Genomic DNA, 57671 nt, shown 5'->3' with positions numbered 1-57671 from the left:
ACTATCAAAGCTTTTTTGTGAAGGTTGCGCGCCTTCTGGGCTGGCCCCTAGCACCGAGCCGCGATGTTGGGCTATGCCTTCTAAATCCAGCGTTTGCGCGCCTGCTTGTTCTAGCGCGTGTAAAAGACGTGTTTTACCGCAGCCGGTGTGGCCGGCTAAAACAATAAAGCGGGCTGCGGTAGGGCGTTGCTCTAATTGCACTAATACATCGCCGCGATAAGCCTTATAGCCCCCTTGTAATTGCCGCGCTTTCCAGCCAATTAAGTTAAACCAAGTAGTCATCGAGCCAGAGCGCTTGCCGCCACGCCAGCAGTAAATCAGCGGACGCCAGTTTTTAGGCTTGTCTTTAAAGGTGGTAGCAAGGTGGATGCCTAGATTTTTGGCGACCAGGCCCGCGCCTAATTTGGTGGCGGCAAAAGGGTCTTGCTTATACAGCGTGCCCACAATCACCCGCTCTTCATTACTCAGCACCGGCGCATTAATGGCTCCGGGGATATGATCTTCGGCAAATTCAAGCGGGGTGCGTACATCAATCACCTCGTCAAAGCTGTGGAGGTCTGCTAAGGTCGCCAACAAATTTTTCACAATTATTTCACTATAAGCACAGGGGTTGGCCAATTGTCCCACGGCGCTGTGCTTATCGCTGAAAAAATCACCTTGGCAAGGGTTTGGCTTTTTATATATTGAGGCCATCCCTTGCAATATTAGGAGTATTGCCATGAGTACCAAGCTTACTCAGCTATCGCACGGCGGCGGCTGTGGCTGCAAAATTGCCCCAGCGGTTTTATCTGAAATGCTTTCTAAATTGCCAACGGCGGCATTATTTCCCAAGCTTTTGGTGGGCACAGAAACCTCAGACGATGCCGCCGTTTATTGGCTAAACGACGAGCAGGCACTGGTGGCCACCACCGATTTCTTTATGCCGATTGTGGACGATGCCTTTGATTTTGGCCGCATTGCTGCCACCAATGCGATCTCTGATATTTACGCCATGGGTGGCACGCCAATTATGGCGCTGGCAATTGTGGGCATGCCGGTCAATTTGCTGCCGATCGAAGATATCCAGCAAATCTTGGCCGGTGGGGCTGCCGTTTGTGCAACAGCAGGGATTCCGATTGCGGGCGGGCATTCGATCGATGCGCCTGAGCCTATCTATGGCTTGGTGGCTCTAGGCTTGGTGCATCCCAAGCAGCTCAAAAAAAATAGTGACGCTAAAGCGGGCGATGTGCTGATTTTAGGCAAGCCGCTGGGCATTGGCATCTTAGGCACGGCCATGAAAAAAGGCCTGCTCGATGACGCCGGCTATAAGCAGCTGATTGATACTACGACCCAGCTGAATAAAGTGGGCGCAGATTTAGCCAAGCTAGCGGGTGTGCATGCACTGACCGATGTTACTGGCTTTGGCTTACTCGGCCATTTATTAGAAGTATGCCGAGGCGCAAAGCTGACTGCTCAAGTGCTGGCAAAAGACTTACCACTACTATCCGCCGCTATCGGCCTTGCCGAGCAAGGCATCGGCCCAGGTGCCATCGAGCGCAATCTTGCCAGCTTTGCTAGAGACGTCGATTTTGCAGCATCCGTGCCAGAGTGGCAGCAACGCATCATGGCCGACGCACAAACCTCTGGCGGTTTATTGGTTGCCTGCGCAGCAGAAAACGCCGCTGAAGTCTTGGCGATGTTCCACCAGCAAGGCTTTGCACAGGCGGCGGTGATTGGGCAGTTGGTGGATGGGGATGCGCAGGTGAGGGTGGCGTGATGCGTTTGCTTTGCTGCCAGATACTCTCCATCGTAAGTAGCTGATTAGCCCGCTGTAATCAAGCCCGTTTAAATGGTTGTTTTACATGCCCTTTTCATTACAGCTTGCTGCATAATTGGGGTAATCAATCAGCGGGAGGATGGCAATGGCGGCCTTAAAGCGCATCGTAATTGTAGGGGGAGGAGCTGGCGGTTTGGAGCTGGCAGTGAAACTGGGTGAAAAGCTAGGCCGCAAGGGCAAGGCGCATATCACCTTGATTGATGCTGCCCGCACCCACATTTGGAAGCCCCTTTTGCATCAGGTGGCCGCTGGCACTTTAGATAGCCATTCAGACGAGCTGGAATATCTTGCGCTGGCCCGCTGGCATCATTTTGATTATCGGCTAGGCCGCATGACGGGCTTAAATCGGGATAGCAAAGAAGTGGTGCTGGCTGCAACCCTCGATGAGGAAGACGGCAGCGAGCTGGTGCCAGAGCAAACGATCCCATATGATGCGCTGGTGATGGCGCTGGGCAGCCAAACCAATGATTTTGGCACGCCAGGCGTCGCCGAGCACGCCATTATGCTGGATACGCCTGTGGCGGCAGAGCGTTTTAATAAGCGCTTTATTAATAGCTGCTTGCGTGCGCAGGCAAGGCGTAAGCAGGCGGGGGAAGGGCGCTTTACCGTGACTATTATTGGTGGCGGTGCCACGGGGGTAGAGCTATCGGCCGAGCTACATATGGCCACACGCATTATGAGCAGCTTTGGCTTTGCCAATATCTACCCCGAGCGCGATTTAAAAATTGTAATTGTTGATGCCGCGCCTCGATTGCTATCGGTGCTGCCAGAGCGCTTATCCAATGCCGTGGCGCTGGAGCTGCGCAAAATGGCGGTAGAGATTCACGCCAACGAGCGCGTGGTAGATGTGTCGGTATCTGGCGTGAAAATGGCTTCAGGCAAGTTTATCCCAAGCGATTTGGTGGTGTGGGCGGCGGGGATTAAGGCTGCTGATTTTTTAAAGGATATTGCTGGGCTAGAAAGCAATCGCTTGAATCAGCTGGTGGTGGGCAAAACGCTGCAAACCTCGCGTGATCCAGCCATTTTTGCATTGGGCGACTGCGCTGCATGTCCGCTAGATGATAAAGGAGGCATGGTGCCACCCCGCGCTCAGTCGGCGCATCAGCAAGCCATGCTGCTAGCAAAAAGCCTGCCGCTGTATTTAGCGGGCAAGCCTTTGCCAGCGTTTAAATATCAGGATTATGGCTCTTTAGTCTCGCTAGGCGAATACAGTACGGTGGGCAGCTTGATGGGCGGAATCGCCCGTGGCAGCTTATTTATAGAAGGCCAATTTGCCAAAATGATGTATTGGTCTCTCTATAAAAAGCATCAGGTGGCTGTGAATGGCTGGTTTAAAACCTGGCTATCCACATGGGCCGAATGCATTGATCGCGTGAGTAAACCAAGGATTAAATTGCATTGATGCGATTGTGCTAGTGCTGATGGGCGTAGCGTGGGCACGATTTTGTGCCCACGCGGTAAGCTGCCAGATTGCTACAAGTGAAGGCATCATATTGCACATGCGTGTGCACAAAACCCTCCTCACCCAAAACCGTGCCCATCCTTGTGTTGTAAAGGCTTTGCCTTGCCAACTGCAGCATGGGCGGCCAGAATATGCCTTCTTAAATCCACTCCCCCGTCTTAGCCCGCCATGAATTCCATTCGCCATCAAGCCCTGCGCGCACTACAAGCGGGCCATCCTAGCGATAAAGTTGCGCTGGTCCATGCTATTGAAGATGTACATCCACTGCAGTCTGATGAAGACATTATCGCCATCGGCCAAACGCCAGGCCTTTGCGATAAGCCGCCCTTGGTGCCACCAATGGATGTGCCCCGGCGCAAAATCAATACGCCAGAAGGGCACGCCGCTCTGGTGCATGCCTTGGCGCATATCGAATTTAATGCGATTAATTTAGCGCTGGATATCCTTTGGCGCTTTGCTGGTCAGCCTGAAGATTTTTATCGGGATTGGCTAAAAGTAGCGCGGGAAGAGGCTTATCATTTTTCATTGCTGCAAGCGCACTTACTTACGCTGGGCTACGCCTATGGCGACTTTACGGCGCATAACGGCTTATGGGATATGGCAGAAAGAACCAAGGGTGATCTGCTGGCTAGGCTGGCGCTGGTGCCACGCACCTTAGAAGCACGTGGCTTAGACGTTACCCCGCAAATTCGCGATCGGCTCAAGCATCGCGGCGATATAGCTGGCGCAGCCATTTTAGATATTATTTTGCGTGATGAAGTAGGGCATGTGGCCATTGGCAATCGCTGGTATAAGGCGCTGTGTGATGAAAGAGGGCTAGAAACTATTGCTACTTACGCACAATTGGCTTTGCAATACCAAGCCGCAAAACAGCGTGGGCCATTTAATTTAGAGGCGCGCAGAGCTGCGGGGTTTAGCGAGGCAGAGTTGGCGGCATTACAGTTACCAGATTAATGTTTTGCCTTTGGGTTCACCGGAGCGGGTGCTGCTGCAGGCTTAGGCTTGTTACGCTTGGGGATTAACTTTTTAAGATCAAAGGCGCCGGTCGCCACCACACCCAGCCCACCAGCAATAAGCAAGATATACCACAGGATGATAGTGCTGCCTGTGGGCTGCATAATCGTGCTGGCATAGAGCATTAATTCGGCAGCGGCGGCAGCCGCCAGTAAGAGTAATAAACTGGATAAAAACCAAGCCAGTAAGCGTAATTTGGCAAAGTTGGGGGCTAGCGTCAGCAGAACATAGCCACCAATACTAAAGACTGGGAATACGATCCAAAGCCCGATACTTGGAGTGATTTCAACAATGCCTAGGGGCGCGATCAGTAAGAGGCTACCCGCCAATAGGCCAAATACAATCAGCAAACTGCCAAATAATAGTAATGCCATGAGGCTAGCCTCCAGATTGAAATGCTCATCTCTTTATAGACTAAGTGCCTATTCTGACACACTCAATAAAAAGGCGATTAAAACCCGACTATGCCGAGTTTTAATCGCCTTTATTGATGGCTGCTAATCTGAGTGATTTATTTTACAATCACATTGCTAAAGTCCTGACGGCTAAATGGGCTGATTTTATAGCCGCTTACATTGGGTTTAGTCAGTACCGCAGCAATAGGATGGGCTAATGGAATCCATAATGCTTGGTCATGAATAATTTTTTGCGCGGCTTCATAAAGCTTGGTTCTTGCCGCTTGATCGCTTGTTTTTTTACCATTGCTAATCAGTTTATCCAGCTGCGGATCGCAATAGCGGGCAAAATTAAGCCCAGATTCTACCGATGAGCAGGCAAATTGTGGCGTTAAAAAGTTATCTGGGTCGCCATTGTCGCCACTCCAACCCATAAATAACAGATCGTGCTCTCCTGCCTTTGCGCGTTTAATTAGCTCCCCCCATTCAATGACTTTTAGCTCAGCTTTTACGCCTACTTTGGCTAAATCGGCTTGCAGCATTTCGCCGCCTGCGCGTGGATTAGGATTGAGCGTGCTGCCCGCAGGGCGTATCCAAATGGTGGTGCTAAATCCATTGGGAAAGCCTGCCTCCGCAAGTAATTGTTTGGCTTTGGCAGGGTTGTAGTTGTAGTCCGCTAAATTGATATAGCTCCAAGTATTAGGCGGATAAGGGCCGTCGGCCGCGGTGGCCGTGCCATCAAAAACTTGTTTTAGATAGGCTTTTTTATCAAATGCGTAATTTAATGCTTGGCGCACTTTTACATTATCAAATGGCTTGTGCTGGCTATTAAAGGCAATAAAGGCCGTAGAAAACGCTGGAGTATCAATAACCTGCAGGGTTTTATCTGTCCTTGCCGCTAATACATCTTGTGGCTTAGGTGAGAGGGCAATTTGGCACTCGCCTGCTTTGAGCTTTTGCACTCGAATGGCGGCTTCTGGGGTAATGGCATAAATCAGCTTATCAATTTTAGCTTTATTGCCAAAATAGTTTGGCGCGGCATCAAAGCGAATGCTGCTGTCTTTTTGATAGCTCTTTAATATAAATGGCCCCGTGCCGATGGGCTTGCTATTTAAATCGGTGGTTTTACCTGCTGCTAATAATTGATCGGCGTATTCGGCGGAATAAATAGAAGCAAAGCCCATGGTGAGTAAGGCAGAGAACGTTGCCTCTGGCGCATTTAAATCAAAGCGCACGGTTTGCGCATCAATTTTTTTTACCGCTTTTATATGCTTAGGTAGTTGAAATGTTTGCGCATGTGGATAGCCATTTACGGCGGTTTTATGCCATGGATGATTAGCATCTAACATGCGGTTAAAGGTAAAAACTACGTCGTCGCTATTGAGCGGGCGGCTAGGTTTAAAGTAATCGGTGCTATGAAAGCTAACATTTTTTTTAAGAGTAAAGGTGTAGCTTAAGCCATCTGGGCTAATTTCCCATTTTTCGGCAAGGCTTGGCACCAGCTTGCCAGTGGCTGCATCGTAGTCAATTAATCGATTAAAAATAACGTCAGCTGATGCATTAGTGGTAGCCAGTGAGTTGTATTGAACAACATCAAAGCCATCTGGGCTGGCTTCGGTGCATACCGTGAGCGGCTTGGCTTCTACGGTAACAGCCCAGAGTAAAGCAAATATGGGGAGCGATGAAATCAGGCGCATGGCAGATTCTCGATGGGTGATTTTTAGATAATACCGTGCTATTCATGCTTTAAAAATGATTGTTTTGATATATAGATAGCTTTGAATTGCTTTTTTGACTCTAACATTTACTTTCTACTTAATCTGCAATGTCTTTCAATTATCTAATTTTGGCTTGCGGCTAGCAGAGCTGCTCAATCGCTAATCCCATAGCACTATCGGCATCTTTTTTTAAAAACTCTTTCCCTCCGCGTAAATTTACTGATAGTTCTGGCTGGCCTTGCTCATCAAATAGGAAGGTGCGGATAGGGGAAACGGTCTTTTTGCTGCAATTGATTTGAAGATCGGATTCGATACGGGTGATGTTGCCATTTTCAGTTGGCTTAGGCTCGTGCAAATCATTACGGATGCGCGTCGTAATGATCGCCCCTTTACGAAACTGGGTGTCTATTACCGAAATGGTATTGCCACTACTGGTATGGCCTAGTTCCTTCCACGCTGCGGCGTAGCTTGGGGTGCTAAGACTCAATAAAAGGATGGCGTAGAGTTGATATGTTTTCATGGCGGGTTTCGCTTGGCGTATAGGCTGAGCTGATCTTAAAAGAATCTAGCGAGCGCGGCGTGCGCCAAAGTACCCAAGGGGAAAAAACACGCTGAGCTGGGGGGGGGCGTGGAGAGGTGATTTTTCTATTGCAAGCGTTGAAATATCTTAGGGTGGGTGTAAGCAAATCCTATCAACCTAGGCACAGCATGTAGGGTGGACAAGGTGGTTTATCTTGCCTACGCGGATCACACAGCGTGGGCAAAAAACGCGCCCACCCTACTATGTTTTCAATGCTTGCAATAGTGCAATCCAAGTTGAGGCCTATGTAACAATTAAAACATTCCCCTTAAGTTGATAGGATTGGGGCTGAACCCACTGCTTATTATTTTTTTCGCTGGCGATGTAAGGTCTGTGCGCTATGCCAGCAGGTCAGCATAATGGCTAGCCAAATGGGGATATAAGTGCCTAGGCCAGCGGTGCTAAATGGCTCGCCAAGGATAAACAGCGAGATCATAAACAGCATGACGGGCTCTACATAACCCAAAATGCCGAGCAGGCCAATGGTCAGTAATTTACTGGCCATTAAATAACAAACAAAGGCCGTTGCCGTCATGATGCCAAGGCACGGGAGGAGCACCCAGAGAATGGGCGTGCTGTGCAGGGCGGCTGTTGCGGCTGGGTGCAGATAAACTAAGGCAACCGCTGCGGGTAAGATAAACAGCGTTTCTAATAAAAAGCCACTAAATGGATCAAGGTGCAAAGCCCTGCGTATCATTAAATACGGTGGGTAGCCTAAAGCGGTGACGAGGGTTACCCAAGAAAATGCACGAGTCAGCCAAAGCTCGTGCATGACACCAAGTAGCGCAAGAAAAACTGCAATCCATTGCAAGCGACTAGGGCGTTCTTTGTAAACAAAAAAGCCGACCAGCACCATCACTAAGGGCAATAAAAAGTAGCCGAGCGAGACCTCTTGTAAGCGGCCTTCTAGCGGAGCCCACATAAACATTAGCTGCTGAATCGCCAACAGCAATGCATTAACAGGTAGGGCCAGCCATAGGATGGGCTCGTGCTTAAAGCGTGCTAAGGTGCTGCGCATCTTGGGGCCATGCTTTAGCAGTGCTAAAAGCAGCAGCATGGCGGGTACGGTCCAGATTACACGCCAAGCAAAGATATCTAAGCCGTGCAAAGGAGTAAGTTGGGTGCTAAACCAGCCTAAAACTGAAAAAACCAGTGAGGCAATCAGCGAGAGTAGTAAACCTTGACCGGATAACATAAATGTTTTTTTATTTGCGTTGGTGCGGGATAATACCACTTGTCGTGTAAGAACCGCTGTCACGGTTATCCCTTCTATTAATAAGAATAGTCATCAATATATAATGCGCGCCGACTTAAAGAACAGATTGAAAAATGCTAAACTGCAGCGGTTGTTTAATATAATTTGCTGTTTTTTTGCGACTTAAGCAATAAATGATGACTTGAAAGCGTGTTCGTAATGCTTAATATAATTATATTAGCAAGCTCGTTTTGTTAACGATGATTTATTGATTGGCTGATTATTTAATTTTTTCTAGCTAGTAAAATAAACAAAATAGACATAAAGTTAATTTAAGTAGTTGAGTTTAAAAAAAGCATGATCTTTAATGCTTAGGGGATTCACTTTATATCCTAATGCTGTAATAAAACCACCATTTTAGTGGCACAAATATTGTGTGATCTACATCTTTATTTTTTATGCAGGATGGTAAGGTCTTATTTTTTTGCATACTATTTGTTGGAAAGGCCAGCCTTTTTAGGGTAGACGTGAGCGCCTACTATATAAAATATGTGCGTCACTCCGCTTGTTTTTGTTATTTGTAATACATTTTTGCTTGGACTTTATTTCATAATTTATATGAGTTTGAGTGTTTTATCGTTGTATGAATTTTTTATTTGTCTAATTAATCTGCTGGGTTTTATTTACAGCTCATTTTTTTCTTTTGCCCGTTAAGATGGTAAATCGCTATATCTTGTCATTGACTGAGAATTAAGCCATGGTAATCACAGATCTTGCTCCACTGCCTTTATGGCGTCATTTCGACACAATTTGTCGCTTCCCTCGCCCTTCTCGGCATGAATCTGCTTTGCGTGAGCATATCTTGTCGTGGGCATTAGGCCGTGGGTTGGCGGCGCAGTTGGATAGTGGTGGAAATTTAATTATTCGCAAGCCCGCATCTCCAGGGATGGAAGATCGGCAAGGTGTGGTTTTGCAAGGTCACCTCGATATGGTGGCGCAAAAAAACGCTGGGCACACGCATGATTTTATGACCGATCCTATTCGCACCCGCATCGAAAATGGCTGGGTGCACGCAGAGGGTACTACTTTAGGTGCAGATAATGGGATTGGAGTAGCGGCTGCCTTAGCCATGCTCGAGAGCAATTTGCCACATGGCCCACTTGAAGTATTGCTGACTATTGATGAAGAAAGCGGCATGACTGGCGCTCGATCTTTGGAGGCGGGTTTATTGCAAGGCCAGTTATTATTAAATTTAGATACAGAAGAATGGGGAGAGGTTTACGTTGGCTGTGCTGGCGGGGTGGATGTTAGCTTGGGGCGTAAATTAAGCACCGAGCCACTGGCGGCGGGTTTTGATGTGTTTGAAATCGGCTTAACTGGTTTAGTTGGCGGCCATTCAGGCGTGGATATTCATTTAGAGCGTGGTAATGCGATTCGCTTATTGGCGCGGGTAATGAACGCTGCCAGCCGCGAGATTGAAGCCAAGTTAGTTTCTTTCAATGGCGGCACTTTGCGTAATGCGCTAGCACGCGAAGCTTTCGCTAAAATATCTGTTGCAGCCTGTGATGTGCCGCGCTTGGCTGAAATTGTCGATGGCTATCAAGCGCTATTTCGTGATGAATTAGCCGGTACCGATCCAAATCTGACGATTAGCCTAAAGCCAGCCACTGCCGATATCGTGCCTATTGCGGCTCATGCTCGATTAGCGCTGGATCTGCTATTGGCCTTGCCACATGGCGTGCGCTGTTGGAGTAAATCTTTACCTGGCGTGGTAGAAACCTCTAATAATCTGGGCGTAGTCAGCGTGGATAATGGGCGTTTTGAAGCGGTCTTGATGGTGAGATCACTCAAAAATATCCGCATGCGCGAGCTGGCTGATGCGATTACGGCGGTAGGCCGCTTGGCGGGTTGTGTAGTAGAAGAAGAGGGCGAGTATCCCGGCTGGACACCCGATCTAAACTCAACTGCCTTGGCGCTGTTACAAAGCACCTATGAGCAGCGTTATGGCAAGCAGCCCGCCGTGCAAGTGATTCATGCGGGCCTTGAATGTGGCTTACTTGGCGCTGCTTATCCTAATATGGATATGGTGTCTTTTGGCCCTACTATTCGTGGCGCGCATTCTCCTGATGAGCGGGTAGAAATTGCCTCGGTCGCGTCATTTTGGGAGCTGCTGGTTGATGCCCTAGCTGCCGTGCCTAAGGCATAAGCGCTGGATATAAAAAAGGCCTGCTCTTTTAAAGAAGAGCAGGCCTTTTTTAATTAAGATGCCAACTTTAGCCCAACAACACCGCTAACAATTAAGCATAAAAAGAAAATTCGAGTTGATCCTAAGGGATCACCAAATAGCATAATGCCACCAATGGTTACCCCTACTGCACCAAGCCCTGTCCAAATGGCATAGGCTGTGCCCGCCGAAATACCTTTCATTGCATAAGACAACAATGCCATATTTAAAAAAGATAAAGCAATCGATCCTGCTACAGCCCAAGGATTAGGGTGTAATTGAATATATTTTAGGGATAATGCCCAGATAATTTCAGTAAAAACGGCAACGCCTAATACCAACCAATAACTCAACATAATAAGTGCCTTGCACACCACGGGCTAATAGACACACCCCATATCGGAAACCCGGAAGAAATACGGAGTAGGCCATTGTTACTTAAATCAGTTGCTGATTTAAGCCAATAGCATCAGCTAAGGGTGGGCATTTTCTGTGAATCACCACCTCATATCAAGGGAAATAGTGGCTTGATAAACGCAAAAAAGCGAGCAAAGCTGCCCGCTTTTTTGTGATAACACCGCTAAATTACTTGCTGGCGTTAATAATATAGTGGGCCGCTGCAGCAAATTCTGCATCTGAGCCGCTATAGCCGCCTTTAGGTGGCATTGCGTTTAAGCCTTTTGTGGCAATGGCAATGGCGTTATCTACACCATCTTTCAAGCGTGGAGCCCAAGCGGCCTTGTCGCCAAACTTAGGCGCACCCGCTATGCCCGCAGCGTGGCAAGCCATGCATACTGAATCATAAATTTCTTTACCCTTAGTGGCTGGATCTACTGCGCCACCTGCTGCTGCACCCGCTACTTTAGGCTCTTCAAACTTAGCGCCACCTGCATTTGCCATAAATGCAACCGCACGTTTGACTTCATCATCAGATAAATCAGCCGCACCACCTTTAACAGGCATTGCATTAAAGCCTTTGATGGCGTGAGTCCAAAGGGTTTCAAAGCCTTTAGAAATACGCGCGCCCCAAGCACCGGCATCGGCAAACTTAGGAGCGCCTGCTAAGCCCGTGCCATGACAGGAAATACAGACCGCTTCGTAAACTGCCTTACCGCTTTTAGAGCCAGGAGGGCCACCATCCACAATCTTGATACTGCCTACGGGCTGTAAGCGTGCGGACACTGCTTCTGTAGTCATGGTCGAGCGTGTGACATCAATGCCACTGCCTGACGTAAATAGCTTGATAAGCAGATAAACAAATAGCGGTACCCCAATCACTGCCGCCAGAATCATGCCAGCAATGCCCTTTGACGCTTTCACGTTGCTACCGCTCATTGTCATCCCTTTTTATGTAAGTTCATGAGTTGGAAATAAAACCATATATTATTGACGGGGATTATACCGACATTTTGTAGCAAGCAACAAAGCCTACACATAGACTGATGCGCATAAACACGTTATTATTCGCTCCTTCCTCAAGTGCGCTCATAGCTCAGTTGGATAGAGTGTCAGTTTCCGAAGCTGAAGGTCGTAGGTTCGATTCCTACTGGGCGCACCAATCAAATCAAAGGTTTGCACTGCTTTAGGCAATAAAATAAAGCAGCAACATCACCTCATCGCTGTATAAATTCTCATCTAGTAACCCTAAAGTAATCATTGGCTTTGCTGTTGCATATCGCAGCGATATCGCTGATTTTTCAAAAAGCCGGCTGATTATTTCTGTACTGAGTTGCTCAGTTATTGATTACTTTTATAGATTAGCCAAGATGTAATCAATCAATCGATCAGGTTTATCGGCTGCTATGGCTAATTTATGCTTGTAAGCGAGCTTAAAAATGAGGCAGAGGATGATCTTGCCTTATGCGAGCTTAGCTGTGGGTTTTTGTAATTTATTGTCATATCCCGCATGATTTTCACTTTTTAAAGTGCCTAATACCTGATCGCTAACATAATGCATGACAAGTTTTCATAAGTTTTAAGCGCGCTAAAAAAGCGTCATACCGAGTGTTTTGCCGGGGATCTAAGTGGTGTAGCTGGATTTTTGCCCCAGACTAAAGTGAAGCTCGAAAAAACGATCGGATCTCATCATCCGCGCCTTGTATTATTTAGAAATATAGATTTTTTGAGGCTTCCTAACGCTGCCGAGGGCAGGCTTGAACGCGGGAATGGAGATGCTGATTTCCTTAATGCCCATTAACTTATGACGCAGTACTTACTTTAAATAGGATTTAATAATCTGCAGTAGCACTTCTGAATCTTTTTGCCTTAGGGCTAGGTCTGGCTCTTGCACAATATGCTCCGTTAAATGGCCTTCAATCACCGCAGTCATTAATCCATTTACAGCGCCACGAATAGCGGCAATCTGCTGAAGAATGGCTATGCAATCTGGGTCTTCATTGAGTTGTTTTTCTAGCGCGGTGGCTTGGCCCTGTATGCGCCTAACGCGCGTAAGTAGCTTGGCTTTATCTCGGTTTGTGTGCGCCATATGGGCTGATCTCTGTATACAAAAACGGAGTGCAGATTAGCATATTTATACTGGGGGGTAGTATCATGCAAAGATCAAAACGAATGCTAAAACCCCCATGACTGACTTTTCTACTCTTTTGCAGCAGGGAAATGCCTGGCTGTTTATCCCCAGTGCCATCTTACTGGGGGCCTTGCATGGGCTAGAGCCTGGGCATTCAAAAACCATGATGGCTGCTTTTATTGTTGCGGTGCGTGGTACGGTTGCTCAGGCCGTGTTGCTTGGGCTCTCGGCTACGCTTTCGCATACGGCGGTCGTTTGGGCGATTGCTATGGCGGGTTTGTATTTTGGGCAAAGCTGGAATGCAGAGGCCACTGAGCCTTATTTTCAGCTTGCTTCCGCCGTGCTGATTATTGCGGTTGCAATATGGATGATGTGGCGAACATGGCGGCAGCAGTTTATTGCCCACGATCATAACCATCATGACACCAAGCAAATCGATACAGGTCATGGACTGCTTAGGTTAGAGGTATTTGAAGACGGCGTACCGCCCCGTTTTCGTGTACTTAAAGAAAGCGCGCAAGCCACAGCTTGGAGCGCAGATCAGCTGCATATTGAAATAGAAAGAAGTGATGGTCAGCGCCAGCATTTCACGTTTATCCAGCGCGATGGCTTTGTAGAATCTGAGCAAGAAATCCCTGAGCCTCATGAGTTTATCGCCCGTTTACGCTTAGGCCACGCACACCATAGCCATGAGTATGAGGTAGAGTTTACCGAGCACGATCATCACCATGCAGATGATCAGGGGCTGGATGTTTCGGCTGCCGGCTATCAAGACCCGCATGAGCGTGCACATGCCAATGATATTCGTCGCCGTTTTGCCGATCGGCAAGTCACTACTGGCCAAATTATTATGTTTGGCCTTACTGGTGGGCTGATCCCTTGTCCTGCTTCTATTACTGTGCTGCTGCTGTGTTTACAGTTAAAGAAAATCGCCCTTGGCGCTACGCTAGTGCTGTGTTTTAGTATTGGATTAGCTCTGACGATGGTGGCTTCTGGCATGCTGGCTGCGCTGAGTGTTAAACACGTGGCCACCCGCTGGAATGGTTTTGGTGAGTTTGCCCGCAAAGCGCCGTACTTTTCTGGTGGGCTGATTTGCTTAGTTGGGCTTTATCTTGCTTATCAGGGAGCGTATGCCCTGATGTAATTCAGATTGGCAGCTGGCCTTGCTTTGGTCTTTATCCTTTTACCGCAGAAGTAATATCAGTGAAATCTATGGCTTAAATATCGCACCAAGAACCCTGTTAATAGCGCTGCGGCTAAGGCGGGGGCGAAGGCGAGCAGGCCTATTTGGGTGGCTAGCGGTGTCCAGACTAAAAAGAACACGCTAAAGCCGGTGAGGCCGATTAAAAATCCCCTTAATTGCAGTAGCAAAGGGTTGCGGCCTGCGTTGGCAAGGGTAAATGCAGGAATAACGGTGGCGGCCACCGGAAACCCCGCCAGCACGCCCGTCATGGTGCTGCCCAGCATTAAAGACACGCTAGATAAGCCAAGCACTAGCAATAGCGCCGCCAGCATACGGGCGTAAAGCTCAATTTTAGGCAGCGACGAGCTATTGATCGCCTGTGGGCGCGGGATAAAATAAATGGCAATCCACAGCCCAGCCAGCACGCTGACGCTAACAAAACCGGACGACGCTAGCCCGCTGCCAGCCAGAGCAAAAGCCACCGCTAAATAGGCCACCCATCCGGCGATAATCGTACCCTGCCAAGCAAAATAGCGGCTGGCATGGGCCAGCACCAGCATATACACCACATTAGCCCACAGCCCCGCCGATGCCGACCCTGCCACTTTGATTGCATATTCTGGGCCATGCTCTAGCCACAGCGTGAGGATAATTGGGATAGCAACCAGCGGTAGACCGCCCAGCAGCCCAGCAATCTGCGGCCCCCAACGCCGCCCAGCCAGACTGGCCGCGGCAATCAGCAGTGGGGCGGCAAAGAGTTTAACGATTAAGGCATTTGCTGGCATGAGCGCTCGTTGGAAAGAAGGTGTGGGGTGGGCATGTTTTTATACCCATGCATTAAATCTGCATGGCAATGTGCTGTAGGGGCACAACATGCCGTGCTTTTGGTGAATGTATGGGTGGGCACGGCCGCCCCTCAGTATTACGAGCCACGCATAAACATTTTATCCAGCTCGTTCAGCGTCATTCTGAACCAAGTGGGGCGGCCGTGATTGCATTGGCCGCTGCGTTCGGTGTTTTCCATTTGGCGCAGTAGGGCATTCATTTCGGTAATGGTTAGGCTGCGGTTGGCACGTACCGAGCCGTGGCAAGCCATAGTGGCGAGTAGTTCATTTTGCCTGCCTGCCAATACTTCGCTCGCGCCTACGGTACGAATATCTTTGAGCACGGCTTGCGCCAGCTCGATGGGGTTAGCGTCTTTCAGCAGCATGGGCAGGGCGCGGATGGCAAGCTGGGTGGGAGATTGCACCGAGATCTCAAAGCCAATCGCTTCCAGCGTGGCCGCGTTGTCTTCGACTGTGGCCACATCGTGTTTATCCGCAGGAAAAACATGCGGGATGAGCAGTGGCTGGGTGGGCATTTGTTGCAGATCAAGAGCGTTTTTAAGTTGCTCATACACCACCCGCTCATGCGCGGCGTGCATATCTACCACGATTAGCCCCTCGGCATTTTGCGCCAAGATATACACACCGTGCAGCTGCCCCAGTGCAAAGCCGAGTGGCGGAACGGTATCTGAGCTGCTGGCACGGGAAGGCGCTGTGGATGCAGGGATTGCCGCGGCGGGCATCAATGCACCGGCAGGGACGGCTGGGGCAAATGTGTGCTCTTGGACATCTGAACGCGTGGGCACAGGTGCCCACCCTACATGATTGACCGCGCCCGATTCATGGTTTTGGCCGTGTTTCAAATCACCAAACATCGTTTCATAAAATGCCATCGGGGCTTGTATACGTGGCTGTAGCGGGATATTGCCCTGCTTGCGCGCCATTTCTGCATAATTTTTAGGCGCCATGGCTGGGGCGGGGGCCATGACGCTAGAGTCTGGTGCGGCAATTTCGCCGGTTTCAGGATCGATGCCCGCAGGCGTTGTGCCCGCGCGGGTACCTGCGAGCGCTTTTTTTAGGCTGGTGAGCATAAAGCGGTAAATCGCTTGCGATTCACGAAAGCGCACTTCAATTTTGGTTGGATGAACGTTAACATCCACCCCTTCAGGATCAAGCTCTAAAAACAAGCAATAGGCGGCGTGTTTATCGTGGTGCAGCACATCGCGGTAAGCTTCACGCAGTGCGTGTTGCACCACTTTATCCCGTACAAAGCGGCCATTTACAAAGAAATACTGCGCATCGCGGCTGGATTTACCCAGCGTTGGCGAGCCAGTAATTCCCCACAGGCGTAAGCCGCCAAATCCTTCATCTACCTGCACGCCTGAGGCTACAAACTCATCGCCTAAAATCGCCGCCGCGCGTTTGGCTAAATCACCCGGCAAAAGGCGCAGCTGGGCGCGGCCATTATGGGTGAGAGTAAATTGCACGCCAGGGTTGGCTAGCGCTAGCCGCTGCACCATATCGCTGCAATGCGCAAATTCGGTGGATTCTGATTTTAAAAATTTACGCCTAGCCGGTACTTGGTAATACAACTCGTGAATTTCAATCGCGCTACCTTGGCTGAGCGATGTTGGCTCGGGCTCGCTGACATGGCCATTATCGGCATCTACCCGCCAGGCGTAATCAGAGCCTTCTTCCCGGCTGCTGAGTGTAAGCCTTGAAACCGAGGCAATACTCGCCAGCCCTTCACCCCTAAAGCCCAGTGTGGCCACTTTTTGCAAATCATCCAAATCACGGATTTTACTGGTGGCGTGGCGGTGCAGCGCCAGTGGCAGCTCGTCTTTGGCAATGCCGCAGCCATCGTCAATCACCTTAATCAGCTTAGTGCCACCCGCCAATAGCTCGATATTTAGGCTTTGGCTGCCTGCATCTAGGCTGTTTTCAAGCAGCTCTTTTAGCGCAGAAGCAGGGCGCTCTACCACCTCACCCGCGGCGATTTGGTTGATTAAATGGTCGGGTAATTGCTGGATACGTGGCATAGGGGCGGGAGTGTGTTGATCAGGTAGCCGCGATTATACCTGTGTATCTGCTGTAAGCCTTGGGCACGATTGCCGCACTGTTGGGCATGGCATTGGATTACTGATTAGGTGCGGTGATTTAGATTAATTAAACTGATTATGTCTCCTGCTCAATAACGCCGATGTAAACCTATTTTTTAGAACCACGCTCTGTTTTTGGATTGCTAGGGCAGGTGTAACCGGCGAACAACACTGAATAAAGACGCGGGTTGCACCCCAATCCTATCAACTTAAGCAATATGCTATTTGTAGGGCGGGTGCAACCCGCGAGTAGTGCTGAAAAAAACGCGGGTTGCACCCGCCCTACGATATTGATGAGGCGTTTGACTAAGAGACATAATCAGGTAACTATTAATTGCACTTATTTGCTGTAATTTTGCTTTTTTATGGATTGAACTGCACAAAGTGATTAATGGTAATTTTAAGCAATTTATCATTTTATGGTGGAAAGTTATTAAAAATAAGCGCAGTCTTTATGTTGTTAAATAAATATTACGTAGCTTATTTTTTAACTAAAGAATTGTTTGGATACATAACGTAATATTAGGAGAGTTAATAGTTAAAAACTTAATAAGTTTAAAGAATAATAAGCGCTTATCTTTGTAAGAACTTATCTGAAATTTATCCAATTAGGAGTTTAATTATGCGATTACGTTCAACGATTCTGGTGCTAGCCACCATGCTTTCTTTGCCAGTATTGGCAGATTCTGCAGTAAAACAAAATAATAGCGCTTCGGCGGCGGATCAAAAAACACCCGCAGAGCGCCGTACAGAAATTGATCGCACTGCTAGCGATACACTGGCACAAGTTTATAAAAAATATCCTAAAGCTAAGTCTCAAATTGCTAAAGCACCAGCCTATGCGGTGTTTCGCACGGGTGGTTTTCAGGCCATGTTTGTTGGGGCCGGTGGTGGGGATGGGGTAGCGGTTGCATCGGGCAAGCGTACCTATATGAATATGCTGCAGGGTAAATTGGGCCTAGGTTTAGGCGCTAAGGAAACCCGTGAGGTTTGGGTGTTTACCAGCACCGATGCCTATAATAAATTTGTTTCATCCGGTTGGAGCGCAAGCGGAGAGGCAGGCGCAGCGGCTAAGCTAGGCAAAACAGGCGGGCAAATTGCCGGTGCTAAGCATCTGGCAGAAAACGTCTATGTATATCAATTCACTGAAAATGGCTTAAGCGCAGAAGCAACAGTGAATGGCGCTAAATACATGAAAAGTGATGAACTCAATTAATATTTAGAATTATAAAAATAGCCTGCAAAATATTGTGGGCTATTTTTTTACCCATAAATAATTGTATGGGCTATGGGCCGTAATCTATTTTTGGATGGTTATTGTAATTTAAGCCAAGGGCACTGATATGGTTACTACACTCACCCTAATCAAGGAAGTCTCATGCCTGTCGTAAATATTCAAATTACCCGTGATGGTGCCACTGCAGAGCAAAAAGCTGCCGTGATTGCTGGTGTGACTGATGTGCTGGTTAAGGTTTTAAATAAAGACCCCGCCACCACCTTTGTAATCATCCAAGAAGTGGATACCGATGATTGGGGCCATGCGGGCAAAAGCGTGACTCAGCTGCGGGCAGATGCAGAGGGCAAACGATGATAGATCTCTACTATTGGATGACCCCCAACGGCCATAAAGTACGCATCTTTTTGGAGGAAGCCGGATTAGATTATCGGGTTCACCCGATCCATATTGGTAAAGGCGAGCAATTTGCGTCAGATTTTTTAAGTATTGCACCCAATAACCGTATTCCCGCTATTGTGGATCATTCCCCTTTCGACAATGGCGAGGCGATTCCTCTATTTGAATCCGGCGCTATTTTGCTTTATTTGGCAGAAAAAACCGGCCAATTTATCCCCAGCAATTTCAGAGATAAGCAGCTCATGCTGCAATGGCTATTTTGGCAAATGGGCGGCTTAGGCCCGATGGCTGGGCAAAACCATCATTTCTCTTTATACGCCCCAGAAAAAATCCCCTACGCCATTAACCGCTATGTCACCGAAACCACAAGGTTGTATTCGGTATTAAATAAGCAGTTGGCGGATAAGGAATTTATTGCGGGTGAATACTCCATTGCCGATATGGCCTGCTACCCGTGGATTGTCCCTTATGCGCAGCAAGGCCAAAATCTCGACGATTTTCCTCATTTAAAGCGCTGGTTTAACGCCGTGGCAGCAAGGCCAGCCGTGCAGCGCGCTTATGCATTGGCAGAGGCATTGGGTGAGCAATTGAAGGATTAATTATGCCACAGCGTTGCTTGTCCTTACACTGTCATTTGCCTTAGTTAATATGGTTTTGTGTCATTAATAATGTAAAAAACATATGCTAAGTGAATTGCTTTGTGCTTTTTTTGCGGTAGCTCGGCAAGGTAGTGTGGCACTCGCCGCTAGGCAAATTCAATTAAGCCAACCCACCATTACTTCGCGTATTAAACAGTTGGAAGAGCAGTATCAAATTGAGTTGTTTTATCGCGGTGGTGCTCGCTGGATTTTAAGCGACGCTGGGGTTCGCCTTATGCCTATGGTGGAACGATTACTGCAAGAAGAGGCCAATATTGATTTTTGCCTGCGCAATGCAGGTGGGGCGCAGCAGGGGCATTTAAGAATTGGGGCTACAGGGCCTTTTTTTGTTAGCCAAGGAATTGCACGTTTTCATGCGGCATTTCCTCAAATTCAGTTGTCGATGGAATTTGGTAATTCCAAAAAAATGCTAAAAGCATTGAATGAATATGAGATCGATTTGGCCGTCTCTTCTAGTAAAATTGATGATCGTCGCTTAATGCGGGTTATTTTGGCTGCAGAGCCTTTGGTTTTGGCAATATCTAGTCAGCATCCCCTTGCTAAGCGAGCTGCAGTGGATATTGCAGAGTTAGCCGGTTTGCATCTGTTATTACGGGAAGAGGGCTCAGAAACACAAGTCTTAACCCAAGCCATGCTTCAGCAAGCAGGGGTAACACCCAAGTCGGCTTCTTGCATTGCCAATGGCGAGGCTATTCGGCAAGCTATTATGCATGGCTTTGGTGCCAGCATTATGTCTAAAGGTGAGGTGCTGGATTATCCCGCCATCACCGTATTGCCATTTACTCAGCCCTCCGCCTTAATTTATGAATATCTATATTATTTAAAAGATAGGGCTAAGGTGCCGTTGATTGTGGCTTTTTTAAGCCACATTCAAAATCATCCTACACAGCAGGCTTAGCCCCAGCTTCTTGCCTAGTAGCTTGTCGGACTTAGGACTGTCCTAAGTCCGACAGGCTGCTAGCTGGCGCGCTTTCTATATTTCATTACCGTGCCAGCATTGCTTGGATCGCTAATGGAGTGACGGCCCGTTTCTACCCGGCCAGCAAAGCGGCGTACAAAGCCATTGCTGCCTGTTACGCTAAAGTCATACCAGTGGCTGCTTTCGTACAATGTCCATGAATGCTCGGCATTGGTTCCGGCAGCGAGTTGTACCGGCCATGGGCCATCGGTGCGATAGTCATTGGCGGTAATAGTGAGCGCTGCATCCTTGCTGCTGGTGTTTTGCAGTTTGAGATAGATATCCCCATTCATATAGTCGTAGCAAACGCGGATTTCTGGATTGCTGTCATTGGTATTGCCTTTAAAGTGGCGGTGGTAGCCATTGGGTCCTAATACCCATAGATCGTAAAGCCCTTGATCCCCGCTAGTATCCCAGTCATCTGATAACAGCTTGCCCGGTTCAACCGTGTAGCGGCGCGGGCCTTTGTCCAGATGCAGCTTGTCGTAAACGTGGAACACCCCGCTGGCCTGGCCGGTATTGCTAAAAATCAGCCACATCTTGCCGTTGGCCGCCTCGCTGCGCCCGCTGGTGTGCAGCTCATAGGGCAGGGCGCGTGATGGGCGCACACCTTGATTTTGCCGTGGCAATACGCCTGTGGCTGGTGCGGTGGGCTTAGGCAGTTTGCTTTGATTGAGCACAATGGTATCGGCCTGACTGGTATTGGGCATAGGGGGAACAGTCAGATCATTGGGCGCAGCAAAATTAAAGGCGGACATTAAATCACCACAAACTGCCCGTCGCCATGGGCTGATATTGGGCTCAAACACCCCGAAGCGATTTTCTAAAAATTTAATCACCGAGGTGTGATCAAATACTTCAGAGTTCACCCAGCCGCCTTTACTCCATGGGGAAATCACATACATGGGTACGCGTGGGCCAAGGCCATAAATCTGCCCGTTAGTGTGGTAATCCAGCTGGGTATCAACCGTAGATTTACCTGCATAGCTGCCATCTGCATTGCGGGCAGGGGCTGCCGGTGGCGGGACGTGATCAAAGAAGCCATCGTTCTCATCAAACATCACCAAGAGCACGGTTTTGCTCCAAGTATCAGGGTTGGCGGTCAGCGCATTGAGCACCTGCTGCGTGTAATCTGCGCCTTGAATTGGGCTTGAAGGCCCTGGATGCTCAGAGTATTTGGCAGGGGCCACCAGCCAAGATACCTGCGGCAGCGTTCCACCGGCGGCATGGATGGCAAACTGCTCCATGCTCCAAGTGGACATCCCATTACGCCACAGGCTGCTATCTGGTTTCGCGCGGCGGAAGTTGGCGAAGCCTTCTAATGAATTGTCACCAAAATTATCATTGGCATCTTGGTAGATGCGCCAGCTTACCCCTGCTTCTTCCAAGCGTTCTGGGTAGGTGGTCCAAGAGTATTCGGCGGGTGAATTTTTGCTTTCACCGTCGTTATTAATCACTGGGCCGCCATTTTTGGCTAAGGGGTCAATCATCCCTGTCCATAGGTGCAGACGATTCGGGTTGGTGCCGCCATGGAAGGCGCAATGATAGGCATCGCAAATGGTAAAGGCATTGGCCAGCGCAAATTGGAACGGCAGGTCTTCTTGGCGGTAGTAGCCCATGGAGTACTGCGTTTTAAATTTAGGCCATTCATCCATACGCCCACCTGCCCAAGCGCTTTGGGCATCAGGCATCAGATGCGGTGTGCCGGGAACGCGCTGGGCGCTGGTGATGCGGGTATCCATATGGTATGGCGGGATTTCCCTGCCGTTGGCATCTTTCTGGTTCCAGACAGTTTTACCCCCTGGCAGGGGGATGGCCAGCTTATCGCCAAAACCACGCACCCCATGCATCGTGCCAAAGTAATGATCAAAGCTGCGGTTTTCTTGCATCAAAATCACTACGTGCTGTACATCGTTGATGGTGCCGGTTTGCGAATGAGCAGGAATGGCCAGTGCTTTCATAATACTGGGTGGAATAAAAGAGAGTGCCGTGGCACCGCCTGCAGTTTTGGCTGCAAAGCTTAAAAAATTTCTACGATTAATTGTTTTCATATCATCACTAACTTGGCTTAAGGGGCGCAGTGCATGGCGGGTGGCTGCGGCTGATTACCTGCTGAAGAAGCATTGGTAGCGGCGGCTGAGGCGCTTGCCGTGGAGCTGGCTGCTCTGGCAGGGCTGGTATCCTCCCCGCCGCAGGCGCTTAAAATGCTGCAAAGCAGGGGGAGCAGAACAAGGCAAGATAGCTTGCGGCTTGAAAATGACTTCATATTGGCTTCTCTTATGGATTAAACGATTTCAGTGATTTACCCGTCGTGGCTAGGCCCATAACATCGTCTTGGCTTAGTACGCGGTTCCAGATCGCTAGATCGCTAAAATCAAAAGAGCCAGCTGAGCCGCCTTTTGCTGCAGTAAAGTAATTGCCCTGCGCATCTTCATTGAGTGCCAGCATATTTAAGCCAGAGAATTTGCTTAAATCAAAGCTTGCTAAGCTGCTGCTGGCGCTTTGTAATGGGCGATTCGGGTCAGCAATAAATACCTGCACTGTTTTTTTGACCGCATCCACACTCATGACCAAATAAACCCAGCTATTGGCATTAAATGACAGCTGTGGATCTACGCGGTTTTTGCCATCCCCAATATTGAATTTAATGCTGTTGGTGTATTGGCCAAAGGCAAAGCCCATATTCGCACCGCTCTTGTAGTCTTTATTGGCAATCACCGGCACATCATTACGCACGCCATCGGAGCGGAACCAAAAGCCTACTGAGAAACCAGTATCTTTAGTTAAATCAACCGCCAATGGCACTTTGAAACCACCGTCGCAGCTGGTGCATTGTGGAGTACTGCCATTGGCTGTGGATTGCAGCGCTTTATTGCTTAATGGGCCATTAACGTAATTAGCCGTTCGGCCCGTAATAAAACTAGTGAGCGCAGGGTTAGATTTATTGCCATTTAGCTTGCTGTCTAAGGAAAAATATTGCGTCAGACCAGCCAAAATACTTTCATCCAACACGGCAGGTTTAATGTAATCAATTTGTGCCAAATAAGATGTCAGCGTATTGCCAGCACTTAGGGTGTAGTTAAATTTATATAAGCCGTTTTTAGTGACCTCTAAATTGCTATCGGTATAATTGGTAGTGCCAGCTGGCAGCTCTTTAATTAATTTTCCACTGCGGAAAAGCTTAACTGGCGCAGTGGATTTCCAACTAAGGGTAATGCTGCTTCGATCTGGGTTAGCTCTGGCTTGTAGTTGTTTTACTGCAGGCGCTTCTAATAATGAAACGCCGTCCATTGTATGATTTTCAGCGTTGGCATTATTTGTCAGATAATTGATTAAGGTCGGGGCAATATCCGCTTGGCTTGGATAGCTATACCAGTCGGCTATATTGGCAGGCACTTTAAGAGGTACACCTGCTATTTTTTCAGCCAGTGGCTTATTTATGGCAATAAAGCCCGCTTGGTTTACTGCGCGTGGCAGGCCATCGTTATTGCCACCTTCACTTAAACCATGGCTAGAGGTTAATAGCAGCAACCAATCTTCATTGTTTTGAATTTGGCGCTGTTTCAGTGTTTCGAGTAATTCACCAATTTGCTGGTCAGTATTTTTAAGGGTCTGTTTATATTCTTTGCCCAGACCAGTATGTAGCGCGGTTTCTTCTGGCGCATGTAAATTGGAAACCACTAAGCTGTAATTGCCGCTATTGATCGCGCTTTGGGTTGAGGATACAACGCAGCTATCAAAGCCACTGCAATCAATTGCATTGCTTAATTGCCCAGCATTAATATCTACACGCAGTAGTTTATTTAAAGTGCTCCAGCTAGTAATGCTGCTCGATTTGAGCTGGCCTAATTGTTTAAACACAGAATCATTTTTAAACACCTGCCCAGCATAATCCGAGCGCACTTCATGGCGATTGGCCCATGCGCCGCTTAAGATTGAGGCCCAGCCTGGGCCGCTCAGCGTTTGCTGTTGAGTGTTAGAGCCAGCAATCCCACCGGTATAGCTGGGGCTGAGGTTTAATTTTGCAATATTGCTGAGCTGCTTGTTATTGAGCGCATCAAGTAATACATCGTACTGAATGCCATCAATTCCCACTAATAGCACTTTTTTGCTGGCCGGGCCTGAGGGCAGCGGAGCTGGGCTTGGCGTACTAGGGGCTGGAGTCGGCACGGTGGTTGGTGCTGGCGTTGGGTTTGGTGCGGGAGTTGGTGCTAAGGTGGGCACATTGGTAGGCACGGGGGGCAGGGTTGGAACTGGATCTGGGCCAGGAGGTGTTTCAGGTTTTGGCCCAGGTGCGGGCACGGGAGTGGGAATAGGAGAAGGGCTAGGTGTAGTGGCCACCACCTGCTCGCCGCTACCAGCGATATCATCTGATGAATTACAAGCGCTGAGTAATAGCCCTGAAAGGGCAATCGTCATGGAGGCGTATATTTTTCCGGACATTCAGTCAGTTCCTTTATTCTGTGGTGTTTCGAGTGACATAAATTCAGACCACCCAAGCAGGTCTAATGTTGAAACTGGAAAAGGTGCAGAATAAAGAAGGGGGGTGACTTGCTGATGAAAAAAAACTTAAATTTTATAGATGCGGTATAAATTTTTTTTAAACTATGACATTTATATTGATTAAATATTAAATATTGGTGACGATTGTTTACTTGTTTTTGTTATTTAACATTTTTGTTGAAAATTAATTTTGTAAAATTAAATGAAAGTTAATTAATAATAAATAGATTTATTTTACTCAGCTATTTCTACTCCTAAGCGAGCGTTGTTTGTACTAGGCCCAGCGGAGTGCGTCCGCAGCTCTAGAAAAAATATATTTAAAAATAAGAGATTGGGTGTGCAAGGCGGTATTCTGCTGAAAACGCTTTCTTCAAGACTCCCCCTAGGGGGCCGTACAGCTATTGCTGTTAGCTGAGTCAGATGGCACAGCTAACAGCGCATCACCGTTGGTTTTCAAGCCTGTGGCTGAGTGACTAAATCTATTTGCCTAACCGTACCTGCGCCACTGTGCTCCCCTAACCACACGCTGCTGGCGCGGATTTGGCCGAGCACATTGCCTTCTTCTCTCAGGCTAAATTCGGTGGCGGCGCTTTGGGTGGCCATTGCGCCTACGCCAGCCTCGGCAAGGGTTTGTACGCGGCCACGGCTAGGCTCACCGCTTTGCCAAAGTTTTAAGTCTTTATAGGCCGTATCACCCTCATCAATCCAGCCATTATGATCGTCATCCAGCTTGGCTAATTCACTAAAGCCATTGCCGCTTTGCGGGCCAAATAGCTCGCTGCCATTATCAGCAATGCCGTTGTGATTACGGTCTAAAAACAGCAGGCCAGAGCCAGCGTCCGGTAGGCGCATGGTCTCTGTTTTGCCATCGTTATCTAGATCGAAAGCCACGCTTTGTGGGCTGAGCTTTGTGGTGGCAGCACCGGTATCTACCACTAGCGGGTCTTTAATTTTGAACCACTCTGCCCCTGCAATACGGGTGGTCTCGCTGCTTTGGGCATGCTGATATCCAACGTCAAATTGCCGTGAGCTGCCATCGCTAAGGCAAACTTTGCCGCTGGCGTTAAAGTTGCAGCTCTCGGTGGTTTTAGTGTGCTCTATGGCTAATATTTGCAAGTTATAAGCTTTGCTGCTTACTGGTGCCACTGTCGCCGTTGATGTCGCTGCTGGGCTGTCGTTTGGGCATGGAGATGGGGTGCTCTGCGTGGAGGGCTGGCCATTGCCAAACAGCATTTCCCATAAAGATTGAAAGCGCTGCTCCTTGCTTTTATCCACGTCTTTTTCAGCCTGCTCTTGCTTCTTAGCCTGCTCAAGGCCGCTTGAGAGCGCCGAAAGCTGCTCATTAAAAAAATCCGCAAATAAACCCGCACCCTGCTGATCTAACCCCACCTTCTGGCCAACTTGCAAAGATTTAAGCGTTTCGCTACTGCTGGCTTGTTGGCTACTGAGCTGTAAATCGCTCTGTGTGATACGCATGATATTTCCTTAGGTAAGTGGAAATAGCCATGCAGCATAAAGTGTGCCGGAGGAGATGAGTGGTGGTGGTTGATTTTTGTAAGTTGTTGCCTAGTTTTTGCGAAAGATCAACAAAAGCATAATGTAATATACTTGCTTTTATTAATTATGCATAATTCAAGTTTATTTAGTTATTTGCCTGATAAACGGAAGATCATGAAAAATTACGCGCTAACAACAATGGTATTGGCCTTATCCACGGCACTGACTGCCTGCGGTGGTGGAGGGGGGGATTCAAGTAATACTGCTGTGGCTACTCCAGCGGTATCGACGGGTGTGACTAATCCGGTCAAAGAAACACTGGCGCAGTGTATTGCATCTCTTTCTTTACCGGCAGATTTAAAAGTCACAAGTACAACTGAAGGGGATACGGCAGTATTTCTTTGGGATGGGCAGAAAAAATTTGATTTTTATGGCAAGCAGCAATTCAAAGAAGGCTGGAATGGTGGGGTATATCAGCACTATTTTGATGCTAAAAATGAAACTGTTAGCCTTGATGGTGAGTCAGTTTTACAAAAACCTAGTAAATACACCTTTTTAGAAGACGCGACTAATTATTCTTCATCTAATTATTTCCCTTATTCTAGCTTTGCTAAAGAATATAGAAGCACAGATGGGAAAAAATTATTAGGTTGGCGCGATGATTCTTTTGATCAGAATGGCAAATCCATGGATTGGATACAAAAAAATCTAGCAATAAATGCTGCTCCTAATGTCTATCTTTATGATTTAGTAAAAGATCAGCCTCAAAAAGTAGAGTACACACGCAAAGTGACGGCTAGCTGGTATGCCAATGAAGTACGTAGCGAAAATGTTAAATCAGAGTATAGCTTTGTTGGTCGGGAAACGATTGACACTAAGCTGGGTAAATTAGATACCTGCGTTTCTATGGAAAATACGTCTATTTTGCATAAAGGCAATACAGAAAGTTTTGATATTACGTGGAGCTCAAAGCGCTGGCACGCTGCTAAAGTGGGCTTTGTAAAAGAAGAAACAGTTGACACTGAATATAATGCAAGTACTAAAGCACTGATCTGGGATGAAAAACGTACTTACGAAATTGTTGGTGCGCGTAAGAATGGTCAGCGTTATGGTAGCTATGATTTATGGATGGGTGTATTAACGGCTCAAGCAAGCACTGCGACGCCTAAATACAGTACTTGTGATTATTCATCCACAGGCAATACCTTGGGCTTTACTTGGCTAGTTAAACCAGAGGCAAATGGTAAAGGAACTTATCGTTTCTGGGATGGCAGCAAGCAGTCTGAGTTGGCGATTAATTATTCCGGTAATAATCAGCTAAATAATTTCAAGACTCAAACTTTTGATAATAGTAAAGGCGTGGGCACAATTAACTGGTCACAAAATGTGGCTTTTGATTTAGCTAATAATGTTTTATCCGGCTCATATACCCGTACTGAAAAATATACCAAGCCTAGCGTATGCGAAGGAACATATCCTTCAAGCATTAAAGGCTCGAAAATATTTTAATTAACTAAGTAGTGAATAATAAGTTTTCGTGTATTTAAAATAGCTTAAAAAAGCGTCATCCCCGAGCGTTTTTGTCGGGGATCCAGTAGCGCACTGGGTTCCTGCTTACGCGGGAATAACGATGCTGATTTTCTGAATACTCGATAACTAAGTACTTAGATAAAAAAATACCCCAGCTTGATTTAACTGGGGTATTTTTTTAGCGCCGCGTTAAATCTTCAAACACCTTACTTAAACGCTTTACCGATACTGGATAAGGCGTTTTGAGCTCTTGGGCAAATAGGCCAACGCGCAGTTCTTCTACCATCCAGCGGAATGGGGCGAGTGGGGCGGTGTCTCTGCCTTCTTTCTCCCATTTGAGCATTTCTGCTTCCCAGCGCTTAAATAGCTCATTGATTTCCGCACCGCGTTGGCCGTCTCTTTGCGGATTGGCAACGCGTTTTTCGGCGCGGATACGCATGGCTTTTACATAGATGGGCAGGCGAGGCAGTTGCTCCCACGGGGTTTGTTGTAAAAAGCCTTTGAAGACTAACTGGCCCAGCAGCTCGTTCATATTGTTTGCAAACGGCGAGGGTTTGGCGAGCAGTTTATTCAGCGCCACGTATTCGCCAGTCAGCTCGGCCAGAATACGCATCACCGCATCACGTACCGATGGCAGGCGTACTTTGGCGCGTGATTTTTGCCCTTCAAAGTCTTTAGGCTTACGTGGTGGCTCGTCTTCACCAATAAAGGCGCGATCGCAAATGCTGGCCACCACGTCCTCCATTAATTCATCGCCATTACACACGCCGCGTAATTGCAGTGCCAGCGGATTGAAGGTGGGCAGTGATTTAGGCAGCTGCTTAACATGGTCTTTGAGTTCAAATTTAAGTAAGCAAATCACACCACTACGGTGGGCGATGCTGGCGGCAAATTCGGTATCAAATAGACGAATCGCTACCGCGTCTTCTTCCGGCACAAGGCCGGGGAAGCCGGTAATAGGGCGGCCTTGGCGCTTAAAGTTGATTTTGGCGGGCAGCTCGCCAAAATCCCACTTGATGATGCCGGTTTTTTCAATGCTTACACTATCGTCGGCGGCATCGCGAAAGGTCATTTGCGCGGCTTCACCTAGCTGGGCGCGTAGCGCGATCAGATCGCGCCCCTGCGCCAGCTCTTGCCCTGCATCGTCCACAATTCTAAAATTCATTTGCAGATGCGTTGGCAAATCTTTGGGATTGAACTCATCCGCTGGCACAATCAGCCCCGCGCCACGGCCAACCGCCTGCGCCAGCTGCGGTAGCAGTGGTTCGGTTCTTGAAGCTTGATCCAGCGCGATCAGCATTTTGGTGGCAAATTCTGGCACCGGCACGCAGATACGGCGGATGGATTTAGGTAAGGATTTAATCAGCAGGGTGATTTTTTCACGCAGCATGCCAGGCACCAGCCAGTCAAAAATAGCGTGATTCACGCGATTTAACAGGTGCAAGGGCAGGGTAATGGTAACGCCATCTAGCGGGTGAGCAGGCTCAAAGCGGTAGGCAAGCGGTAGTTTGGCATCCAGCAGGCGGAAAAACTCTGGGAATTGCTCTTCGGTCACCGCATCTGCACCGTGCTGCATTAAATCATCGCGGCTTAAGAATAAATGCTGAGCATTATCCCGCTCAATTTGCTTACGCCAAGCCTCAAAACCCGCACCATTAACGATATCGGCTGGAATCTTGGCGTCAAAAAATGCAAACAGCGCGTCATCATCCACCAGCACATCCTGACGGCGGGCTTTATGTTCTAAATCCTGCACGTCCAGAATCAGCGCTTTATTATGCTCAAAGAATTTGGCGCGGCTGTTGTAGTTAAAGCGCACCAAGGCTTCGCGGATAAATATCTCCCGCGCGGCGACGGGATCGATCTTGCCAAAATGTACGCGGCGTTTGGGCACAATCGGCAGGCCGTACAGGGTAACGCGCTCGCTGGCGTTGACTTGAGCCGAGGTTTTTTCCCAGTGCGGGTCAAAATAATGGCGGTTGACCAGATGGCTGGCGATGCGCTCTACCCATTCAGGCTCGATGGCGGCGACGCAGCGGCCATAGATCTTGGTGGTTTCAACCACCTCGGCGGCGATAATCCATTTAGGCCGTGCTTTTTTTAGGCCAGAGCTAGGGAAAATATTAAATTTAATCCCGCGCGCGCCAAGGTATTCGTCGTTTTCTGGCTGTTTAAAGCCGATATTGCCAAGCAAACCCGTCATCAGCGCTTTTAAAATCTGCTCTGGCGTGCCCGGTGCAGCTTTCAAGTCATTGACTTGTAAATCCATATCCTGACAAATCTCGCTGAGCTGGCGATGTAAATCTCGCCATTCGCGTAAGCGCAGATAGGATAAAAAGTGCTCGTGGCAAAGATTAATTAGCTGACGGTTGCTGGTTTTATTATCCAGTGCCTCGTTAAAGAATTCCCACATGCGTAGGAAAGATAGAAAGTCGGATTTATCATCCACAAACTTAGCTTGGGCACGGGCAGCGGCTTCTTTGGCGTCAAAAGGGCGCTCGCGTGGGTCTTGCGCCGACAGCGCCGAGGCAATAATCAGGATTTCTGCCAAGCAATGCTCATCTCGCCCAGCCAGCAACATGCGGCCAATGCGCGGGTCTACCGGTAGGCGTGCTAGCTGTTTACCAATTGGCGTAAGTTGATCTTCGCTATCCACCGCACCCAACTCGCGCAGCTGCTGATAACCATCGCTGACCAAGCGGCTAGATGGCGCTTCTAAGAAAGGAAAGTTATCGATATGCCCCAGCTTTAATGCCGCCATCCGCAAGATGACTGCAGCTAAAGACGAGCGAACGATTTCTGGATCAGTAAATTCAGGGCGGTTGTTAAAGTCAGCTTCATCATAAAGACGCACGCAAATACCAGAAGCCACACGGCCGCAACGGCCAGAGCGTTGGCGGGCTGAGGCTTGGGAAATTTTCTCAACCAGTAATTGCTCGACTTTGGCGCGGGGCGAATAGCGTTTAATCCGCGCATGGCCAGAATCCACCACATAGCGGATGCCCGGCACGGTGAGCGAGGTTTCGGCGACGTTAGTGGCCAGAATAATGCGTCGGCCAGTGCTGGTGGAGCGGAAAATCCGCTGCTGATCTTCATTCGAAAGCCGTGCAAACAGCGGCAGAATTTCAGCGTCTCTTAGCTTAGCTTTGCGCAGCTCTTCGGCGGTTTCACGAATCTCGCGCTCGCCTGGCAAAAACACCAGCACATCGCCACTACCATCGGTGCGCCACAGGTTTTCAATGGCTTGCACGATGGCCTCTTCCATTTCTAGCTCTTGATCGTCCTCATCAATGGCGTGCAGTGGCTGATAGCGCACTTCCACTGGGAAGGTGCGGCCAGAGACTTCCATGACAGGCGCACCAGCAAAATGCTGACTAAAGCGCTCGGCATCAATGGTGGCCGAGGTAACGATCACTTTCAGCTCGGGGCGTTTTGGCAATAGCTGCTTGATATAGCCGAGTAAGAAATCAATATTTAGGCTGCGCTCGTGCGCCTCGTCGATAATAATCGTGTCGTACTTAAGTAGATAAGGATCAGATAGCGTTTCGGCCAGCAAAATCCCATCGGTCATCAGCTTGATATAACTGGCGTCGGTGGTTTTATCGGTAAAACGCACCTTAAAACCAACGGCGTTTTCAGATTTTAATTCTTGGCCAATGCGGGTTGCCACCGATCTGGCGGCAAGGCGGCGTGGCTGGGTATGGCCAATCAGCCCATGCACTCCACGGCCAAGCTCTAGACAAATCTTCGGCAATTGCGTGGTTTTACCCGAGCCGGTTTCACCGCAAACAATGACCACCTGATGCTTGGCTATCGCCTCTGCCAATTCATCTTTGCGCTGATTAACCGGCAGATTCTCATCGAATTCTGGGCGTGGCAGGCGCGTACGGCGCTGCTCACTTTTAGCCAGCGATTTGGCAATGCCCGCTTCCAGCTCGCGCAATTCTTTCTCGCAAGGCTGCTGCTTGGCTTGGCGCTGATTCAGGCGATGCAGCAGGCGCTCCAGATTACCCCTGTCTGTCAACTGCGTGTCGGTCAGTTGCTGCAGGTAGTTTGGGGCTGGGTTTTGCTCTGGGGAAGAAGGCGTGCCGGTGGCTGTCATTAGCTGCTATCAAATACGTGAAAGGGGGCGATTTTAACATGCGGCAGAGCAAAGCTAGTAAATCGGGCTGATTTACTGCTTATACTTATTTTTTGCTTACAGATTAGGGGGGCTTAATCCTATCAACTTAAGCAATATGCCACTCTTGGGGCGGGTGCAAGCCGCGAGCAACGTTGAAAAATGCGGGTTTTACCCGACTTATTAATAACTTTAGTTTTCTGAAACGCCGTCATTCCCGCATGCCTTTGGCGGGAATCCAGCAGCGCGACTGGATCCCCGATAAAAACATTCGGGGATGACGGTTTTTCTTGTAGGGAAGTTATTTCGAGCCGCCCCTTAGTGTGTGCAAGTCGGTTTTCTTGTGCACCCATTCAAATGGCGACCCCCAACAGCTGAAGTGCTCATCAAAGCCGTGCAGGCACAAATTCTTGAATCACCGCCTCACGTAAAATGCGCCCAGGTACTAGGCCTTGCGATAGCACAAAATCATTGAAGGCGCGGCGGTCAAACTTTTTACGCAGGGCCACTTCGGCGATTTGGCGCGTTTCCATCAGTTGCTGATAGCCATAAAAGTAGGAGGTTGCTTGCCCTGGAGAGCGGAAGGTATAGCGTTGCATTTCTTGGGTGGCCATGCCTTCGGATAGACCGACTTCTTCCATTAAAAATGCTTTGGCCCCTTCGGCGGGCATCTGGCCTAAATTCACCATGGGGTCTAAAAAGGCGCGAGCGGCTCGCAACATACGGTGCTGCAGGGCAAACAACTGACCATCCATAGGCTCAAAAGGTTGCATCTCGGCCTCGGCATATAAGGCCCATCCTTCTACATTGGCGCTATTAAAGGCAAAGATGGCCCGCGCTATAGAAACGCCTGTTTCTACCATTTTTGCAAATTGCAATTCATGCCCCGGCCTAGCCTCGTGCGCAGTCAGCGTCCACGTGCCTGCCTGATGGGTAAAATCATCAAAGTGTAGCGTTTTGCTGGATGCGCCAGCTGGCACGCCCGAAGTCAGTACAAATTCGCCGTATTCGCCGCTATTGCCAAGTAAGCGGGGCGGATTCATGTGCGGCGCGGGTTGATTAGCGTTTTCTGCATCGCTGGCTAAACGAATCACGGCTTTGCGATCGGGTAAGGTTACAATTTGCTGGTCTTTAATAATGGCTTCAATTTGCCCGAGGATGTCACTGTATTTGGCGATGACATTTTCTTTGGGAATTTGGGTTTTCTTTAATTCACGAATCACCGCACGATAATCTGCATTAGCAAAGTGATGCTCTTTGGCCACAATGGTCGCTGTAATGGCAATTTGATTGCGAAGCTCAGCAAACGAAGTCAGCGCTTTAGAGATTAATTCTTCTGGTGGGATATCCACCCCAAAATCGCGCAGATTATTGGCATAAACTTCGGCGGGTAGTTTGTAATCATTGCGGGCCCGTGGCAGAACTTCTTGCTTAAGTAATTGATTGTAGGCCGTGAGTTGTTGCTCTAATTTGGCCCAAGTTGTTTCCCAGCCTTTTACCTCACTTTTAGCCAGCATTTCTTTGATGCCTGCCAGATAAACCGGCCCATCGTTTAAGGCCTGTTCAATATCGCCTTTAAAAGGCCCAATCAGTTGCGGGTTGGCTTTTAAGCGCTCGTGCATACGATCTGCGGCTAAATCCGTGATTGGCTTAAAGCCTTCAAAGAGCCCTGCATATTTATTTAAGCGTACTAGCAATGTTTGTTGGCGTGCTTTGGGGACGCGTGGGTCTAAGGTTTGCTGGACGGTATTAAAAATTTGATTGCTTAGATCATTAAAGGGCAGAAAATATTTGCGCTCTAAGGTTTTTTTGCGCAGATTGTTTTCGGCACTACGGATGAGTATTTGCAAGTCTTGTTTATTTTTAGAATGTGTTTCTGTATTTAAACGTGCTTGTAATTGCTGAATAATGGCCTGAGTTTCTTTATTTCTAATCTCAAAGCGATCATGGGATAAATCAGTAATTTGCTCATCTAAGCCGTCTACTCCTAAATTACCCGCGTTTTCTGGCGAGTATTTACCCATTAATTGTAGTAATGGCTGGGCGTCTTGATTGCTTTGGCTAAGCCATGTGGGGCTGGCTGCATTTGTCGAAAATGAGCACATTAAAGCGGCAGAGATCAGCCCGATATGTGCAAGCTTGCTAGATGGCTTTGGCATGATTGATACTCACTTTGGGTTAAAAGTCAGTTTTGCGTCAGTATGTCGTTGGAGTATCAATGGTTTTATGCGGTGGGTCAATTGCGGGAAACTGGCTTAGTGCAGCTTAGCATCGTAAATAGGTGTGCAAGCAATGGGCTTGCACACATTGGGCATTTTTAGTTGTTTACTTCCACCACCATTAGCCCAGCCCTAACCCCTGGCTTTACCTTTGGGTTGGGGAAGACAATGCGCTCCTCGCTGTGGATGACGGTGTACTCATAGCCTTGATCGGAGGCGATCAAGGTGCCCTTGGGGTAGGCGGTGAAGTTGGCAACGTCGCTGGGGATATTCAGCACAAAGTCTTCGCTGTGCTTTTCTAGCTGCGCCACCACTTTAAAGGTTTTGTAGGGCTGGGCAGCCGCAGCGGGCCGGGTGCCTGCCACCATGGCGCGCATTAGGGCGTTGATGCCGGCAAATTCGGCTAACTGGTTTTGCCCAAAGGGCTGTACTTTGCCTAGCTCTAAAGTGACCGATTCTGCACTGTGGTGCTGGCTGCTATGATAGGCAAACGTGCCTGCAGGGGCGTGATTAATCAGTAGCGCGCCTAAATCGCAGCGCTCTAGTAGGCTAAGCAAATAGGCATCGTAAGGGCGGCTTTGGTAGGGCAGCAGGCCAAAGCGGCTAAAGCTGGAGGGGCGAATCGCGGTGTGTAGGTCTAGGTGATATTTCTTGCCGCTGGCGGCGTTAAAAAACTGCGCCATTGCGGCCTCGATGCTGGAGGCGCGTTGCGCTTCTGGGCTCTCTGGCCGTTTTTGGTGGCGATGATCAAACAGGCGGTTGAGATCATCTTGAAGATATCGATCGTTTTGACGCATGGCCGCCACATTGCCCAGCAAAACCAGCAAGCGCACTGCCACTGGCTGCTTGCCGCTGGCAATATCTTGCACCAAGGCGTTGAGTAGCTCGATAGGAGCGGTTTCATTACCGTGGATGCCAGCAGAAAGCACCAAGCTTTGATCGCTGCCATGCTGCGGGGTCATTTCTAACATCCCCTCGCCTAGGTAGTGCCAATGCACCCCATTAGCAAGCTGGCCTTGCTTGATATCAATAGGGTGATTACTAAGGGTAAAGCTTAAAAAATCGGCAAGAACAGGGTGTGTGTGCGGCATTTGGAATCCAATTTATAAAGCCCAAATTAAATGGTAAACCCAAAACTTGAATGAGGTGACAATTAACTGCTATTTGTTTGTAAACAATAAATGGCTGATGGCATGCGCCCAAATGTAGGCTGGGCAGCCGTGCCCACGCGTTTTAATCAGTAAAACGAGCCATCCGCGCGGCACAGCTGCCCACCTTAAAGCGAGCAAAGCGCCCATTAGGTGGTCATCACATCCCTTATTCATTACTTTTTAGGCCATTTGCGGTTGGTGGCTAAAGCCAGTGGGGCGCGCGTGCTTTACAATCATGCTTTTTGCTTTATTCGGAGATTTTAGACATGCTCGTTAATCTGCCCACGCTTGATCCTAGCCAGCTTTATCCTGTTGCCGGAGTAGAACTTGGTATTGCCTCGGCAGGCGTTAAAACGGTTGGCCGCAAAGATGTGTTGGTGATGCGATTAGCCAAGGGCAGCCGCGCAGCTGGGGTGTTTACGCTGAATAAATTTTGCGCGGCACCGGTGCGTATTTGCCGTAGCCATCTTAATGACAGCGGTGAAATTCGCGCACTGGTGGTGAATACCGGTAATGCCAATGCGGGCACGGGCTTGGATGGGTTTGAGCGCGCTAAAGAAATCTGCTTTGCGTTGGCCGAGCGTTTGGATATTAACCCCGCTCAAGTGCTGCCGTTCTCTACTGGGGTAATTTTAGAGCCGCTACCGGCAGGTAAAATTATTGCTGCGCTGGATGCCGCTATTGGCGATCTAAAACCCGCCAACTGGTTTGAAGCCGCCAACGCGATCATGACCACCGATGTGGCCCCTAAGGCGGCGAGCAAGAAAATTGTATTAGGCGGCAAAACCGTCACCCTAACCGGCATTAGCAAGGGCGCGGGGATGATTCACCCGAATATGGCCACCATGCTGGGCTATTTGGCAACCGATGCTGCGGTATCACAAAATTTGCTGCAAGAGTTGGTGGCTTGGTCGGCAGATCGCTCGTTTAACTCCATCACCGTGGATGGCGATACCAGTACCAACGATAGCTTTATCCTGATCGCTACCGGCCAAGCGGGTAATGCAGAAATCACCGACAGCAGCAGCGCCGACTTTGCCACGCTGCGCGATGCGGTATTAGAAATCAGCCAAACGCTGGCTAAGGCGATTATTCGTGATGGCGAAGGTGCCACCAAATTTATCACCATTCATGTAGAAGGCGGCTTGGATCGCGCTGAGTGCAAAGCCGTTGGCTACGCCATTGGCAGATCGCCCTTGGTTAAAACGGCGTTCTTTGCCTCAGACCCAAATCTGGGCCGTATTCTGTGCGCGATTGGCTATTCAGAAGTGCCAAACCTAGACGTAGATACGCTAGAAGTGTGGCTGGATGACGTGCTAGTGGCCAAAGACGGTGGCCGCTACGCGGGTTACAAGGAAGAAGACGGCCAGCGCGTGCTTAAGCAAGCTGAAATCAGCATCACGGTAAAACTAAACCGTGGTACGGAGGCTGCCACTATCTGGACCTGCGATTTTTCTTATGACTACGTAAAAATCAATGCGGATTATCGTAGCTGATTGATGGCTTAGGGCAGGCTGAGCTTGCCCAGCTAAAGCCAAATCCCCCCTAACCCCTCTTTTTCAAAGGGGGGGATAAGTGCCTTAAACGCGTAAGCCTCTAGCGCCTTTTAACGTGGGGACAATTGCCTTAAACGCGTAAGCCACTAGCACCTTTTAAAGTGGGGGCAAGTACCTTAAACGCGTAAGCCTCTAACGCCTTTTAAAATGGGGGCAAGTGCTTTAAACGCATAAGCCTCTAACACATTTTAAAGAGGGGATAAGTGCCTTAAACGTATAAGCATCTTCACAATATTGGGCATCATTTTCTCGTAGCAACCTCCCCCTTAGTAAAAGGGGGATTGAGGGGGATTTGCTTTTTTACTGACTAATAGAGCAATAAATAAGCGCTATTTTTTTAGCGCTTTACCATTAGGCCAGTGGGCAAATTTCCAGTCTTGGTAGCTGTTTTGATCGGCAAAACTGGCAAAATCGCTAGGAAATAGGCGTTGTTTGAGGGGCTTGCCTTGGGCCTTGCTATACACGCCCATAAAGCCTCCACCAGGGGCGGAGATGTACTGCCAATCTTCACCGGTGAGTGGGTCTTTATATGCTTTGCGGATAAAACGACGCGGGCTGGGGCTGCGGGGGTCGAGTACCAGCTCTTCTAGTGTTTTAGGGTATTGCGTGCCTTGCATCTGGTTTTGTTCGGTATAGAGCTTAATCCCTCGGCGGATTTCTGCGCCTACGCGGAGCAGCTCTGCTTCTTTTGCTCGTTGGGCGCGGTTTTGCCAAGCCTCACCCACCTGTGCTAAATAGATTCCCATAATCAGCACCGCCATTAAGGCCCAAGCGTAAGCAAAGCCTGCTTCTTGCTTGCTGCCAAAGCTAGGTTGGATCTGTGTTTTACCAGCTATTGTAAGCGGAGCCATCATTGCCGTTCCCCTCAGCGCCACTTTTTACGTCATACACGCCGCTGGCATTGCTTGGGGCAACCACCTGCCAACTATCGTTTTTGCTGGTGATCGGGTCCATAGGCATTTCGCGTAGGTATTTCTGGCTCACTAACTCCGCAATATTGCTGGGGTAGCGGCCAGAATCGGCATAAAACTTATCGATGGCATCGCGCATGGCGACTAAATTATGTTTGAGTACCGTTTCATTAGCGCGCTCGGTTTGATGAAAATAGCGCGGCACCACCAGCGTGAGTAGACTGGCCATAATGGCGAGCACAACAAGTAGCTCGATTAAGGTGAAACCAGATAGGGTTTTTTTCATACATAGCCTTCTTGGCTTGAGCAATATAAGTTACCAGTTGATGTTACGAACAAAGACTATTTATCCACGAGAAACACTAAATACATGAAAAAAACGGATCTAAAAGTAATGGTCATGTGGTATCTGTTTGTTTTTTTAGTGGGCTGCGTAGCATTATTGCTGAGTATGCCTCTAGCTTGTTTTTGTCGAAGCCGTAGGGGCGCTGCTTGCTGCGCCCTTGCTGAGCAGGGCGCAGCAAGCAGCGCCCCTACGGCATATTGGCCGATATGCAATACATGTTTTTTTTTGAGCAAGAGCCATAATCAGGACATTATTTACCACTTTTTATAAGCCACGCCATTTAAGCCTATGCCGGTGCTTAAGGAATAAACATCAAATACATCTCGGCCTGCTTGTGGTGAATCGGGCGGGCTGGTGTAGCTGCGTAGCCCCCACGTTTTTTCATCGGTGCTGCTTGGGCAGTCACAAAATGGATCGCGGGGGAGGCGGCGCAGAAAGTAAATCATTTTGCCATTTGGATCTTTGGCGTCTTTTACGCCTTCGGTTAATACCGCCAGATTAGGAGGGTAACCCGATTCATCGAGCGACTTTTTGATCTGCCCATCGTCTGCAGCTTGTTTATAGGCATCCAGCCCACTGCGAATTTGCCACAGCGCGCGGCGCAGGTCTTCCTCTCTTTGGCGAGTGGCCGTAATTTGCGAGAGTGGCATGGCTACAGTGGCTAAAACAGCCAAAATCGTGAGCGTAACCATCAGCTCGATCAAGGTAAAACCTTGATTAAACCTGCTGCGGGGTGCGCTTGCTAACATATTTAACGGCGTCCCATACCGTTGCCGCGAGCAGGTAAAGGGGTGGGCTCTGGTGCGGGCGGCGTGGATTTAGGTACAAATTCCTCGCTTTGGCTTGGCACGGGTACTTGAGCCGGTGCTGGCTCTGGTGCGGGCTGTGCTATCACGACTTGTGGTGCTGGCATCATGACGCTACCGCTAGAATTACTGTTGATTTTAATGCTGGAGCTGGTGCGCAGGCGCAGTGGGCTGATACTGATTGCGCCTTCTGTGCCGCTTTCAAAGGTGGTGATATGTGGTGATGGAATCGCCAAATTGCGCACCACACGCGGGGTAATCAGCAGAATTAGCTCGGTTTTGGCGTTATCGTCTTTTTTATTACCAAAGAGGCGATCAAGGCCAGGTAGCTCGCCAAGGCCAGGCAGGGCGTTACCGGTGGATTGATCGGTGCGGGATAATAAGCCAGCCAGTACCTGTGTTTCTCCATCCCTAGCGCTCATATTGGTGGTGGCATTGCGCGTGCCCACTTTGTAAGCGATTAAGCCGTTACGGGTGGTAATGCTGCCGGTAACGTTGGATACCTCTAGCGATACTTTAACGCTGATATCGTTATCATTGGATAGCACGGGTTCTACATTCAGCGTTAGCCCCACATCAAGGTAGGTGATGGATTCTGAGGTGGTGCCGTTATTATTGGTGGTGGTCACAACGGGTACGCGTTCACCAATCTGTACCTTGGCTTTCTCACGGTTTTTAACACGAATTTTGGGGTTGGCTAAAATATTGGTCGTGCCCTTATTGTGGGTGAAGTTGGCGCTGATCATCGGGTTGCCAAGGTTCACTAATACATCGCTTTTATTTAGATTACTTAGCCTATCCAAGCTAATGTTTCCGGCCGGCGTGCTCGTTGTGCCAATCAGTGGCACATTAATGGGCGCAAGCGATGCACTAATGGTGTCTGGATATTGAATCCCCATATTAAGTAAATCGGTGCTGCTGACTTCTAGGATTTCTACATCTAATATAATCTCTGATTGCGGCAAATCTTGGGCCGCAATGAGCCGCTCGGCCACGGCGATGGCTTCGGGCGTATCCCGCATAACCAGCATGGATAAACGCTCGTCGATATACACATCTTTGGTTTTAACCATTTGCTTAATCATGGCCAATACCTGTTTTGGATCGGCATTGGATAAATAAAAGGTGCGCATCACCAAATCTTTGTAATCACGGTCTTTATCTGGGCGCTTTGGATAAATCAGAATGGTGTTTTCATTCAGTATTTTTTTATCTAATTGATTGGTGGTCAAAATTAAATTGATTACGTCTTCAACGCTGCTATCGTGCGCATAAATAGTTGTGCGCAGATTAGGGGCAACATCGCGGTCAAAAATAAAATTGACTTTACCTATGCGCGAAATAATATCAAATACGCTGCTAATGCTTTGGTCTTTAAATTGCAAAGAAATCGGGTTTTTTAAAGACTGAGCCAAACCTGGGCGCAGCGTGGCTTCGCGGGTCTTACGGCTTTCTATCTCATCGCGCAGCCTAAGTGCCTGCGGATTTCTAGGGTTGTCATTTAAAATTTGCGCTAGCACATCGAGTGCTTCATCAGGCTTACTTTCTTTGATTTCCCGTGCATATTTCAGCATGGAATCTTGCCGCGCCGCGATCTCAGTTAGCCTAAGGCCTTCTTGCGCACGGTAATTGCCATTATCGTGCGAGAGCATTTGCTGATAGCGATTGGTGGCCAGCTCAATATCGCCGCGCGCACGGGCATTGTCGGCTTCTTTTAGTAATAGATTGAGTGTGCTGTCTAATTGGCGCTGATAACTGGTACGCAGCTTAATATCGTCAGGGTAAAGCTTGGATTTTTCTCTTAATAATTGTAATCCTTGCTCTACTTCGCCTTCATAGATTAATGATTCACCCTGCTTGCGGGCCATGTCGGCAGCGCAGCCTGTTAGCAGGCTGGCCGCGATAAGAGTCATGCTAAATGCGCGCTTCAAGGTGTAGCTCCCCAAGACAAAACCTGCTGTGTGCAGCAGAGAAATTATAAGTAATTGAACACCGGCTAAATACGCGCTTCAAGGAGTCGCTCCAAGAGGGAGCACCTGCTGCTGATTCAGTGGCAGGAAAGTAAACACAATTTGTTGGCGAGTCACCTGATCAACGCGCCAAGTGCCAAGTAAAGTCTCGCCTTTTTGTACACGCCCAAGTGCATTGCAGCTTTGGCAAACCACTATCTGCTGGCCATTAGCCTCTAGCACCACATAATCGGTGCTGCCTTCATGCCAAGTAGAAACCACTTGAAAGGGCAAAGGCGGCGCGATGGGGGGAGGCGTCGGTGTGGGCTTAGGCGTTGGTGTGGGTTTAGGTGGCGGCGGTGGTGGCGGCTGCCAAGTTTGCACTGGGAATAAATTCACCGCCACGCTACTGGCGGATGACGCCACCGCCTTTGCTACGGCGGATGCCTGAGCCGCACTGGCGGTTGCAGTACGCTGCTGGCGGCGCTCGTGGCTTTCTTCTGGCTGGCTATCTTGCCATGCCACGTAAATAGTCAGCAGGGCGGTGATGGCAACAATAATTTGTAAAGGGCGCGAAATCATTAGCAGCGTCCTTCTTGCCGCTGTAGGCAGGGCAAGTTGCCCACGTGGTGTATGGGTTCAGGCCATTGCGGTGCATCTGCGTGAGCAAGGTAAACCGCTTTGCCCACTTTACAGATTGCAGCGAAGAGCGATGTTTTTTGCCCAAGCGGTATTATGGCTGGCGAGTGCAATATCATTGCTGCACCTCGCTTAGATAAGACATTTGCACTTGCAGGCTGAGCATGGCTTCGCCAATTTGCTGACGGGTGAGGCTGAGGTTTTCTATTTTTACCCCTGGCATTTTCTCCAGCTCGGCAATAAATTGCTGTACGTCTGGGTAAGCCCCATTGGCAGGAAACTGCAGGCTGTAGCGCAGCAGCTCGCCATTGATTTCAGGCGTGGCTTTGTAATCGCTTTGCTGCAGCACAATATGTTTTTGCTCCGCCAGCGCATTAAGCTTGAGTAAAAACGCGGTAAATTCGCTGGATTTGGGGAGCCGCGTAGCTACGCTGCTGGCTTGGGACGCGTTTGATGCCATTGCACTGGCTATTTTCAGCTTACGCGCTGCCTCGCTCAGCGTGCTTTCGCGCAGGGTTAAGTCTTTTTGCAGCGGCTTAAGCTTTTGCAGGTATAAAGCAGTGGCAAAGAGCATTAAAACCAGCCCTGCTATCGCCAGAATCCCCGCGTATTGCCGCCACTGGCGCAGATACCAGTGGCCATGTTGTAAGAGTCGCTGCATATTCACTGACGCGGCTCCCATGTGATATCTAGATTAACCTGTACCGGACGAAACGGATCGCTGACCCGCATATTGTGTCTGGATAAAGAAACAGCCTTCACTCCCTTGGTACTACCCAAGCTGTCTACCAGTGCTAAAGCATCGGCCAGTGTTTTGGCTTCCAAATCCAGCTTAACTAGATGCTCCGCACTGGCCAGCTCAATTCGGGTGTAAGCCACGTTCGGCAGCCACGTTTGCTCCAGCACCACTAATACGGGGCCAATAGCTTGCTGCTGCGCTTGTTGCGCGGCCTGCACTTTGGCATTGGTTGGGGCTTCTTTTTGCTCCTTATTGCGGGCTTCGTCGATACGGCGGCGATTCCAGCTGATTTCATCTTCTTGGCTATCTAGCTGCTGACGCATTTGTTCAGCAATATCCAGCCGAGTCATCACCCATAGCAGAGTAATCACTGCGGCCACCACAATCACCAGACCCAACCAAGGTGTTGAGCTGGGGCGCTTATGAAAATCAAGTTGTACGGGCTTCATGTGGCAGCCCCTTTGGTAGATCGTTGATGCACCGCATCAAGGTCAGCCGCCGCTACAATCGAGAGTGAGCTTGGGCGTGTATACAAATAGAGTTGTACGGGTTTCATGTGGCAACCCCTTCGGTAAATAAGGGGTGGACTGCGCCAAGGTAGGCCACCTCACAGCCCGGCAGGCCGAGTTTAGCCAGCGAATGCGCTGATGAGCTGATGTAGATTTGTTTGGGGAGCGACACTTGTGCCAGCATGGCCGCTTGGCGCAGCAGCGCCGCCATGCCACCATTGTGCAGCGCATCACTGCCCTGATTGATCGGCAGGTTGATGACACCTTGCCATGCCTTATCTTGCCAAAAAGCGCAGCACAGGCTGTCGTTTTCTGTCACCACTAAGGCAAATTCAGCAGCAAGAAGCTGACGGCGATATTGCGCAATCACGCTGCTTAATAAGGGCTGCACGCTTTGTAGGCGGGTTTTATTGCTTTTGGCTAGCTCAAGCACGATCTGGTAAATAGATTCATCCATAGCACAGGCAAGGCGGCGCTGGCCAAAGCCTGCGGGGTTGATGCACACCCGCCAGCCATCGGCATTGCTGCCAAATTGTTGTGCAAGAATAAGCCGAGCGTAAGCCTGCCAGTCGTTAGGCTGATACAAGCCATCCTGCCAAGGCAGCACGCCATAGCGCACCCAATCTCCGCTGAGCAGCACATTGAGCGTGCTAACGCTGCTTGCGGGGCGGGCAGCCAGCAACTGCTGCAAACTCAGTGCAGCAGACTGACTATCAATCGCTTGTGACAGCCATTGCTTGTCGGCTTTTTGTAAGCGGGGTTGGCTGGCCAGAGTTAGCTTATTCCCCGCCAGCCAAACGCTATGCTCAATCCATAAAGGGGACACGATTTACTTCCATTCGCCAGCGTCATTATTAAAAAAATACGTCGTCCACGAAAAACACATCAAACACCAACAGATTAATAAGTGCTACACCATAAGTTATCGTGTATCACGACCATCAGCAGCGTCATTCCCGCGTAGGCGGGAATCTAGCTACGCTGATGGATCCCCGACAAAAACACTCGGGGATGACGCTTTTTTAGCCTGTTTCAAATACAAGAAAATTTAGCTTGAAGTACTTAGTGAGTAGCCTACCGCTTCATTTGCATCCCGATTGATGAGCATATCCATCACTTAAAAAACCATAACAAGGCAGCGAGGCTAGCTTAAGCCTGTGCATCTTTCTGTTCTTTTCGTGGACCCAATTTTTTTGTACGTGACATGAGTGATTAACCCTTAATCCACAAACGTCACGCGGTTAATTTCTTGCAAAGTGGTTTCGCCGCTGGCCACCACGCTCATTGCTTGCCGGCGCATGGATAAAAACCCAAAGCGGGCTGCCAGTTGTTTGAGCTCTACTGCCGGTGCGCGGCTGGCGATAGCTTGTTTTAATTCGTCGTTCAGCCTTAAAACTTCGGCAATCGCCTTACGTCCTTGGTAGCCGGTATTGCGGCAGGCCTTACAACCCACCCCTTTACGAAATGTCCATGTGCTGACCATTTCCCTGCTTAATCCTGAAGCGGCTAATAGCTCATCATCGGGCGTATCGTCCACTATGCAGTGCAGGCATACTTTTCGAATCAAGCGTTGTGCCACTACGCCAATTAACGCGTCCACAAAGCTATTGGGCTCTACGCCCATATGGATAAAGCGGTCGAGCACCGAAAACACATTGTTGGCGTGCACCGAGGTCAGCACCAAGTGGCCGGTGAGCGCGGCCTGCACCGCGATATTGGCGGTTTCGCCGTCGCGAATCTCACCCACCAAGATCTTATCTGGGTCATGCCGCAGTACCGAGCGCAGGCCACGGGCAAAGCTCAGGCCTTTTTTATCATTCACGGGAATTTGTAAAACACCTGGTAGCTGATACTCCACCGGGTCTTCAATGGTGATGATTTTTTCTTCACCGGTATTTATTTCAGAAAGTGTGGCGTAAAGCGTGGTCGATTTACCTGAACCAGTAGGCCCAGTGACCAGCAGCAGGCCGTAAGGCTCACGCGCTAGGCTGCGGATTCGCCCCATGGTGCCCTCGTCAAAGCCCAGCACGTCCAGCCTTAGCTGCTTAAATGCATCGCCGCTTTGTTGCTTATCTAGTACCCGCAGCACCGCATCTTCGCCATAAATAGACGGCATGATGGACACGCGAAAATCGACTTCGCGGCCATTAATCCGCGCCTTAAAACGGCCATCTTGTGGCACGCGCCGCTCAGAAATATCCAGATCGGCCAGCACTTTAATCCGTGAGATCACCTGCTCGGCGTTTTCTAGGCCATTGGCCCCGCCAATATGCAGCAACACGCCGTCGATACGATATTTAATCGTCAGCCCGTTGGGGGTGCTTTCCATATGAATATCAGAAGCTTTGGCTTTGAGCGCGTCGTAAAGCGTGGAGTTAACCAGCTTAACCACGGGTTTTTTATCGCTGACTAAGCTTGCCAGAGAGATTTCAACAACCCCATTTTGGCTGACTTCACTTTGCTCGCCTGCCCCAAGCTGATCCATGGCGCGGTGCGAGGTTTCAAACTGTTCTAAGTAAGTACGCAGCGCCTGATGATGGGCAAATGCCGTTTGATAGCTGACAGAGATTCTTTGGCGCAGTGCATTGCGCAATGCCATATCAAACGGATCACCCAGCACCAGCCACAGGCCATCGTTACCTTCTAATAGCAAGCTCTGCTTGGCCACCGCATCGCCGTAAGGCAGTAAGTCGTAACGCGGGCTGAGCGTACTCATGGCGTCATCACTTAAAAAAGGCAGGCCCAGAAAGTGGCTGAGCTGATCACCGTAATCTGCATCGCTTAGATCAAGTAGCTGCTGTAAGTGGGCACCTAGGCTGCTTTGGCTGGCATCGCTGCGCAGAGTTTGGATCAGCTCTAGGCTGAGTTTAGGTAAAGAGGCGGTGTTTTCTGCTGCAAAAGCAGGCGTGTATTGGGCATCGGTCATTGCATATTTCCAGCCAGCTCAAAAATCGGCATATACAGCAGAAACACGATTCCGCCGATCAGTACCCCAATAATTAGCATCAGAATTGGTTCAAAAAGCCGAGTAAACATATCGATGGCGCGTTCTAGTTCTTCATCACAAAACTGCGCGCTACGCTCGCACATGGTGGCTAATTCTCCGCTTTGCTCACCCACCCGTAGTAAGCGCTCTGATACGGGGGTAGTCAGCTGATAGCGGGGTAGGGCTTGGGAAAGTGCTTGACCAGATTTCACATCGACTAGGGCTTGCTGTAAGCCTAATTGCATTTTTAGCGGCAATAATTGCGCTGCCAGCTCCATGGCGTGTACCACCGAAATCCCACCGGCCAGCAACAGGCCCACGGTGCGGTAAAAGCGGGTCAGCGAAAATAAACGTCGGTACTGCTCTAAACGTGGCAAGCGCCAAAAGGCTTCTCGTAGCGCACTTTTTGCCGCATCAGTACGTAGTAAAAACACCGCCAGCAGTACACTTAACACCATGCTGGCAAACATCATTAAGCCGTGCTGGTGCACCAGATCGCCCCACCACAGCATTAATTGTGCGGCAAAGGGCAAGTTTTTCATGGAGGCGTAGATCTGGCTGAATTTTGGAATCACATAAAACAGCAAAAACAGCATAATGCCGCCGCCAATACCAATCACCACCAAGGGGTAAATCACCGCCGCAATCACTTTCTTTTTAACCGCGGCGAGCCGAGATTCGTAATGATGATAGCGGCCCAGCGCATCGGCTAGGTGGCCGGTTTTTTCGGCTGAGCTAACGGTCGCAATATATAAAGGCGGAAAATGCTGGCTCATTTGCGCCAAAACTTTAGATAATGGTAAGCCTTGGTAAAGGCCTTCTATCATGCGGCTTAATACATCGCCATTGGTGTCTTGCGCGCTTTTTTCTTTGAGGGTTTCAACCGCTTCTACCAGAGTTAGGCCCGCTTGCAAGAGTGCAATGAGCTCTTGGGTAAATAGCGATAGGCCGAATTTTTTGCGTGACATAGCAAACTGCTTGAGTGGCTTTGCAGACAATAACTGCCGGCCTTCTGCCGTCAGCTTGTCTTTGAGCTCGCTTTCATTAGCAGCATCCATCTCAAGCTGTAATAGCTTGCCTGCCTGCAAGGCTTTAACGGTGTAGCGCATGGGGGCTTTTTGTCATGTAGGGCGGGTGAAACCCGCCGTTTTAAGCGGATGGGTAGCTAGTTTTTTTTGACAGCTTAATAACTGACATCCGTATCTTCACCCGTACCACCGGCCTTGCCATCTGCGCCATAGCTCAGTAAGTCATAGTCACGGCCATTTTCACCTGGTTTGCTGTAAACGTAAGGCCTGTCCCAAGGATCTGCCGGTACGTCTTTCATCAGATATGGGCCTTGCCATTTTGCTTCGTCAGCCGGTTTTTTGGTCAGTACATTGAGCCCCTGCTCAGTGCTAGGGTAGTGGCCGGTATCAAGGCGGTAATGATCCAGCGCATCAGCGATCGATTTCATCTGGCTTGCCGCAGTCTTGGTCTTAGCTTTGCCCACTTCGCCAAACAGCTTGGGGCCAACGTAACCTGCAAGTAGGGCAATAATCAGCAAAACAACCAGTAATTCCAGCAGCGTGAAACCGCTGGAGAGGCGATGATTTTTCATTTTTTGGTCTCTTCCCGTGAAGGCTAGCAGGAGCTGCCTTTCATCTTCTGTTCCCGCATCCTAATACGCGGCTTCTTACTGGATCAAGCCTTTTTCGCGGCTTTTGCATAGATGGAAAAATACCTAGCTTAGGATGGGGGGCTTGAATGAGGGAAGCTAGGGTAAAAATGACTAAAGAGGAAGTAGGAATGGCGGCATTTAGCGGGATTTTATACATTTAACGCGGCGCTAAAATAGCCACCTTGGCAAGCAGGATTGCAAAGGTGGCTGAAAACTAATCAGAATAATTTTCCATATCGATCAATTTGCGTTAGATACAAGCGTAAATCAAATTCCAACTGATGATATTGCGGCTCCATATGCTCGCATAATTTATAAAACGCTTTGTCGTGTTCTTTTTCTTTTAAATGGGCTAGCTCGTGTACGACGATCATTTTTAAAAAATCGATGGGCACTTCTTTAAACATGGAAGCAATGCGGATTTCATGTTTGGTTTTGAGCTTGCTGCCTTGCACGCGGGATATGGTGGTGTGCAGGCCCAGTGCATGGTTAATCACGTGTATTTTGCTATCAAAAGCGATTTTGCTGATGGGATCGGTTTTGCGTAGATAATCGTTTTTGATATCTAGTACGTAGTCATATAAAGCTTTGTCGGTTTTAATATCGTGCGCGGCTGGGTATTTTTTTAAAATCACTTCGGCGAGCTGATTACTATCTAATAGTTGCTGTACCTTGGCTTGAATGGCGGCGGGGTAGGCGGCTAAGTATTTGAGTGCATTCATTTAATTTTTTTCAGAAACTGTGCTGATATCAATACGATGGCCATCTATTTCTAATTTTAATAGCCAATCTTGTCGTTTATTGGTGCAAATAGGCAGGGCTGTTTGAGCGTGCCAATCTTGTTGATTGTTGGATAGTAAACGATAGCGATTGGGGCCCATTTCCATGCCTTGCATTTGCCAGCTGGCATGGATTTGTTTGGCTTTGCCCTCTATTTGTAATTGCACGGGTTTATTGGCATTAAGCGGCTCTCGGCTTTTAATTTTGTAACTTTGTTCTTCAAAATTAAAGATGCAACCCTCGCTAAATACTGGGCAATTAAGCCGTGCTTCTGGCTCATTATCTGGGGTAAACCAGCCAAATTTATTGCCAAGCACCGCCAAAATTAAGGCCAACACCATCAGATGGCCGATGATGGTTTTAATCATCCAAGCTTTCATACCCACGCCGCACGCATGATGGCTACGCCGTGTGCACCGTGTTCTTGCGCTAAGGCGATATCGTTTTTGCTCATTCCCCCCAAGGCGTACACCGGCAAGGGCCAGCCTTGTGCCAGCAGTGCTTTAAAATCAGCCCAGCCTAATGCGCTTTGATCGGGATGAGAGGGCGTGTCGCACACATGGCCGAGTAGGGCGTAATCAAGGCCGAGCTGGCTGGCGGCGGTAAGCTCTGCTGCATTGTGGGTGGAAGCGCCTACCCAATCTAAGAGCGGGCGTTGCTGGAGTGCCAGCAGGCTGCGGGCGGGCAGATGCACGCCGTCGGCATTGAGCTGGGTGGCTAAATCAATAGCATCGTGCAGCAAAACGCGGGTGTGTTGGCCGCGTGCAATAGCCAGTACTCGTTCGGCTAGGCCGCGATATTGGTCTTGATTAAGCTGAGGCTCGCGCAAAATAAGCCAGCTGGGTTTGCTTTGCTCAAGGCGAGCTAAAAAGGCTGCTTCGCCGAGTTCAGCCACATTGGATAGTGTCATCACCTTGGGTAGGGCTAGGCCGCGCAAGATAGGGCCGTTGGCGGGCAAGATGGGTGAAACATTCAGCTTACCTGGCTGTTGCCAAGCGAACTCTTGCCCTTCATGGGCGGTAATTTCGCCTTGCCATGCCGTTACTCTAAAAAACGATAGCCGCACACTGGCGTGCGGGTAATCAAAGGTTTGCACGATCCATGGCGTGGCCGCGGTCACTTCAATGCCCATCTCTTCGACTAATTCGCGTTTTAATGCCGTGATCTCGCTCTCGCCACTTTCTAGCTTGCCACCTGGGAACTCCCAATAGCCCGCGTAGGGCTTACCTATGGGGCGGCTGCCAAGTAAAAAAGAGCCGTCGGCGCGCAGTAAAATACCGGCTGCAACATGAGTGATTTTGCGCATAAATCTTTGAATTCACAGAAGAGGCGGGCATTTTACCGTATTTGCAAGCGGGCGGCGTGCTACGTGAATACTAGGGCTTGAGGCCACGCCTGCCTGATACGCCTAATCTTGATGCAAATTAGAATTTTATTATTTAGCAATTTTTGGCATAAAAACACGTATATCATATCGGCGCTTTATCTGATCAATTGCAATATCGGGAAGAATCTGGCTAAGAATACTTCTAATCTGGCAGGGCTTCTCCGTGTAAAGGGTTTTAATAATGACGCCAGAACAAGCCAATAAAACGATCAATGATTTGCTGCGTATGATGCTGCAGCATAAGGCGTCTGATTTATTTATTGCCGATGATTTTCCGCCTGCAATGAAAATTAATGGCAAGCTCACACCAGTGGGTAATCAAAAGCTCAATGGAGTGATTAGCAAGGCATTGGCGTATTCGGTGATGCGGGCTGATCAGCAGCAAGAATTTGAGCGTGAATATGAATGCAATTTTGCGATTAACCCAGAAGGCATCGGCCGCTTTCGGGTTAATGTGTTTATGCAGCAAGAAAAAGTTGGCATGGTGCTGCGGGTTATTACCAGCAAGATTCCTGATTTTGATGAGTTAAAACTTCCGCCTATTTTAAAAGATGTGGTGCTGGCCAAGCGTGGCCTAGTGTTATTAGTGGGCGGAACAGGATCGGGTAAATCAACTACCATGGCGGCCATGATTGATTACCGTAATCAAAATACCCACGGCCATATCATCACTATTGAAGACCCAATCGAATACGTACATAAAAGTAAAAATTGTTTGGTGACGCATCGCGAAGTAGGGCGCGATACCAAGCATTGGTTTGCTGCGCTTAAAAATACCTTAAGGCAAGCGCCTGATGTGATTTTAATTGGTGAAATTCGTGATCGCGACACGATGGAATACGCTTTGTCTTTTGCTGAGACGGGGCATTTATGCATGGGCACTTTGCATGCCAATAGTGCGAATCAGGCATTGGAGCGTATTGTTAATTTCTTTCCCGAAGAGCGCCATCCGCAAATTTATATGGATTTATCCTTGAATATGCGCGGGATGGTTTCTCAGCGCTTAATTCCTACTCATGACGGAAAAGGGCGTGTGGCTGCGATTGAAGTTTTGCTTAATTCACCGCTGGTTGCTGATATGATTTTTAAAGGGGATGTGGGCGGGGTTAAAACCGCCATGCTCAAATCAGAAGAGCTAGGGATGCAAACCTTTGATTCTGCGCTCTTTCATTTATACGAAGATGGGCGAATTAGCTTAGAAGAAGCGCTTAAAAATGCTGATTCAATTAATGAATTGCGTTTGCGGGTTAAATTAAAAAGCAAAGACAGTAAAAGCGTGGGCCATGATGAATTAGGCCATTTAAGCTTGGTGGCCGAAGCCGAGCCAGAGGAAGACGAAGCAGCATAGCTATCTAGGTGTGGATTGAAATCCTATAAGGGCACGGCATGCCGTGCCCTTCTTACTTTACAAGCCCAGCTTTCCCTGCAAGCCTAAGTCTTTATTTACCCTGACCTCCACAGCGCTATCGGCAAATTGCAGAGATAGTGCCTCGCCGTGTTGAAGATTTGCGCCAAGCCGAACCAGCTGCCCATCTGGCCGGCTGACTAGGGCATAGCCACGTGCTAAGACGGCTTGCGGGTTCCATGGCTCTAAGCGGGCGGCGAGCATAGATAAACTTTGCCGCCGCTGTAAAAGCGTACGTGGTAGTGCGCTGGCTAGCCTTTGTTTTAGTGAGGCAAGCCTATCTTGCTGGTGCATTGTGCTGGGCTTGAGGTGGTTTAAGCGCAGCGCCGATTGCGTCAGGCGATAATAATTTTTTTCTAGCGCACGCTTAGGGGCTAAATGCAGGCGGCGGCTTAGCTCCAAAATATAAGCTTGCTGCTGGGCTAAACGGGTTCCGGGGTGTTGTAAACGCCTTGCAATGGCGTCTAAGCCCTGCATTTTGCTTTGTAGCTGCCGCTCTACGGCGCGGTGCATGCGGCTACGCTGGCGATCAAGGCGAGCTAGCCATTCATCGCGATTGGGGCTAACTAGCTCTGCCGCTGCTGTGGGGGTTGCTGCCCGCACATCGGCAACAAAATCGGCAATGCTAAAGTCGGTTTCATGGCCAACGCCACTGACCAGTGGAATGGTGCAGGCGGCAATGGCCCGTGCTACTACTTCTTCATTAAACGACCATAAATCTTCTAGGCTACCGCCACCTCGGCACACAATCAGTACATCTACTTCTTGGCGCTGATTGGCTTTTTGGATGGCACTGGCAATCTGTGCTGCGGCATCGATACCCTGCACCGGAGTGGGATAAAGAATGATAGGCAAGCTGGGCATGCGGCGTTGCAAGGCGGCAATGACATCTGCGAGTGCGGCAGCGGCGGGGGAGGTGACGATGCCGATAGCGCGTGGAAAAACAGGTAGGGGTTTTTTACGCTCTGGTGCAAATAAACCCTCTAATTCTAATTTTTGTTTGAGTCTTTCATAGGCGGCAAATAAGGCGCCTAAACCTGCGGGGCGTAGGGCCTCGATGGTGAGTTGAAAATCACCGCGTGCTTCATACAAAGAAACCAGTGCGCGTGCTTCAACTTGCATTCCTTCACGAGGCTGAAAATCAATTAATGCAGCCCGATTGCGAAACATCACGCATCTTACTTGGGCCTTTGCATCTTTTAAGCTGAAGTAACAGTGGCCTGAATCGTAACGTTTAAAGTTTGAAATTTCACCGGCCACCCACAACAAAGGAAAACTACTTTCTAGCAGCGATTTGGCGCGGCTGTTGAGTTCCGCCACGGTTAAAATGACGCCGTTTGTACTTGACAAATTCATGACAATCTCGATTTGGCTCTGTTTAATCCACAAAATGGCGCAAACTAACGATTTGCGTATGACTATGAGTGTTGTAGTAGAGAATTAAGCTTTAACTTGTTGATTTATATGTGTATTAATAAATCATTATGTAGAATGTGTAGTCGCACATTTTATTGGCTACACGCTATTTAATGCTTTTTTTATATATTGTGCACAAAGTTATCCACAGCGCTATTGACAATAAAAAAAGCATGGCAGATCACAGACTTAGCCATGCTTTATTTCAAATGGGCTCAGAATAAAGCTGCTGGATAAGCTGGATTTCTGCATATTTTGTGATTTTAAAACCAGCTAAAATAAGCATTTTATCGCTCTAAACATAGAGCGGCGTTTTAGGCGGAGCACACTTTGGTGTTTTTGTTAGTGCACAGTGCTTCCCCCCGCCCCTTAATCCCGTTAAAGTTACGCGCTTCTAATCGTGCCTCAGGATTAAACACATGCTTGCTATTATTGAAGCGGCCGGTTGGCCGATTTGGCTAATTATCGCCGCTTCTGTTGCCACTGTAACCATCATCATTGAACGTTTTCTATCTTTACGCCGTAGCCAAATTTTGCCTGAGGGTTTGTTGGCTCGCGCAGTACAAGATTATCGCGGTCAGGGCGTGAATGCCGAAATGCTGGGTAAATTATCTGCTAGCAGCCCATTGGGCCGTGTTTTAGCGGCTGGCCTTAAGAATGTTCGCAGCTCTCGCGAAATTATGAAAGAGTCTATTGAAGAAGCGGGCAGTGTGATTGCTCACGATCTAGAGCGCTACCTGCCAATGCTGGGTACGCTGGCTGCAGTCACGCCACTATTAGGCTTGTTTGGTACCGTGATCGGGATGATCGAAATTTTTGGCTCGCAATCACCCACCGGTGCTGCTAACCCTGCCGCGCTAGCGCATGGGATTTCTGTGGCGTTATACAACACCGCATTCGGGATTATGGTGGCTGTGCCTGCGCTGATGTTCTATCGTTTTTTCCGCGGCAAGGTGGATGGCTTTCTGGTGGAAATGGAGCAGCAGGCCGTTAAGTTGGTGGAAGTTGTTCACGGCGAACGGAATTAATTATGAATTTTCGTAAAGGGCGTAATCGTGAAGAGCCAGAAATTAACTTTGTACCGTTGATTGACGTGCTCTTGGTGATTTTGATTTTTCTGATGGCAACCACAACTTATTCCAAGTTTGCGGAGCTAAAAATCACCTTGCCTACGGCAGATGCAGAAAAATCACCGGATAAACAGCCGCAGTCTATCAATGTGGCGATTTCAGCCAATGGCCAATACAGCGTCAATGGCAATGCGGCCACCTTTAGTACGGCCGATGATTTTGCCCTGCTATTACGCCGTGCTGCGGGGGCTACAGCAGACCCGATGATTATCATTAATGCTGATGCACAAAGCGCTCACCAAACCGTTGTTAACGTGATGGAAGCCGCACGCATTGCGGGCTATGGCAAGTTGACCTTTGCTACGCAGACGAATGCAAAGTAAGTGGTTTATTGCAATTCAAGTGAGGCGGGCCGATGCTGCTTGATCGTATCTGGTACACGCCTCACCATCCCCTCTCCTACCTATTGCGCCCGCTCTCAATTTTGTTTGCGGGGCTAGGGGTTGGGCGTCGCGCTTTGTTTGCCTTGGGGTTAAAGCAAAGCGTGCGCTTGCCAGTGCCAGTGATTGTGGTTGGCAATATTACGGTAGGTGGCACCGGTAAAACACCACTGACTATTTATCTAGCCCAGAGCTTGCTGGCTCAGGGGTTTTCTCCTGGCATTATTTCGCGTGGCTATGGTGGCAAGACGCTTGTCCCGCTTGCTGTGACTGAAGATAGCGATCCCGCTCAAAGCGGCGATGAGCCTATTTTATTAGTCAAAGCCACTGCTGTGCCGGTTTATGTTTTTGCTGATCGTGCTGCCGCAGGCGCGGCACTTTTGGCTGCACATCCAGAGGTGAATGTTTTGCTCTGTGATGATGGCTTGCAGCATTACCGCTTGCAGCGCGATTTAGAGCTTTGTGTAGTTGATGGTGCACGCGGCTTTGGTAATGGGGTATTGCTTCCTGCGGGGCCTTTGCGGGAGCCTGTAGCACGGCTAAAAACGGTGGACGCGGTGGTGGTAAATGGGGTTGAGCGCTTATTACTGGAGAGTGAATGCTTTCAGATGTCTTTACTGCCTGCAGATTTTTATTCTTTAAGCGGCGCTACGCAGCAATCCTGGCAGGGTAAACGTCTTGCTGCCGTATGTGGAATCGGCAATCCGCAGCGCTTTTTTAATACTTTAACAGCGCTCGGCTTAGAATTTACCGAGCACGCTTTTGCCGATCATCATCAATTTAGCCCCCAAGACTTACCTGATGCCGACATTATTCTGGTTACAGAAAAAGATGCAGTGAAGCTAGCAGGCCTCTCTGATGTTAGAATCTGGGTTTTGCCGGTAAGCGCAAGCTTAACGCCCGACTTGGCTAGCTGGCTAGGTCACAAAATGAGTTTGCTCAGTACGCGGTAATTGCAAATTTCATAGCCTTTCCTGATTATGTCTCTTGCCCAATGGACTCTGTGTAGATGGATTTATTGAGTGCTTGGTTTTGGAGTTTGTAGGGCGGGTGAAACCCGCGAGCAATGCTGAATAAGCCCGCGGGTTTCACCCGTCCTACGATATTTATAATGAGATTGGGCAAGAGGCATAGTCAGGTAGCCTTTTACCTGGCGGATGCTGGCCCTAGCGCAAGCATTTCAATCATGATCACGGTAAGGTTTGTGCGCTATCACTAAGCGAGTTAAATCTCGCCATCAAATAGCTCACTTCATCGATAAATAGCGAGAGAATGCCAAATGGATGCAAAGTTATTAGAAATTTTAGTCTGCCCAGTCTGCAAAGGCCCGCTGACTTATGAAAAAAGCCAACAAGAATTGATTTGCAAAGCCGATCGCTTAGCCTATGCGATTAAAGACGGCATCCCTGTGATGTTGCAAGTTGAAGCGCGTGAGCTTGCTGCTACGGAAGAAGTGCGGTGAGTTTTGTTGCACTGATCCCTGCACGGCTCAAATCCACCCGCCTACCCAATAAGCCGCTGGCCGATATTGGTGGTAAGCCGATGGTGGTAAGGGTGATTGAGCAGGTGCTTAAATCCTCGGCAAGCTTAGTGTGCGTAGCTACAGATGATGAGCAAATTAAAGCTGCGGTTGAGGCTGCCGGTTATCGCGCCATTTTAACGCGGGATGATCACCCAAGTGGCACGGATCGCCTCGCTGAAATGGTGGACTTGCTGGGTTTAAGCGATGATGCCGTAGTGGTAAATGTGCAGGGCGATGAGCCATTGATTGATCCAAGCTTGATTGATGCGGTGGCGGCAAAGCTGATTGAAGACGCTAGCCTTGCGATGTCCACCGCTTGCCACAGCATTGATAATGCGGCTGATTTTGCTAACCCAAATGTCGTCAAAGTGGTTTTAGATGCCAAACAGCGCGCCATGTATTTTAGCCGTGCACCTATTCCATGGCCACGTGATGCCTTTATGCGTGATCGCTCGGTACTGCCCCCAGAATTGATGCCCTTGCGGCATATTGGTATCTACGGCTATCGCGCTGGATTCCTACGCACTTACCGAGAACTGTCGCCATCCTACATCGAATCGATTGAAGCGCTGGAACAACTGCGCGTGCTGTGGCATGGTTACGCTATTGGTGTGCATATTACCGCCCATGCACCAGTGGCCGGAGTCGATACGCCAGAAGATTTAGCGCGAGTGCGAACCGTATTTAGTCAATTATCATAATTTAAAATATATTAACCACTAGGGAAAAACAATGAGACTTATTCTTTTGGGTGCACCAGGCGCCGGTAAGGGCACGCAAGCGACTTACATCAAAGAAAAATATAATATCCCGCAAATTTCCACTGGCGATATGTTGCGCGCTGCAGTTAAAGCAGGCACTCCGCTTGGTTTAGAAGCTAAATCAATTATGGATGCGGGCGGCTTGGTTCGTGATGACATCATTATTGGCTTAGTTAAAGAGCGCATTACGGATGCAGATTGCGCCAATGGCTTTTTGTTTGATGGCTTTCCACGCACAGTGCCACAAGCAGACGCCATGAAAGAAGCCGGTGTGGTGATTGATTACGTGGTAGAAATTGATGTGCCTGATGAAGCTATCGTTGATCGCATGGCTGGCCGCCGTGTTCACGTTGCCTCTGGTCGTACTTACCATGTTAAATTTAATCCGCCTAAGACTGAAGGCGTGGACGATGTAACGGGTGAAGAGCTAATTCAGCGTGCCGATGACGAAGAAGAAACCGTTAAAAAGCGCTTGGCTGTTTATCATGAGCAAACAGAAGTATTGGTTGGCTACTACGGTGAAATGGCCGCCAGCGGCGATGCTACTGCGCCTAAATACGTAAAAGTAAATGGCGTAGGCCAAGTTGAAGTGATTCGTGATCAGCTCTTTGTCGCTTTGGGCTAGTAATCTCAATTGCGTTTAAGTTGTGAAAAAAGCCGCATCTAGCGGCTTTTTTTTTGCTAAAAAATGGCTTATACGCCCAGTTCTTCAACCCATTTTAGTGCTTGAACGTGTGAGCGGTTTAGCATGTCAGGTGTGAGTTGTAGCTGCTCACACAAAAAGGGCACCTCAGACATGCTTGGGTCTTCACAAGCCTCTGCTAGCGCTAGGAAGGGGCCGTACATACCCGTACGAGTCATCAAGGCATCCGTGACATTCTCTGGCAAAATCAGTGTTTCTAAGATTTTATCCATTGGCATATCGAGTAATACGTCGAGTAGTGAGAATACGCCAACAATAAATAGATTGTCTCGATCTTGGCCATCCAGCAAATGCGAGCCGAGTAATTCAACTAAACGGCCACGAGTAATGGCTGTTTTAAGCAGGGCAGGGGGTGAGCCACTATCTGCACCGGCCGTAACTAAGAGCAGCGTGAGCCAGCGATACAGCTTTTGATAGCCTAAAATAGTCACTGCATGGCGGAACGATTGAATCTCACACGATAAGCCAAAGCCAACTGAATTAATGTAACGTAATAATTTAAAAGATAAAGCAACGTCGCGTTTAAGCGCATTTTCAATATCTTTTAATTCTGCATTATTACGCAACATATTTAAAAGATTGAGAATGTTGGCATAAGATGGATTGATGACTTTAGCCGCCAGTGTTTCTGGGTGGGCAAAGTAATAGCCTTGGAAACATTCAAAGCCTAAATCCATGCATTGCTTGAATTCATCTTTAGTTTCAACTTTTTCTGCAACTTGTAGGGCTTTAGAGCAGCGTAATTCTTTAGAGAGCGCTGGCACTTGTGCCATGCCTAA

General features: G+C 48.9%; 51 protein-coding genes and 1 tRNA gene (2 of these 52 cut by a window edge). 19 read left to right on the top strand and 33 right to left on the bottom strand.

Features of this window, described 5'->3' with window-relative positions:
• Positions 1–585 carry the 5' portion of a tRNA 2-selenouridine(34) synthase MnmH gene (gene mnmH, locus R6242_RS08225; RefSeq protein WP_318425921.1) on the bottom strand. 453 nt of this gene lie to the left of the window's left edge, so the window shows 585 of its 1038 coding nt (coding positions 1–585); its start codon is at positions 583–585; the stop codon falls past the left edge of the window.
• A 133-nt stretch (positions 586–718) separates the two neighbouring features.
• On the opposite strand from mnmH, the gene selD reads away from it, so the two are divergent.
• From selD to R6242_RS08210, 3 genes are all read left to right on the top strand, one after another.
• Complete coding sequence (gene selD / locus R6242_RS08220) at positions 719–1756, top strand: selenide, water dikinase SelD (protein WP_318425920.1); 1038 nt, start codon at positions 719–721, stop codon at positions 1754–1756.
• A 145-nt stretch (positions 1757–1901) separates the two neighbouring features.
• Positions 1902–3218: an NAD(P)/FAD-dependent oxidoreductase gene (locus R6242_RS08215; RefSeq protein ID WP_318425919.1), complete on the top strand. Its 1317-nt coding sequence runs from the start codon at positions 1902–1904 to the stop codon at positions 3216–3218.
• A 228-nt stretch (positions 3219–3446) separates the two neighbouring features.
• Positions 3447–4232, top strand: a complete 786-nt coding sequence (locus R6242_RS08210) for a ferritin-like domain-containing protein (RefSeq protein ID WP_318425918.1) — start codon at positions 3447–3449, stop codon at positions 4230–4232.
• Here the strand turns inward: R6242_RS08210 and R6242_RS08205 are convergent.
• From R6242_RS08205 to rarD, 4 genes are all read right to left on the bottom strand, one after another.
• Positions 4229–4666, bottom strand: coding sequence for a hypothetical protein (locus R6242_RS08205; protein ID WP_318425916.1), 438 nt, complete (start codon positions 4664–4666; stop codon positions 4229–4231). The genes R6242_RS08210 and R6242_RS08205 overlap by 4 nt on opposite strands.
• Before the next feature lie 137 nt (positions 4667–4803).
• Positions 4804–6384, bottom strand: a complete 1581-nt coding sequence (locus R6242_RS08200; RefSeq protein WP_318425914.1) for an ABC transporter substrate-binding protein — start codon at positions 6382–6384, stop codon at positions 4804–4806.
• A gap of 160 nt (positions 6385–6544) precedes the next feature.
• Positions 6545–6925 (bottom strand): hypothetical protein, encoded by a 381-nt coding sequence (locus R6242_RS08195; protein WP_318425912.1) that lies wholly within the window; start codon positions 6923–6925, stop codon positions 6545–6547.
• A gap of 364 nt (positions 6926–7289) precedes the next feature.
• Positions 7290–8243 carry an EamA family transporter RarD gene (rarD, locus tag R6242_RS08190; protein WP_318425910.1) on the bottom strand — a complete coding sequence of 318 codons (954 nt, stop codon included), beginning with the start codon at positions 8241–8243 and terminating at the stop codon, positions 7290–7292.
• A 694-nt stretch (positions 8244–8937) separates the two neighbouring features.
• On the opposite strand from rarD, the gene R6242_RS08185 reads away from it, so the two are divergent.
• Positions 8938–10386, top strand: coding sequence for an aminoacyl-histidine dipeptidase (locus R6242_RS08185; protein ID WP_318425908.1), 1449 nt, complete (start codon positions 8938–8940; stop codon positions 10384–10386).
• A 53-nt stretch (positions 10387–10439) separates the two neighbouring features.
• On the opposite strand, the gene R6242_RS08180 is transcribed toward R6242_RS08185, so the two are convergent.
• Both R6242_RS08180 and R6242_RS08175 read right to left on the bottom strand, forming a co-directional pair.
• Positions 10440–10760: a multidrug efflux SMR transporter gene (locus R6242_RS08180; protein ID WP_318425906.1), complete on the bottom strand. Its 321-nt coding sequence runs from the start codon at positions 10758–10760 to the stop codon at positions 10440–10442.
• A 229-nt stretch (positions 10761–10989) separates the two neighbouring features.
• Positions 10990–11739: a c-type cytochrome gene (locus tag R6242_RS08175; RefSeq protein ID WP_318425904.1), complete on the bottom strand. Its 750-nt coding sequence runs from the start codon at positions 11737–11739 to the stop codon at positions 10990–10992.
• A gap of 146 nt (positions 11740–11885) precedes the next feature.
• Between R6242_RS08175 and R6242_RS08170 the strand changes: the two genes are divergently transcribed.
• Positions 11886–11962 (top strand) — tRNA-Arg (locus tag R6242_RS08170).
• A gap of 654 nt (positions 11963–12616) precedes the next feature.
• Here the strand turns inward: R6242_RS08170 and R6242_RS08165 are convergent.
• On the bottom strand, positions 12617–12889 hold the full coding sequence (locus R6242_RS08165) for a metal/formaldehyde-sensitive transcriptional repressor (RefSeq protein ID WP_318425902.1): 273 nt from the start codon (positions 12887–12889) through the stop codon (positions 12617–12619).
• A gap of 97 nt (positions 12890–12986) precedes the next feature.
• Here R6242_RS08165 and R6242_RS08160 point away from each other — a divergent pair, with 97 nt between their 5' ends.
• Positions 12987–14075: a nickel/cobalt efflux protein RcnA gene (locus R6242_RS08160; RefSeq protein WP_318425900.1), complete on the top strand. Its 1089-nt coding sequence runs from the start codon at positions 12987–12989 to the stop codon at positions 14073–14075.
• Positions 14076–14131: 56 nt separating this feature from the next.
• On the opposite strand, the gene R6242_RS08155 is transcribed toward R6242_RS08160, so the two are convergent.
• Both R6242_RS08155 and mutL read right to left on the bottom strand, forming a co-directional pair.
• Positions 14132–14899: a hypothetical protein gene (locus R6242_RS08155; RefSeq protein ID WP_318425898.1), complete on the bottom strand. Its 768-nt coding sequence runs from the start codon at positions 14897–14899 to the stop codon at positions 14132–14134.
• A 137-nt stretch (positions 14900–15036) separates the two neighbouring features.
• The gene (gene mutL, locus R6242_RS08150) at positions 15037–16977 is read right to left on the bottom strand and encodes a DNA mismatch repair endonuclease MutL (RefSeq protein ID WP_318425896.1); all 1941 of its coding nucleotides are present in this window, start codon (positions 16975–16977) and stop codon (positions 15037–15039) included.
• Positions 16978–17659: 682 nt separating this feature from the next.
• On the opposite strand from mutL, the gene R6242_RS08145 reads away from it, so the two are divergent.
• The 4 genes from R6242_RS08145 to R6242_RS08130 all read left to right on the top strand — a co-directional run bounded on the left by R6242_RS08145 (position 17660) and on the right by R6242_RS08130 (position 20227).
• Positions 17660–18253 (top strand): YSC84-related protein, encoded by a 594-nt coding sequence (locus tag R6242_RS08145; protein ID WP_318425894.1) that lies wholly within the window; start codon positions 17660–17662, stop codon positions 18251–18253.
• 162 nt (positions 18254–18415) lie between these two features.
• Complete coding sequence (locus R6242_RS08140) at positions 18416–18628, top strand: tautomerase family protein (RefSeq protein ID WP_293935849.1); 213 nt, start codon at positions 18416–18418, stop codon at positions 18626–18628.
• A complete protein-coding gene (locus R6242_RS08135; protein ID WP_318425891.1) occupies positions 18625–19269 on the top strand; it encodes a glutathione binding-like protein in 645 nt (214 codons plus the stop codon). The genes R6242_RS08140 and R6242_RS08135 overlap by 4 nt, the downstream gene beginning before the upstream one ends.
• Before the next feature lie 82 nt (positions 19270–19351).
• The gene (locus tag R6242_RS08130) at positions 19352–20227 is read left to right on the top strand and encodes a LysR substrate-binding domain-containing protein (protein WP_318425889.1); all 876 of its coding nucleotides are present in this window, start codon (positions 19352–19354) and stop codon (positions 20225–20227) included.
• A 59-nt stretch (positions 20228–20286) separates the two neighbouring features.
• Here R6242_RS08130 and R6242_RS08125 read toward each other — a convergent pair whose 3' ends face one another.
• From R6242_RS08125 to R6242_RS08110, 4 genes are all read right to left on the bottom strand, one after another.
• Positions 20287–22338, bottom strand: a complete 2052-nt coding sequence (locus tag R6242_RS08125; RefSeq protein WP_293935846.1) for a phosphocholine-specific phospholipase C — start codon at positions 22336–22338, stop codon at positions 20287–20289.
• A 17-nt stretch (positions 22339–22355) separates the two neighbouring features.
• Positions 22356–22553: a hypothetical protein gene (locus R6242_RS08120; RefSeq protein ID WP_293935845.1), complete on the bottom strand. Its 198-nt coding sequence runs from the start codon at positions 22551–22553 to the stop codon at positions 22356–22358.
• 11 nt (positions 22554–22564) lie between these two features.
• Positions 22565–24730 (bottom strand): LamG-like jellyroll fold domain-containing protein, encoded by a 2166-nt coding sequence (locus tag R6242_RS08115; RefSeq protein ID WP_318425885.1) that lies wholly within the window; start codon positions 24728–24730, stop codon positions 22565–22567.
• Positions 24731–25243: 513 nt separating this feature from the next.
• Positions 25244–26266, bottom strand: coding sequence for a hypothetical protein (locus R6242_RS08110; RefSeq protein ID WP_318425883.1), 1023 nt, complete (start codon positions 26264–26266; stop codon positions 25244–25246).
• A 195-nt stretch (positions 26267–26461) separates the two neighbouring features.
• Here R6242_RS08110 and R6242_RS08105 point away from each other — a divergent pair, with 195 nt between their 5' ends.
• A complete protein-coding gene (locus R6242_RS08105) occupies positions 26462–27796 on the top strand; it encodes a hypothetical protein (protein ID WP_318425881.1) in 1335 nt (444 codons plus the stop codon).
• A 199-nt stretch (positions 27797–27995) separates the two neighbouring features.
• Here R6242_RS08105 and hrpA read toward each other — a convergent pair whose 3' ends face one another.
• The 3 genes from hrpA to astE form a co-directional block, all read right to left on the bottom strand.
• Positions 27996–31919, bottom strand: coding sequence for an ATP-dependent RNA helicase HrpA (gene hrpA / locus R6242_RS08100; protein WP_318425879.1), 3924 nt, complete (start codon positions 31917–31919; stop codon positions 27996–27998).
• Between the two features lie 404 nt (positions 31920–32323).
• Positions 32324–34096 carry a DUF885 domain-containing protein gene (locus R6242_RS08095; RefSeq protein ID WP_318425877.1) on the bottom strand — a complete coding sequence of 591 codons (1773 nt, stop codon included), beginning with the start codon at positions 34094–34096 and terminating at the stop codon, positions 32324–32326.
• Positions 34097–34254: 158 nt separating this feature from the next.
• Entirely contained in the window at positions 34255–35247 is a 993-nt protein-coding gene (astE, locus tag R6242_RS08090) for a succinylglutamate desuccinylase (protein WP_318425875.1), read from the bottom strand.
• Between the two features lie 326 nt (positions 35248–35573).
• Here astE and argJ point away from each other — a divergent pair, with 326 nt between their 5' ends.
• Positions 35574–36803, top strand: a complete 1230-nt coding sequence (gene argJ / locus R6242_RS08085) for a bifunctional glutamate N-acetyltransferase/amino-acid acetyltransferase ArgJ (protein ID WP_318425872.1) — start codon at positions 35574–35576, stop codon at positions 36801–36803.
• 389 nt (positions 36804–37192) lie between these two features.
• On the opposite strand, the gene R6242_RS08080 is transcribed toward argJ, so the two are convergent.
• The 14 genes from R6242_RS08080 to R6242_RS08015 all read right to left on the bottom strand — a co-directional run bounded on the left by R6242_RS08080 (position 37193) and on the right by R6242_RS08015 (position 49494).
• Entirely contained in the window at positions 37193–37717 is a 525-nt protein-coding gene (locus R6242_RS08080; protein ID WP_318425870.1) for a type II secretion system protein, read from the bottom strand.
• Positions 37689–38060: a type II secretion system protein gene (locus R6242_RS08075; RefSeq protein ID WP_318425868.1), complete on the bottom strand. Its 372-nt coding sequence runs from the start codon at positions 38058–38060 to the stop codon at positions 37689–37691. Before R6242_RS08075 ends, R6242_RS08080 begins: the two co-directional genes overlap by 29 nt.
• Before the next feature lie 314 nt (positions 38061–38374).
• Positions 38375–38869, bottom strand: a complete 495-nt coding sequence (locus R6242_RS08070) for a type II secretion system protein (RefSeq protein WP_318425866.1) — start codon at positions 38867–38869, stop codon at positions 38375–38377.
• 2 nt (positions 38870–38871) lie between these two features.
• On the bottom strand, positions 38872–40839 hold the full coding sequence (locus R6242_RS08065) for a secretin N-terminal domain-containing protein (protein WP_318425864.1): 1968 nt from the start codon (positions 40837–40839) through the stop codon (positions 38872–38874).
• 96 nt (positions 40840–40935) lie between these two features.
• Positions 40936–41457, bottom strand: coding sequence for a hypothetical protein (locus R6242_RS08060; RefSeq protein WP_318425862.1), 522 nt, complete (start codon positions 41455–41457; stop codon positions 40936–40938).
• A 172-nt stretch (positions 41458–41629) separates the two neighbouring features.
• Positions 41630–42175: a type 4a pilus biogenesis protein PilO gene (gene pilO / locus R6242_RS08055; RefSeq protein ID WP_318425860.1), complete on the bottom strand. Its 546-nt coding sequence runs from the start codon at positions 42173–42175 to the stop codon at positions 41630–41632.
• A gap of 2 nt (positions 42176–42177) precedes the next feature.
• A complete protein-coding gene (locus R6242_RS08050; protein ID WP_318425858.1) occupies positions 42178–42702 on the bottom strand; it encodes a hypothetical protein in 525 nt (174 codons plus the stop codon).
• A gap of 103 nt (positions 42703–42805) precedes the next feature.
• Positions 42806–43588: a hypothetical protein gene (locus R6242_RS08045; RefSeq protein ID WP_318425856.1), complete on the bottom strand. Its 783-nt coding sequence runs from the start codon at positions 43586–43588 to the stop codon at positions 42806–42808.
• Positions 43589–43981: 393 nt separating this feature from the next.
• Positions 43982–45688, bottom strand: a complete 1707-nt coding sequence (locus R6242_RS08040; protein ID WP_318425854.1) for a GspE/PulE family protein — start codon at positions 45686–45688, stop codon at positions 43982–43984.
• Positions 45685–46857, bottom strand: coding sequence for a type II secretion system F family protein (locus tag R6242_RS08035; protein WP_318425852.1), 1173 nt, complete (start codon positions 46855–46857; stop codon positions 45685–45687). Before R6242_RS08035 ends, R6242_RS08040 begins: the two co-directional genes overlap by 4 nt.
• A 74-nt stretch (positions 46858–46931) precedes the next feature.
• Positions 46932–47348 carry a type II secretion system major pseudopilin GspG gene (gene gspG / locus R6242_RS08030; protein WP_293937894.1) on the bottom strand — a complete coding sequence of 139 codons (417 nt, stop codon included), beginning with the start codon at positions 47346–47348 and terminating at the stop codon, positions 46932–46934.
• Between the two features lie 278 nt (positions 47349–47626).
• Positions 47627–48130 (bottom strand): M48 family metallopeptidase, encoded by a 504-nt coding sequence (locus tag R6242_RS08025; protein ID WP_318425850.1) that lies wholly within the window; start codon positions 48128–48130, stop codon positions 47627–47629.
• Positions 48131–48568, bottom strand: a complete 438-nt coding sequence (locus R6242_RS08020) for a hypothetical protein (RefSeq protein ID WP_318425848.1) — start codon at positions 48566–48568, stop codon at positions 48131–48133.
• Positions 48565–49494: a Nudix family hydrolase gene (locus R6242_RS08015; RefSeq protein WP_318425846.1), complete on the bottom strand. Its 930-nt coding sequence runs from the start codon at positions 49492–49494 to the stop codon at positions 48565–48567. Before R6242_RS08015 ends, R6242_RS08020 begins: the two co-directional genes overlap by 4 nt.
• A 262-nt stretch (positions 49495–49756) precedes the next feature.
• Here R6242_RS08015 and R6242_RS08010 point away from each other — a divergent pair, with 262 nt between their 5' ends.
• A complete protein-coding gene (locus R6242_RS08010; protein WP_293937886.1) occupies positions 49757–50923 on the top strand; it encodes a PilT/PilU family type 4a pilus ATPase in 1167 nt (388 codons plus the stop codon).
• Positions 50924–50980: 57 nt separating this feature from the next.
• On the opposite strand, the gene xseA is transcribed toward R6242_RS08010, so the two are convergent.
• Complete coding sequence (xseA, locus tag R6242_RS08005) at positions 50981–52336, bottom strand: exodeoxyribonuclease VII large subunit (RefSeq protein WP_318425843.1); 1356 nt, start codon at positions 52334–52336, stop codon at positions 50981–50983.
• 479 nt (positions 52337–52815) lie between these two features.
• Between xseA and R6242_RS08000 the strand changes: the two genes are divergently transcribed.
• The 6 genes from R6242_RS08000 (at position 52816) to adk (ending at position 56814) form a co-directional block, all read left to right on the top strand.
• The gene (locus tag R6242_RS08000) at positions 52816–53424 is read left to right on the top strand and encodes a MotA/TolQ/ExbB proton channel family protein (RefSeq protein ID WP_293937882.1); all 609 of its coding nucleotides are present in this window, start codon (positions 52816–52818) and stop codon (positions 53422–53424) included.
• Between the two features lie 2 nt (positions 53425–53426).
• Entirely contained in the window at positions 53427–53849 is a 423-nt protein-coding gene (locus tag R6242_RS07995; protein WP_293937880.1) for an ExbD/TolR family protein, read from the top strand.
• A 32-nt stretch (positions 53850–53881) separates the two neighbouring features.
• Positions 53882–54859 carry a tetraacyldisaccharide 4'-kinase gene (gene lpxK / locus R6242_RS07990; protein ID WP_318425840.1) on the top strand — a complete coding sequence of 326 codons (978 nt, stop codon included), beginning with the start codon at positions 53882–53884 and terminating at the stop codon, positions 54857–54859.
• Positions 54860–55185: 326 nt separating this feature from the next.
• On the top strand, positions 55186–55368 hold the full coding sequence (locus R6242_RS07985; RefSeq protein WP_318425837.1) for a Trm112 family protein: 183 nt from the start codon (positions 55186–55188) through the stop codon (positions 55366–55368).
• Positions 55365–56129: a 3-deoxy-manno-octulosonate cytidylyltransferase gene (gene kdsB, locus R6242_RS07980; protein WP_318425835.1), complete on the top strand. Its 765-nt coding sequence runs from the start codon at positions 55365–55367 to the stop codon at positions 56127–56129. The genes R6242_RS07985 and kdsB overlap by 4 nt, the downstream gene beginning before the upstream one ends.
• Before the next feature lie 31 nt (positions 56130–56160).
• The gene (gene adk / locus R6242_RS07975) at positions 56161–56814 is read left to right on the top strand and encodes an adenylate kinase (protein ID WP_318425833.1); all 654 of its coding nucleotides are present in this window, start codon (positions 56161–56163) and stop codon (positions 56812–56814) included.
• 68 nt (positions 56815–56882) lie between these two features.
• Here the strand turns inward: adk and R6242_RS07970 are convergent, their stop codons facing one another.
• Positions 56883–57671, bottom strand: the 3' portion of a protein-coding gene (locus R6242_RS07970; protein WP_293935236.1) for an EAL and HDOD domain-containing protein. The gene runs 432 nt beyond the window's last position; 789 of the gene's 1221 nt are visible here — the last part of the coding sequence; its start codon lies off the right edge, out of view; its stop codon occupies positions 56883–56885.

Origin of the sequence: Iodobacter sp. CM08, assembly GCF_033446605.1 — a bacterium.
Taxonomy (GTDB): Bacteria; Pseudomonadota; Gammaproteobacteria; order Burkholderiales; family Chitinibacteraceae; genus Iodobacter.
Note: the sequence above shows the minus strand (reverse complement) of the source record. Positions and strands in the feature narration are given on the sequence as shown.

Coding starts and splice junctions, on each gene's coding strand:
- selD (WP_318425920.1), top strand. CDS start 719: ATGAGTACCAAGCTTACTCAGCTATCGCACGGCGGCGGCTGTGGCTGC.
- R6242_RS08215 (WP_318425919.1), top strand. CDS start 1,902: ATGGCGGCCTTAAAGCGCATCGTAATTGTAGGGGGAGGAGCTGGCGGT.
- R6242_RS08210 (WP_318425918.1), top strand. CDS start 3,447: ATGAATTCCATTCGCCATCAAGCCCTGCGCGCACTACAAGCGGGCCAT.
- R6242_RS08205 (WP_318425916.1), bottom strand. CDS start 4,666: ATGGCATTACTATTATTTGGCAGTTTGCTGATTGTATTTGGCCTATTG.
- R6242_RS08200 (WP_318425914.1), bottom strand. CDS start 6,384: ATGCGCCTGATTTCATCGCTCCCCATATTTGCTTTACTCTGGGCTGTT.
- R6242_RS08195 (WP_318425912.1), bottom strand. CDS start 6,925: ATGAAAACATATCAACTCTACGCCATCCTTTTATTGAGTCTTAGCACC.
- R6242_RS08185 (WP_318425908.1), top strand. CDS start 8,938: ATGGTAATCACAGATCTTGCTCCACTGCCTTTATGGCGTCATTTCGAC.
- R6242_RS08180 (WP_318425906.1), bottom strand. CDS start 10,760: ATGTTGAGTTATTGGTTGGTATTAGGCGTTGCCGTTTTTACTGAAATT.
- R6242_RS08175 (WP_318425904.1), bottom strand. CDS start 11,739: ATGAGCGGTAGCAACGTGAAAGCGTCAAAGGGCATTGCTGGCATGATT.
- R6242_RS08165 (WP_318425902.1), bottom strand. CDS start 12,889: ATGGCGCACACAAACCGAGATAAAGCCAAGCTACTTACGCGCGTTAGG.
- R6242_RS08160 (WP_318425900.1), top strand. CDS start 12,987: ATGACTGACTTTTCTACTCTTTTGCAGCAGGGAAATGCCTGGCTGTTT.
- R6242_RS08155 (WP_318425898.1), bottom strand. CDS start 14,899: ATGCCAGCAAATGCCTTAATCGTTAAACTCTTTGCCGCCCCACTGCTG.
- mutL (WP_318425896.1), bottom strand. CDS start 16,977: ATGCCACGTATCCAGCAATTACCCGACCATTTAATCAACCAAATCGCC.
- R6242_RS08145 (WP_318425894.1), top strand. CDS start 17,660: ATGCGATTACGTTCAACGATTCTGGTGCTAGCCACCATGCTTTCTTTG.
- R6242_RS08140 (WP_293935849.1), top strand. CDS start 18,416: ATGCCTGTCGTAAATATTCAAATTACCCGTGATGGTGCCACTGCAGAG.
- R6242_RS08135 (WP_318425891.1), top strand. CDS start 18,625: ATGATAGATCTCTACTATTGGATGACCCCCAACGGCCATAAAGTACGC.
- R6242_RS08130 (WP_318425889.1), top strand. CDS start 19,352: ATGCTAAGTGAATTGCTTTGTGCTTTTTTTGCGGTAGCTCGGCAAGGT.
- R6242_RS08125 (WP_293935846.1), bottom strand. CDS start 22,338: ATGAAAACAATTAATCGTAGAAATTTTTTAAGCTTTGCAGCCAAAACT.
- R6242_RS08120 (WP_293935845.1), bottom strand. CDS start 22,553: ATGAAGTCATTTTCAAGCCGCAAGCTATCTTGCCTTGTTCTGCTCCCC.
- R6242_RS08115 (WP_318425885.1), bottom strand. CDS start 24,730: ATGTCCGGAAAAATATACGCCTCCATGACGATTGCCCTTTCAGGGCTA.
- R6242_RS08110 (WP_318425883.1), bottom strand. CDS start 26,266: ATGCGTATCACACAGAGCGATTTACAGCTCAGTAGCCAACAAGCCAGC.
- R6242_RS08105 (WP_318425881.1), top strand. CDS start 26,462: ATGAAAAATTACGCGCTAACAACAATGGTATTGGCCTTATCCACGGCA.
- hrpA (WP_318425879.1), bottom strand. CDS start 31,919: ATGACAGCCACCGGCACGCCTTCTTCCCCAGAGCAAAACCCAGCCCCA.
- R6242_RS08095 (WP_318425877.1), bottom strand. CDS start 34,096: ATGCCAAAGCCATCTAGCAAGCTTGCACATATCGGGCTGATCTCTGCC.
- astE (WP_318425875.1), bottom strand. CDS start 35,247: ATGCCGCACACACACCCTGTTCTTGCCGATTTTTTAAGCTTTACCCTT.
- argJ (WP_318425872.1), top strand. CDS start 35,574: ATGCTCGTTAATCTGCCCACGCTTGATCCTAGCCAGCTTTATCCTGTT.
- R6242_RS08080 (WP_318425870.1), bottom strand. CDS start 37,717: ATGATGGCTCCGCTTACAATAGCTGGTAAAACACAGATCCAACCTAGC.
- R6242_RS08075 (WP_318425868.1), bottom strand. CDS start 38,060: ATGAAAAAAACCCTATCTGGTTTCACCTTAATCGAGCTACTTGTTGTG.
- R6242_RS08070 (WP_318425866.1), bottom strand. CDS start 38,869: ATGTTAGCAAGCGCACCCCGCAGCAGGTTTAATCAAGGTTTTACCTTG.
- R6242_RS08065 (WP_318425864.1), bottom strand. CDS start 40,839: ATGACTCTTATCGCGGCCAGCCTGCTAACAGGCTGCGCTGCCGACATG.
- R6242_RS08060 (WP_318425862.1), bottom strand. CDS start 41,457: ATGATTTCGCGCCCTTTACAAATTATTGTTGCCATCACCGCCCTGCTG.
- pilO (WP_318425860.1), bottom strand. CDS start 42,175: ATGCAGCGACTCTTACAACATGGCCACTGGTATCTGCGCCAGTGGCGG.
- R6242_RS08050 (WP_318425858.1), bottom strand. CDS start 42,702: ATGAAGCCCGTACAACTTGATTTTCATAAGCGCCCCAGCTCAACACCT.
- R6242_RS08040 (WP_318425854.1), bottom strand. CDS start 45,688: ATGACCGATGCCCAATACACGCCTGCTTTTGCAGCAGAAAACACCGCC.
- R6242_RS08035 (WP_318425852.1), bottom strand. CDS start 46,857: ATGCGCTACACCGTTAAAGCCTTGCAGGCAGGCAAGCTATTACAGCTT.
- gspG (WP_293937894.1), bottom strand. CDS start 47,348: ATGAAAAATCATCGCCTCTCCAGCGGTTTCACGCTGCTGGAATTACTG.
- R6242_RS08025 (WP_318425850.1), bottom strand. CDS start 48,130: ATGAATGCACTCAAATACTTAGCCGCCTACCCCGCCGCCATTCAAGCC.
- R6242_RS08020 (WP_318425848.1), bottom strand. CDS start 48,568: ATGAAAGCTTGGATGATTAAAACCATCATCGGCCATCTGATGGTGTTG.
- R6242_RS08015 (WP_318425846.1), bottom strand. CDS start 49,494: ATGCGCAAAATCACTCATGTTGCAGCCGGTATTTTACTGCGCGCCGAC.
- R6242_RS08010 (WP_293937886.1), top strand. CDS start 49,757: ATGACGCCAGAACAAGCCAATAAAACGATCAATGATTTGCTGCGTATG.
- xseA (WP_318425843.1), bottom strand. CDS start 52,336: ATGAATTTGTCAAGTACAAACGGCGTCATTTTAACCGTGGCGGAACTC.
- R6242_RS08000 (WP_293937882.1), top strand. CDS start 52,816: ATGCTTGCTATTATTGAAGCGGCCGGTTGGCCGATTTGGCTAATTATC.
- R6242_RS07995 (WP_293937880.1), top strand. CDS start 53,427: ATGAATTTTCGTAAAGGGCGTAATCGTGAAGAGCCAGAAATTAACTTT.
- lpxK (WP_318425840.1), top strand. CDS start 53,882: ATGCTGCTTGATCGTATCTGGTACACGCCTCACCATCCCCTCTCCTAC.
- R6242_RS07985 (WP_318425837.1), top strand. CDS start 55,186: ATGGATGCAAAGTTATTAGAAATTTTAGTCTGCCCAGTCTGCAAAGGC.
- adk (WP_318425833.1), top strand. CDS start 56,161: ATGAGACTTATTCTTTTGGGTGCACCAGGCGCCGGTAAGGGCACGCAA.